This is a genomic window from Ningiella algicola (assembly GCF_028401415.2).
GTDB lineage: Bacteria > Pseudomonadota > Gammaproteobacteria > Enterobacterales > Alteromonadaceae > Glaciecola.
On the sequence record NZ_CP171821.2, the window covers coordinates 288,357 to 346,027 of the forward strand.

A 57,671-nucleotide genomic window follows, 5' to 3' on the forward strand; every position below is an offset into this window, starting at 1 on the left:
GCCAAATCCCTGCTCATTTAAGTGATGCAGATGTGGTGATTAGCTCTACCGCAAGTGCGCTTCCTCTAATTGGAAAGGGCATGGTGGAATCGGCTATTAAGGCGCGAAAATACAAGCCGATGTTGCTTCTTGATTTGGCTGTGCCTCGTGACGTAGAAAGCGAAGTGGCAGAGCTTGATGATGCTTACCTGTATACCGTTGACGACTTACAAGATATTATTGAACAAAATATTGCTCAGAGAGAGCAAGCGGCAAAGCAGGCCAGCGCACTCATACGTCAAAAAGCGAGTGAGTTTGCCAAGCGAAAGGAGCATGCGCCGCACTTTGATTTGATCAAACAGTATCGAGAGCAATCTCAAATGCTTCGGGATACGCTGACGCAAAAGGCTCAAGCTCGCATCGCAAATGGAGAGCCACCTGAGTCTGTATTGCAGGAGCTTAGCTATAAGCTGACTCAGCAAATGATGCACGGCCCTACAAAAGCGCTGCAAGAAGCTATCAATCACCAGCAGCAGGACACACTTGACATATTCGCTGACGCGCTTAATTTACAAGCGAAGCGAGCGTATAAACAACAGGAATAAGATGAAAGAATCAGTCATTCATAAGTTAGAGTCGCTTGTAGAGCGTTTTGAGGAAGTTCAGGCTTTGCTGGGAGACCCGGGTGTGATCGGCGATCAAGAAAGGTTTCGTGCGCTATCGAAAGAGTTTTCTCAACTGGAGGACGTGGTAAAGCAATTCAACGCCTTTCAATCGGCACAAGACGATATTGCGTCAGCAACCGAGATGCTGCAGGAAAACGATGCCGAAATGCGCGAAATGGCGCAAGAAGAACTCAAAGAAGCCAAGCGCCTAAGTGAGGAGTTAGAAACCTCTTTGCAAATATTGCTGCTGCCGAAAGATCCGAATGACGATAACAACTGCTTTTTGGAAATACGTGCAGGCGCAGGTGGCGATGAAGCCGGTATTTTTGCAGGTGACCTGTTCAGAATGTACAGCCGATACGCTGAGGGCAAAGGATGGCGAGTAGAGGTCATGAGTGCCAATGAAGGTGAGCATGGCGGTTACAAAGAAATTATTGCTAATATTTCAGGCGATGGTGCCTATGGGATTATGAAATTTGAGTCAGGTGGTCATAGAGTGCAACGCGTTCCTGAAACGGAAAGCCAAGGACGCATCCACACCTCGGCGTGCACTGTAGCCGTATTACCTGAAGTGCCAGAATCAGAAGCTATTGAAATCAATTCTGCAGATTTGCGTGTGGATACGTTTAGAGCATCGGGTGCGGGCGGTCAACATGTTAATAAAACCGATTCGGCCATTCGACTTACCCATATTCCAAGCGGTGTTGTTGTGGAATGCCAAGATGAGCGCTCTCAACACAAAAACAGAGCGAAAGCCATGTCAGTTCTGCAAGCGCGATTAAATCAGATTGAACAAGAAAAGCGAGATGCTGAAGAAGCGAGTACGCGTAAAAGCTTGGTTGGTAGCGGTGATAGATCTGAACGAATCCGCACATACAACTTCCCGCAGGGCAGGGTAACGGACCATCGCATCAACTTAACGCTTTATAAACTGGACGACGTTATTGCAGGGGATTTAGGTGCATTGTCTGATCCCATTCGACAAGAGCATCAGGCAGACCTCCTCGCTGCGCTGTCCGATGACTAAGCCTTTTGGCGAATTATGCTAACCGTTGAAGGCTTGCTTCAAAGCGCCAAGACCAGACTTGCATCTCAAACAGATCTTACTTTTTATGAGCCTGCCTTAGAATCTCGCATCCTGTTTGAGCACGTGAGCGGTAAGTCTCATGCTTGGATGATTGCCAATAATTCTCACGTATTGAGCGCCCAGCTAATCACTGACTTTGAAAATGTGCTCGCTTTGCGCTTAGCCGGGAAGCCTATTGCTTATATAATAGGCAAACAAGACTTTTGGACCCTTCAACTAGAAGTGAATGAGTCTACCTTAATCCCTCGTCAAGATACTGAATGCCTCGTTGAAACTGTGCTCTCGTTCGGTATAGGCGAGACTGCGAATGTGTTAGATTTAGGAACAGGAACTGGGGCAATAGCGCTGGCACTTGCAAGCGAAAAACCCAATTGGAACATTATCGGAGTCGACAGAATTGAAGACGCGGTAATGCTTGCCAAGCGAAATAAAGCGCGTAATGCTGAACATAGCCTGGCCCAGAAAGCAGGACAACAAGCATCCATAGGGACAAGCTCCGAGACAGAGAAATATCGTAAGCCCTTTGAAAATGTCAGGTTCTTACAAAGTAATTGGTACGAGGCGCTACATTCGAAGTATAAACATTATTTCGATGTGATTGTAAGCAATCCGCCCTACGTAGAGCCTGATAGCGAGTATTTATCAAGGGGTGATCTTCGATTTGAGCCAAACTCGGCATTAAGTGCAGGTGAAAATGGATTTGCAGATTTAAAGCACATTATTACAAAGGCGCCGAACTATTTAAGTGCAAACGGTTTAGTCGCTCTAGAACATGGGGCAAATCAGCATCAAGCCTTAGCCAAACATTTGGGCGACGCGGGTTTTGTGCAAATTGCAGCAAAAACGGACTACAATGGAATGCACAGAGTGACGACAGCTCAATTACCGTGAGTGATAAAGAATTAATAAGCTAAAATATTTCGTAAGTACAAATGTGTCAGTATAAAAACAATAAAGGAATTATATAAATCATGATAGCTTCTCATTTACATTTAACCGCCGCAGTGCTCACCCTCGTATTCTTTCTGCTTCGATTTGTCCTTCTACTCAAGCAGTCATCAGTCTTGGAACAAAAGTGGTTAAAAATAATGCCGCACATCGCAGATACCTTCCTATTGGTGACAATTGTGATTATGTGTCTGCAATTCGCGGTATATCCAATAGTAAATAGCTGGGCTACGGCGAAGTTAGCCGGATTGATTTTCTATGTTTTGTCCATCGCGTTCACGCTGCGCTGGGCTAAAACAACACTTTGGAGAATTGTAGGACTTGTTAGCGCGCTGTTTTGGTTTGTCATGACGGCGAGGCTTGGATTAGCTGGTCTTGCAGCATTCCAGTAAGCGCTCAATAATGTGTTGTTTAAAAATAGTAGAGGCATTTCTATACATCACTCAACATAAGCAGCGTAAAATTTTGTGATAAGGGCGATAAATTGATTTCTAGCGTAAAAATAGCAACACCATCAGGCAGTATCGAGGTCGCAAATGATGCTCCTTTTGTTCTCTTTGGCGGGATGAATGTGCTCGAGTCTCGTGATCTGGCAATGAAGATTGCAGAGACCTACGTCAGCATAACAAACAAGCTCAATATTCCTTATGTGTTTAAAGCCTCATTTGATAAGGCCAATCGCTCTTCTTTGTATAGTTACCGCGGTCCAGGACTTGATGAAGGACTTAAAATATTCGAAGAGATTAAGTCAACATTTGGCGTCGCTGTCATTACAGACGTCCACGAACCCTACCAAGCTTCGCCGGTGGCAGAAGTTGCTGACGTTATTCAACTACCCGCGTTTCTGGCGCGTCAAACCGACTTAGTTAATGCTATGGCAAAGACTAAAGCGGTGATAAACGTGAAAAAACCGCAATTTCTGGCACCCCATGAAATGCGTCACATCATTAATAAATTCGATGAAGGTGGCAATCAACAGATTTTGCTGTGTGAGCGAGGAAGCTGTTACGGATATAACAACCTTGTGGTTGATATGTTGGGCATGGATGAAATGAAATTTATGGCACCCGTTATTTTTGACGCTACCCACGCATTGCAAAAACCGGGGGGGCGTAGTGATTCTGCAGATGGACGCCGTAAACAAGCTGCCGAGCTTGCTCGAAGCGGCATGGCTTTAGGCATTGGTGGATTATTTATCGAGTCGCATCCTGATCCTGATAATGCAAAATGTGACGGGCCATGTGCCTTACCATTAGACAAGCTAGAGGGCTATCTGACACAAATGAAGCAACTGGATGAACTAGTAAAAGGTTTCGATGATCTCGATATCCAATGAAGACCGATTTGTTATATGGAGCATCCAATAGCATCACATGTCTGAAAGAAAAGCCTAAAGCGCATGTTTGAAAGAGACTCAGCCCCTTTTTCTTTCAATAAGACGGAGCATTTAAAGTATTCGCGGCGCGCGATTATGCGCCGCGTGACCTATCTTTTACTCATTATTTGTATTTTCCAGCTTAGCAAAGCCTTTATCATCAATGAAATGGAAGCATTTCGATTGCAAATACTGACTGTCTCCACGCTTTTCAACTGCGCTGGATTTATGCTTTGTATTGTACTTTTTAAACGCAAACGATTTGATATTGGTAAATGGCTACTGCAGTTTGTTTTCATTTCCTTTGTCATAAGCAGCGCGCTTTTGTGGCAGCTAGATGGCGTGTTGCAGTATTTTTGTTTGCTTGCTGCCTTTATTAGTGCCTTTATGTTCAATGAACAAGAAGATGTCGCATTTTTCTCCTTGTGCGGATTTCACGGCTGTTTGTTCATCTTTTTTCAATACTTGAGTTTGTCTGCGATGCACTCCTTTGAGTTCACCCTGCTAGCGCTTGGCAACAGTCTGCTTTTAGTGGGTTCCACTATTTTGTGTGCATGGTTAGTGCGCAATATGACTTTGTCAAATTGGCGAAAAGCGCACAATCTTCAGCAAACAAAATCGAATGTGGTTTACCGTGTATTTCCTGAGCGTCTAAGTGGCAAATTACTATCGTTTAGAAATAAGCGAAAAAGCAAAGCGCAAGACTTGGCATATGAAACACCAATGCTTGTCGCATTTCTAGATGTTCAGAACCTGAGTTCTCAAATACAAGACGTCGAATCAGAACTTCAAACTCAAGACTTGAATCAACTTCGAAAAGAGATTTATGTGGCGTTTGACTCTATTCTGGAATCTTCATCTTGTCTTCGAATCAAACGCTACAGTGAGCAGTATATTTTTGTCTGTGAACTCAAAAGTACCAAACAAGATGTTAAAGTGTGTCGAGCGTTAAGCCTTCTGCGCGATATGTATCTGCAATTTGAAAAGCTAGCTGCTCACACACCTCTCACACTGCGATGCGGAGTTGCGAGCGGAGAGGTGTCAGCAGGCGTGGTTAATCTTAATAGCCCAAGTTTTGATGTGTGGGGACAGCCCTTGGTAATGGCCGTGCGATTAATGAAAAGTTGCCCTCATAAGTATGTGCATTGCGACAAACGTAGTTATGAGCTGGCTCAAGAACGTTTCGTATTCTGTGAGCCAGCGGTATGGAATTTTAAAGGCATAGGGCAAACTCTCACCTATCAAACAGCTTTTAGATAAAGCAAGTGAGCCTTAATCAAGCGCTTTAAGTTCCTTTAATGCCAGCTCAGTTAGTGCTACTGCCTGACCAATATAAGATGCGGGTGACATCTGCTTGAGTTGAGTTTTTGAGTTATCTGGCATATCAAGATTATCAATAAACGCGGCGATAGCTTCGCTATCCACTTTTTTGCCTCGCGTCAGCTCTTTTAGTTTTTCATAGGGTTTTTCGATGCCGTAACGGCGCATGACTGTCTGAATAGGCTCTGCCATTAGCTCCCAATTTGCATTTAACTCATTGGCAAGACTGCTCGCATTGACTTCCAATTTGTTGATGCCCTTCAAGGTGGCCTGATAAGCAATAGACGAATACGCGATCCCGACGCCCAAATTTCGCAAAACCGTTGAGTCGGTTAAATCTCTTTGCCAGCGACTAACCGGAAGTTTCGCACTAAGATGCTGCAAGATGGCGTTTGCGATCCCCAAGTTCCCCTCAGAGTTTTCAAAATCAATGGGGTTAACTTTGTGCGGCATCGTCGATGAGCCAATTTCACCAGCAACTGTGCGCTGCTTGAAGTGTCCCAGCGCAATGTAGCCCCAAATATCTCTATCGAAATCAAGTACGATGGTATTGAATCGTGCAATTGCATCAAAAAGCTCAGCAATGTAGTCGTGAGGCTCAATTTGCGTGGTATACGGATTGTGAGTGAGTCCTAAGCTATGTACAAAATCTCTTGCAAAGCTGTGCCAGTCAAGCTCAGGGTAGGCACTCAAATGAGCATTGTAGTTGCCCACGGCACCATTAATTTTGCCAAGTAGCTTTACTGACTTGATTTGCTCTAGTTGACGTGCCAGCCGTATGGCCACGTTGGCCATTTCTTTACCCATGGTGGACGGTGATGCAGGCTGTCCGTGAGTGCGAGCCATCATAGGCACAGACTTATGTTGCTGGGCAAGGTCTGCAATGGCATCGATAAGCTGTTTCGACTGAGGAAGCACAACATCTGTCAATCCTTGATGAAGCATAAGCGCATGCGACAAATTATTGATATCTTCAGAGGTGCACGCAAAATGAATAAATTCGTTTACGTTTTGAAGTTCTTCGTTACCGCTAATCTTTTCTTTTAAGAAATACTCTACCGCTTTGACATCGTGGTTAGTGGTGCGCTCTATATCCTTGATTCGTTGTGCATCGCTTTCGCTAAACTCATCAACGATTTTATTGAGAAGCGTATTTGCGCTATCGGAAAATGGGGCGACTTCTTCAATTTGTGGAAACTCTGCTAAGGCCTGAAGCCACTTTACTTCAACAATAACGCGAGCGCGAATGAGGCCAAACTCGCTAAAGCTAGCGCGCAAGTCTTTTGTTTTTGAGCCATAGCGTCCGTCAACGGGTGAAAGAGCGGTAAGCGATGATAATTCCATGTTGTTTCCTGTTATTTCTTGTGTGTGCACATCAAAGATATGAGTGTTTTGATTCAGTCTGTTTTTTAAGTCTGCACGTTTTAGTCTGCATTTCGCACTGCGTGCTTCGCAGCGTGTACTATTTTACTTCGAGAAAATAGTATATGGCGGCGTTTACCGCCAAGCTGACGCCACAGCACCGCTGAACGAATCCCCGCAAGTAGTAAGCTTCTCACCTTTTTTTGGTTACTCTCTAGACTCAGATGGTTTGGGTTGCCTGCAATTTGAATTTTTGGCGCTAGTGGGCTCACTACATCCGAATAAATACTTGCCAAAGAGCTGTATATTTGTGCACTCTCAAAGCCAATATGAGCAGATTGACGCTGAACATGTGACACTCGTTCAGCAAGCTCATTTAATGCCTTAGTGTTTCGACTCAGTTTGCGCTCCAGGCCAAGGATTGATGCGATATAACGCGTAAGTTCTGCGTCTTTTTGTTTAACATTGCTGTCTAATTGTTCTACTACAGTAGAAAAGCCAATGCTGAGGTTGCTTAGTGCGCCATACACCTGCTGAGTGTTCTCTGGATTGGTTACCAGAATACTGGAAATACTCGCCTCGCACGCAGTTTCGTCAGCTTCCCCATTGCGAGCAATGGATTGCACAAGCTTGGCACTTTGACATACGCCAGCAAGGGCAAGTTGTTGTTCTAAAAATACCTCGTTCATTGAGCGCTTTGCGACCTCTTTGCAGCGTGTTTGTCACCAAGATGCGCGTTCACAAAATAAGCATCAATGATACCGCCACCTAAGCATACCTCGTTATCATAAAAAACGGCCGATTGACCGGGCGTTACCGCTTTTTGCGGCGAATCAAAACTCACTTTAAGTTGTCCGTCTTTATCCATTTCCAAGAGGCAAGGGATGTCGTGCTGACGATATCGAGTTTTCACGGTGGCGCGAATGGGCGCATTCATATCTTGCCGTGATACCCAATGAAGCTGGTTAGCAATCAGCCCATCTGAGTATAGTCGAGGATGGTCTGAGCCTTGCGCCACGATTAAGGCATTGCTTGCTAGATCTTTATCAACGACATACCAGGGCTCATCACCGTGGTCGCGCGTGCCACCTATGTACAATCCTTTTCGTTGCCCAAGGGTATGATACATCAGGCCGTCATGGCGTCCGATTTCTTCACCATCAACCGTATATATTAACCCAGGTTGCGCAGGCAAATACTGGGCTAAGAAGTCCTTGAACTTTCGCTCACCAATAAAACATATACCGGTGCTGTCTTTTTTGTTGTGCGTGACCAAATTATGCTGCTCTGCTATCGCGCGCACTTTTGGTTTTTCTAGATGACCGATTGGAAAGAGTGTTTTGGCAATATGTTCGTGACTTAGCGTATACAGAAAGTAGCTCTGGTCTTTATTGTTATCTAAGCCTCTTAATAATTGCCATTTGTTATCTACTAAGCGGCGCTGACAATAATGGCCTGTTGCGATGAAATCTGCGCCCAAATCTTCGGCAGCAAACTCTAGAAAGGCTTTAAATTTAATTTCTTTGTTGCACATGATGTCAGGATTAGGTGTGCGGCCTGCTTTATATTCATCTAGAAAATACTCGAAGACATTGTCCCAATATTCGGCGGCGAAATTAATTTTGTGCAACTTAATACCCAGTTTGTCTGCAACTGCCTGAGCATCGGCCAGATCTTCTGCCGCTGCGCAATATTCGTCATCATCGTCTTCTTCCCAGTTTTTCATAAACAAGCCTTCTACCTGATAGCCTTGTTGTTGTAGTAGAAGTGCTGAGACAGACGAGTCTACACCGCCAGACATGCCAACGATGACTTTTGTTTGATTTACTTCGGTATTAAGCGGTGTATTGTTTGATGACGCCGACATATATAGTGAAAGTTTCCTCAGTGAACGGCTTTGTACCAAGTGTCGTTTTTACGCGCAAGCTGCCGTTTTGGGCTAGTACAAAGCTCAACTTATAAAATTGCTAATTTTAGCGTCGCGAAGTGTAGCAAAAAATAGCGCTGCAAAGAACTGCGCTTAGAAAAAATTGAGTCACAGAATAAGTTAACCTGAATCCCGTTTCTTAAACGGGATTCAGGTTAGTTATAAAAGGGTCACGACTTACAGCGTTACATACTCACCGTTGTCAATTCCATCAATCGTCCAGCTTGCTACTCTATAACGAATCAGGCGCAAAGTAGGGTGGCCAATATGTGCGGTCATTCTGCGTACTTGTCGATTGCGGCCTTCGCTAATGGTTAGACTCAGCCAAGAGTCGGGTATGCTCTTTCTCACTCGAATTGGAGGGGTTCTTGGCCAAACCATTGGCGCCTCCATGCGCTTTGCTACGGCTGGTGATGTCTTGCCGTCTTTTAAATTTAGGCCTTCACAAAGGGCTTTTATGGCCTTGTCATTAGGCTCACCCTCCACTTGTACCCAGTAGGTCTTGCTCACTGTGTTTGCTGGATGAGCGAGTTGATGAATGAGCTTACCGTCGTTTGTTAATACTAATAAGCCCTCACTGTCATAGTCTAAGCGCCCAGCGGCATATACCTGAGGCACATCGATAAACGACTTTAGCGTACGTTTATTTGAGTTAGACTCGTCGGAAAATTGGCTTAAGACCTTAAAAGGTTTGTTAAACAGGACAATTTTTCGCTTGGTCTTAGTCGTTTTGGATGATGAATTTTGCATATTTGATTAGCGTATTTTTGATAATGGCGTACGACTAAAGAATGAGGCAGATTATACGCAATTTGTTTCAAAATAGGGCGCATAAACGACAAATACTTGCCAGATAGTCACGAGATAATTTTGATCAATTGTAAAAGTCCGCTATTATCTCGGAGTTTCGAAATTGGCGGCGCGTTTTTCTGCGCCCACAGCAGCATGATAAACAGGAGCAAATACATGACAAGTAAGGTGGTTAAACCTGAGCACGGCGAGCAGATCCAACTAGATGCCAATGGCGCTTTAGTCGTACCCAACAATCCCGTAATTCCCTATATTGAAGGTGATGGCATTGGTGTGGATGTCTCTCCGGTGATGATTGACGTAGTCAACGCTGCGGTAGAAAAAGCATATGGCGGCGAGAAGAAAATTGAGTGGATGGAAGTGTACGCTGGCGAGAAATCTACCCAAGTATACGGCAGTGAAGTATGGCTACCTGAAGAAACGCTTGATCTTGTTAAAGAATACAAAGTGGCAATCAAAGGCCCATTAACAACGCCTGTTGGCGGTGGTATACGCTCGTTAAACGTGGCGCTGCGTCAAGAGCTTGATTTATACGTGTGCTTGCGCCCAGTAAGATACTACGCTGGCACGCCAAGCCCGCTCAAACAGCCAGAACTGACGGATATGGTTATTTTCCGCGAGAACTCAGAAGATATCTACGCAGGTATCGAGTTCCAAGCCGGTACAGATGAGGCAAATAAAGTCATCAAATTCTTGAAAGAAGAGATGGGCGCAACCAAAATTCGCTTTGAAGATGATTGCGGAATTGGCATCAAGCCAACGTCGAAAGAAGGTACGACGCGTCTTGTGAAAAACGCGCTGCAATATTGTATTGATAATGACCGTGATTCATTAACTTTAGTGCACAAAGGTAACATCATGAAATTTACCGAAGGTGCATTTAAAGATTGGGGTTATCAGGTTGCGCGTGAAGAGTTTGGTGCTGAGTTAATTGATGGTGGCCCATGGTGTGCATTCAAGAATCCAAACACGGGTAAGGAAATTATTGTCAAAGACGTGATTGCTGATGCTTTCTTGCAGCAAATCCTTCTTCGTCCTGCTGAGTACGACGTGATTGCAACAATGAACCTCAACGGTGATTACGTATCCGATGCACTTGCAGCTCAAGTGGGCGGAATAGGCATCGCACCAGGTGCAAACCTAGGTGACGGTGTTGCGATTTTCGAGGCAACTCACGGTACGGCACCCAAATATGCAGGTCAAGACAAAGTGAATCCAGGTTCAGTTATCTTATCTGCAGAAATGATGCTTCGACATCTTGGATGGCTTGAAGCGGCTGACCTAATTGTAAAAGGCATGGAAGGCGCGATTAAGGCTAAGACCGTAACCTATGACTTTGAGCGATTGATGGATGATGCAACGCTGCTTAGTTGCTCTGAATTTGGTAAGGCGCTTGTTAAAAACATGTAGTGCGACAGATTAGTTTCACTTAAAAGGCGCTGTTTGAGCGCCTTTTTTATGTCTGTTACTTTATCTCAGGTCTCTATTTGCACAGTGGTTTGACCTGTGATAAGTAAAAGACGCGAGTGTTTTGAAGTTACAAACGGATAAGTATATGAAAAAGCTCGGCGTCGCAAGTACTCTTTGTATTGCCTCCCTTGCAGCCTCAATTTCGGGTTGCTATTCATCACCTGAAGATTTTGCTGTCTCCAAGTTTGCAGTCCCACCGTCAAATACTGCTCAAGCCTCTGCAATTGATGCAGAAGTGTCTACCGATAGGTTTATTGCAGGCAAGTATGATCATTCGGCTATTTTTGTGTCTTTGCACAATATCAGCACAGAAGAAGTAACAATGTCGCTTAGCTATATTAATTTACTTGCTGATGGAACACCGGTTTCGTTTATTGACCCAGATGAACTGGTATCAGAACGTGAACAAACCCTGCGGAATTTGACTCGTTTGCGAAACTCAGCGGATAGTCGCGGCACAAAGGGGATAGCCGTCTACAAACGGAGTGCCAGCTCGCCTGAGGGGCAAGTCTCAATCGCACCCACTTCGTTAGCACGCATTGATTTGAGCGAACAAACGCAAGTTGATAATAGTTCGTTCTTGCAAAGCTATGCCCATTTTAAAGACCACCAGCTTCCGAAGCGTTTTGTACTTGCGCCGAATCAAAAAATAGAAGGTTATGTGTCGTTTGAAAATCACGAGGGCTCACCAGTTCACAGTTACCAGATTAGCTTAAACGGTGGCTTATCGATGCAAAACGTACTATTAGCTCGCAAATAATCGCAGGCAACGCTGTCGTGCTCGGCATTGTGTTCTCAGCATAGCGTGCTCAACATAATCGCTTTAGTCGAGATTTAAAAAAAGGGGTCTGATTTAAGCAGACACCCTTTTTAAATGTGAATAATAGAGCGAAGGACGCTAGAGCCTAGTCGTTGATAAATTCTTTTGTTTGTTCAACGACTGCAACTGACTTATCAGATGCTAATTTTTCGCCGAAGGTTTCAATGCGTTTTTGCTCCAGCGAATAGCGTGCTTGGTTAAACTGCAACAATTTTTGCTGAACTTCTGGCGTCGACTTTACGATGTTCTTAACGTGCGCGAGGTGTTTTTTCCGCGTGTCCTGAATCTCTAAGTAAATGCTATTGTTCGATGGCAAATTTTGAATTTTGTCTAACAGGCCCCTGCGGTCTGAACCGAAGTCCAAAGATTTTTGATTCATCGTGTAGATAATCTCATCAACGTATCGAGGCTGGCACTCGCGCTCATAAATATTCGTAAAGGCGCGCTTGTCCATCTCGCAATCAATTTTAAATGAGTCATTTTCCGTATAATTATTCAAACTTTCGAAAAACTCATCTTGCGCTTTGACGTACTGGTCGCGAAAAAAGCTCAAGGGCCTTTCACCTGTGACAGTAATAATTTCGCTATTGGTTGATGGCGCAGTGTTCTCCATTGAGCTCTGTGAATGCGATTGTATCGCGCCCAGCTCACTGGTGTTTTTGCTCATCGTGCTATGCGCCGCCGCAGAGCCAAGCAATAGCGCTCCCGCCGCAAGATAAGATAAATGTTGTTTAAACGATGCCGTACCCATTGTTATTCCTTTCATATACACGCTCCAAGATGGTGTTAAAACAAGCGGCGCCACACATGCCCATGCGCACATGGGTAACGCTAAATATATGACAACGCTTAATAAGTATACAAACTTATGGGTTTTCTACAAGTAAATGAAACCCTTAGTTCACAAGCTCGAGTCGTTCTAGAACAACGATAATAGGGCGTTGGTAAATTGGGCACAAAAAAAGCAGGCATAAAGCCTGCTTTTACAATACCTAGTTGATTCAACACTAGCTTCTATCTATTTGGTTCTTCATCCGCTAAGTCAATGTTTTCAGCGTGCAGACCTTTCGGACCTTGCTCAATGTCAAACTTGACTTGTTGACCTGCTTTTAAAGAACGATATCCATCCATCTGAATCGTGGAATAATGAGCAAAAATATCCTCTCCACCATCCTCCGGAACAATAAACCCGAAGCCCTTCGCATTGTTAAACCACTTCACTTTACCCACTGCCATGATACAACTTCCTATTTGTATTCCTTGAAAACTTTTGATCTCGTCTCCACTATGTATACTACGAAGTAATGCATAAACCAATCTTACCAGTGGTGACTGCCATAGAACTTACACTCGCAGAGCTCTATATGCACAACTGTAGAGTTTTTGTACAGATTTTGTCAAGTTTTATACCCACACTTTTAGACTGATTAGTGATAAAAGAATGCTTGCGCTATGCAAATGCGACATTATAGTTATTATGAGAGCAAATGAGTAAAGACAATATTGTGAGTATTGACGGCGAAAAGTTAATTGAGCTGCAAAAACAAAAAACGCAGCCGCCGAAAATGTATAAAGTCATGTTAAATAATGACGATTACACGCCAATGGACTTTGTAATCGAAGTGCTTATGAAGTTTTTTGCGATGGATTCAGAAAAGGCGAATCAGCTTATGTTGACGGTGCATTATCGCGGGAAGGCAGTTTGTGGCATATATACTGCAGAGATTGCTGAAACAAAAGTTATGCAAGTAAATCAATATTCCCGTAAACACCAACATCCGTTGAAGTGTTCTATGGAACCAGCGCAATAAAGGGGAAATCATGTTAAATAAAGATTTAGAACAAACCTTAAACGAGGCCTTTGTTTACGCGCGCCAAAATCGACACGAATTTATGACAGTTGAGCATTTATTATTAATGCTGCTTGACAATCCTGCAGCTCAAGAGGCGCTAAAAGCCTGTGGGGCGAAAGTTGATTCTTTGCGAAGCGAACTCACCGAATTTGTCAATGAAACGACGCCTTTAATAGGCGAAGATGATTCGGCGGACCGCGAAACCCAGCCAACGCTTGGATTTCAGCGTGTTTTGCAAAGAGCAGTTTTCCACGTGCAGTCTTCGGGTAAGGGCGAAGTAAGTGGCGCCAATGTGTTAGTGGCGATTTTCAGTGAGCAAGAATCCCAAGCTGTTTATATCCTTAAAAAGTCTGACGTAACACGTTTAGACGTTGTTAATTTTATCTCACATGGCGTTAGCAAAGCTGAAGATGATGATACCCAAGGTGAAGAAATTAACGAAGAGGGCGCAGAGGGTGAAGAAAATCAATCCATGCTCTCTAAATATGCAAGCAATTTAAATCTTGCCGCAAAAGAGGGCAAAATCGATCCGCTCATAGGCCGCGAGGGCGAAGTGGAACGTTCTATACAGATTTTATGTCGTCGACGTAAAAATAACCCGTTATTAGTCGGCGAAGCGGGCGTTGGTAAAACTGCTATCGCTGAAGGCCTAGCCTATCGAATCGTCAACGAAGACGTGCCTGATGTCATTGCCGAAAGCACAATTTATTCTTTAGATTTGGGCGGCTTACTGGCGGGTACTAAGTATCGCGGTGACTTCGAAAAACGTCTGAAAGGTATTTTGAAAGAGCTGACAAAAGACAGCAACGCCATTTTATTTATCGACGAAATTCACACGATAATAGGCGCCGGTGCAGCATCAGGCGGGGTAATGGATGCATCGAACTTGCTCAAGCCTAAGCTCAGTAGCGGTGAATTGCGATGCATTGGTTCAACAACGTATCAAGAATACCAAGGCATCTTTGAAAAGGACCGTGCATTGGCAAGACGATTCCAAAAAATCGATGTGCTTGAGCCAAGCGTGAGCGACACAACCAAGATTCTGATGGGGTTAAAATCTCGCTACGAAGAACATCACAGCGTGCGCTTTACCAACAAAGCCTTGCAAGCCGCTGCCGAATTGTCAGCGAAATATATAAATGAACGTCATTTGCCTGACAAAGCTATTGATGTCATTGATGAGGCGGGCGCAAGCCAGCGTTTATTGCCAGCATCCAAGCGTAAGAAAACGATTAATGTGGGCGACATTGAGCAAATTATTTCGAAAATTGCTCGCATTCCTGAGAAGTCTGTTTCGGCCTCCGATAAAGACGTACTTAAAAACCTTGGACGTAACCTTAAAATGGTGGTCTTCGGTCAAGACGAAGCGATTGAGAAGCTCTCTGATGCTATTCAGCTTTCGCGTTCGGGTTTAGGTAATGAAGCTAAGCCTATCGGCAACTTCTTATTTGCAGGCCCTACAGGTGTAGGTAAAACTGAGGTGACTCAGCAACTTGCGAAAATCATGGGTGTTGAATTAGTGCGTTTTGATATGTCGGAATACATGGAGCGCCACGCTGTCAGTCGTTTAATTGGCGCACCTCCTGGCTATGTTGGTTTTGACCAGGGCGGATTATTGACGGATGCCGTTATTAAACATCCGTATTCGGTCGTATTGCTGGATGAAATTGAAAAAGCGCATAGCGATATTTACAACATTCTGTTGCAGGTAATGGATCATGGTACCTTGACTGATAACAACGGAAGAAAGGTAGATTTTCGAAATGTTGTTTTGGTGATGACCACCAATGCAGGCGTTCAAGAAACAGTGAAGAAATCCATTGGCTTTAAGCAGCAAGATCACAGTCACGATGCGCTTAGCGAGATCAACAAAACCTTCACACCTGAGTTCAGAAATCGCCTCGATAGCATTGTTTGGTTCAACCATCTTGATCAAGGCGTTATTTTGCAAGTTGTTGATAAGTTTATTATTGAGCTACAAGCGCAATTAGACGCAAAAGGTGTGTCCTTAGAAGTAAGCGAAAAAGCACGCTCATGGTTGGCAGAGAAAGGATATGACAAGTCTATGGGCGCGCGCCCAATGGCAAGACTTATCCAAGATCAACTTAAGCGAGAACTCGCTTCTGAACTGCTATTTGGACAGCTTGCAAAAGGTGGAGAGGTCAGAGTGGGGCTTAGAGGTGACAAGTTAACCTTTAAATACATTAGCGTTGAAGCGCAAAAAAGCGAAGCTTAAGAGGTCCGCCAGCTCAAAATGCAAAAACCCGCTGATAAGCGGGTTTTTTGATGCTGGGTGCTAGAACTAACGCGCTCGATATATGATGCGGCCTTTGCTAAGGTCATAGGGAGTCATTTCTACAGTGACTTTATCGCCCGTCAGAATTCGAATATAGTTTTTTCGCATTTTCCCTGAAATGTGAGCAGTGACAACATGCCCGTTTTCAAGCTCAACTCTAAACATAGTATTTGGGAGGGTATCTTGAACCGTACCTTCCATTTCAATGCAATCTTCTTTTGCCATTTACAGCAGTAACCTCAATGTGTATGTGTGATTCGTTATTTCGCGCGCGAACGATAACTAAATCGAAGGCATTAGTAAAGTTATTCCTGACTATATCAATATAATTTCTTGTCAAGTTGTATCAATATGTCCTTATTGATTCAAACCATCTGCCTATTCAGCGTTCAGCTTATCTAAACACCTGCCACTTTTTATCAATCAGGCGCTGATAGGGTAAAAAGGCGGTTTTGTAATTCATTTTTTGACAGTCATCAATTTGATACCCAAGGTAAACAAAGGGAAGTCGTTTTTCAATAGCATGCTTTATTTGTTGCATTATCATGAACTTACCGAGAGAACGCTTGCGATCCTCAGGGCAGTAATAGGTGTACAATGCCGATAGCCCATCGCCCACAATATCGGTTATGGCAATCGCCCTCAATTCGCCGCTTTTATCTCTAGCCTCTAGAAAACTCGGTTGCTGCCACTGACAGCGAATAAAATTACTGTACTGCTGATAGCTAGGTGGAAACATAGTGCCATCAGCATGAAAATATTCAATATAGCGTTCATATAGGGGATAATAGTCATCACGTTCGTCGCTGTTGAACCGCACATCTAAATCTTTATTTTTATTGAGTATTCGCTTTTGACTTTTGGAAGGTTTGAATTCATTAGCGATTATCCTTACTGACTGGCATCGATTACAATTAGGGCAGTGCGGACGGTAAAGCTGCTCACCACTTCGTCGAAAGCCAGCATGCAAAAGCTGCGTGTATCGCTTTGGAAGTTCTGATGGCTCAGACATGCACACCAACAGTTGCTCTTCATGATTATCAATATAATTACATGAAAAGCGCTGGGTAATGCCAAATTTCATCGCGTCTTGTGTCACAAATCGAAGCCTATCGTTTGTTTTGACCAGACCATAGGCGATAGCACTTTGCTGCGGCCTGCGCCAAGCATGTCTTTAAATTGGCTGCGTGGAATTTCTATACATCCTAACGAGGCTAAGTGGGGATTTTGCATTTGGCAATCGATAAATGGTAGTTTATGTGAGCGCATATGGCTAACTAGCGCTAAAAATGCCGCTTTGCTTGCGTCAGTTTGAAGATGAAACATGGATTCACCGCAAAACACCTCACCCACCGTTACGCCATATAAACCGCCCACCAAATTATTGTTGGCGTCCCAAATTTCTATCGACTGAGCACTACCCGATTGGTGCAATGCCTGATACGCGGAAATCATGTCATTTCCAATCCAAGTGGCATTTAGCTGCGCCAAATTATCTGCTTCTTCTTTTGTTCTTTGTACCTTTGCACAGCGTTCAATGACCTCGTTAAAGGCATGATTTATAGTGGCGTGATAGGAATATTTGCGAATGCTCTTTAATAGACTTTTACTGGGTCTAAAGTCTGCTGTATAGATTATTCCGCGAGGGTTGGGTGACCACCACAAAAGAGGTTCGCCTACACTGAACCACGGGAAGATTCCATTTTTATAAGCTTCTTGCAGTCGTTTCACGGATAGATCCCCGCCAAACGCTAATAATCCGTTAGGTTCTTCCAGTGCCAAATCAACGGATGGAAAGCTAGGCTCATCGTTTAGTTTGAATAACTCAAGCATGCGTCCATCCGTTAAGCAAGCTGCTGCTTAGACTTGCGCGTTATAGCGCATCCAAATATTTTTCAGCGTCCAGCGCCGCCATGCAGCCTGTACCTGCGGAGGTGATAGCCTGTCTGTAGACGTGATCGCTAACATCACCTGCAGCAAATACCCCAGGTACACTCGTTTGAGTGGCGTTGCCATGAAGACCACTGTTAACAACAATATAGCCATCCTTCATTTCTAGCTCACCGTCGAAAATTCCAGTGTTTGGACTGTGACCAATTGCAATAAATACGCCCATTGCGTCTTGTTCAGTGACTTCTCCGTTTAGCGTGTCTTTGATTTTAATCCCAGTCACGCCCATTTCGGTGCCAACAACCTCTTCCAAGGTTTTGTTAAGGTGCAATACAACATTGCCATTTTCTGCTTTGTCCATTAGGCGGTCAGCAAGGATTTTTTCACTTCGAAATGAGTCACGTCGATGTACCACATGCACTTCAGATGCAATGTTGGATAAATATAACGCTTCTTCAACGGCCGTATTTCCGCCGCCTACGACTGCCACTTTTTGGTTACGATAAAAGAATCCGTCACAGGTTGCACATGCACTGACACCTTTACCCATAAAATTCGTTTCGCTTTCTAAACCAAGATACTTGGCTGACGCGCCGGTCGCTATAATCAAGGCATCGCAGGTATATGTACCGTTGTCACCCTTGAGTGTAAAGGGGCGTTCTCTTAGATTAGTTTCGTTGATATGGTCGAAAATAATTTCAGTGTCAAACTTTTCAGCATGCTTTTGCATTCTCACCATCAAGTCAGGGCCGGTTAAATCATCTGGGTCGCCAGGCCAATTTTCGACTTCCGTGGTAGTAGTCAACTGTCCACCTTGCTGAATACCCGTTAACAGTACCGGGTTTAAGTTTGCGCGCGCTGCATACACGGCTGCGCTGTATCCAGCTGGGCCAGAGCCTAAAATGAGTAGTGGCACATGTCTGGTGTTTGACATCAATTTCTCCGAACAAATATTTTAAAATGGGTGGTTTAGGGTTTGTTGATCTTTGCTGCAAAATCATACAGCAAAGATCAACAGGCCCTAGTATGGAGGCTATATACGGTCACATTCGCTTATTTCAATCCTGTTGAGCACGTTTATCTTTGTAAATAAACTGAATCCTGTTTAAGGGATGGTGCAAGCATCTGTTTTACATACTTAGATCTATTCTCAACAATTAGTGCTACTGGAATTGTGAAGTACAAGGCGCAAAAGTCACGTAATAGTTATTCTAATTGCTGACTTTTGCAACGCAGTAATTCGAAATTCTAGCGGTACTGAGCGCCGTTTGTTAAACAGGATTCAGGCTAAACATTAAACCTGAGTAATTTTCGCGCTAAGATTAGCATCTATGCTAAACTTTGAGTAGCTATCAAAAGAGGTTAGTGCAAGATACATGTTGCATTTAGTTCCCAAATACATAAAAGACGGACGTCAGTATATGCGCGTCTGGCCAATGGAAAAGCAGTTGTATGGCTTATTTCCCGAATGTCGTATCATTTCTGCGACCAAATTCGGCACTCAGGTGATGCCTCCGATGGCCATCATGACAGTGGCGCTACAGCTTCATTATCTTGGCATGGAATTTCTTCCACAAGCGCTTACGATTGGCATTTTCTTTTTTTCTTTGCCACTTCAGGGCTTGTTTTGGCTGGGCAATCGCTCAAATCAAGCTTTGCCACCTGCAATGCTTGCTTGGTACAGAGATATCTACCAGAAAATGCAGCAACAAGGCTGTGCACTTGAGTCACTGCCAAACAAACCTACGTTCATGTCGCTCGCCAGGCTCTTGCGCACAGCGTTTAGAGAGCTGGATCGCGCGTTTACAAAAAATTTGTTTTAGCATTCAGTTCGCTACGAAACGGAGGGTTTGCATGCATGTCCTGCAGCGATATTGTTGTTTGCCTCGCACAACTCGATTATGTCGAACCGTACTTAATTCCACGGTACCGCATGCGCATTTGTAGCTAAATTGTTTTATTCCAGCTTTGTTCAGATCAAGCTGATGTTTTACATCGGCCTTTAGGCCGAAAAGGTCTTGCATCACAAAACGCCATTGCTTTCCATGAGGCCTTACTCTGCCAAAGTGTTCATATACCGCCAAGTGCGCTAGTTCGTGCGGAATGACTTGTTCTTTAAAATACTCTGTATTTTGTTGAAAAAGCTTCGCGTTTAGTTTTATTTGGTTTTTACCCAAAAGCGCTGCACCCGCTATCCTGCCGCGTTGGTTCATTAGAATCTCAGGAGCGGATTTTAGGCTCAAGTCGGTGGTATTCAGTTTTGACATCCATAGCAGCAGGCTTTTTTGCGCGATTGCCTGCAAGGACAGTAATGGCTGCGTCATGTTAATTAACCTCAACTCGGGATAAGCGACAGCGCCAAGCAGCGCTAAAAACGCGAATTACTGCGTTGCAAAAGCGAGCAATAGAATAACTATTACGTCTCTTTTGCGCCTTGCACTTCACGTTTTTATCACTACTTGGTGACAATTTATTAAATACATTGTTAAAACAAACATTTGCACTATCGCTTATCCCGAGTTGAGGTTAATTAAATTCTTCTATTTTTATGTACGTTTGCTTGCTACCACAAAAACGTGCTTTTCTGGGTATTGGTCCAGTTCTAAATGCATAATCGTAAGCCCATTATTCATTAACAGAGCAATGTTTTCGCCTATTCCAATCGAGCTGTAGCTAAAGCGTTCGCCGCGCCATTCATCTTCATGCTCTCCAACATCGTCACCAAAGGTGTAGCAAATCGTGCCATTTCCCTTAAGCATTGAACATAGCTTATTTAGCACAAGAGGCTGTTCAGACAGAGGCAAATGAAACAAACTGTCCCAGGCAAAAATAAAATCAAAGTGTTGTTCGCACTGCCAAGTGCATACGTCTTCATTTAGAAAGGTATGATTAGGATGTTCTTGTTGAGCAAGCTCAATCATCTTCTTTGAGACATCAACGCCAGTTATTTTGTAGCCATAGCTTTCAACCAAGCTTATAAGTCTCCCGCCCGAACCACAACCTACATCTAGCGCAATGCTTCCATTTTGTAAATCAGCGTGTTGCGTGCTGGAAGTCATTGTGTTTTTTCTTGGGATAGACAAATTTAGCGCCGTTTTGATTGCGCTCACCCCATATTTGGAGCCTTTGTGCTGAGTTTGCCACCATGTTGCAATTTTATCGTAATTATCGCCTGTTGCCCTTGGTTTCACGGCAAGTCCTTAGTTGCGCGGTTTATAAAAAAGAACGCCGAAGCGTTCTTTTTGACGTTTTCAGTTCTAATTAAGCGTCAGTATACCTGACATTCTAAGCACATAACGTAGCTAGACATGGGGTCATTAAGTTTTGTAAAGACTTCTAAATCTTCCTCAACTTCTTGCGCCATTTTCAAAATTGGATGCTCTGGGAAAGAGATATTCATGCCAGATACTGCTAGCTGTGCGTTTTGGAAGAAGTTCTGCCAAAACAGCTCCTGCGGTGATAATTTAGGCGTAATATAGGTGGTTTCAAAATCTTCCATCTGGGCAAGCTCAGCGGCCTTGTTTATTGCAAGCTCAACGTCTCCAAGCTCATCTACCAAACCAAGCTCAAGCGCCTGGGTACCAATCCATACTCTGCCTTGCGCCACTTCATTTACTTGCTCTTTCGTCATGCCTCGCTCGTCGGCCACCAAGGAAATGAATCGGTCGTAGCCTCTCTCTATATTCATTTGAATCAAGCTGGCATACCCTGGATCCAGTGGTCTATCTATGGCAATACCATCAAGCTCGGTCGTGGCCACGCCGTCAGAATTGATACCAAGATAATCAAATGTGTTTTCAAAGGTAGCAAACATGCCAAATATGCCTATTGAGCCGGTAATAGTGCTTGGCTCAGCAATAATATGATCGGCGCTTGCAGAAATCCAATAACCGCCAGATGCCGCTACAGATGCCATAGACGCAACAACAGGCTTGCCCGCATCTTTTAGTAGCTGCACTTCATTTCGAATGACTTCTGATGCAAAGGCACTGCCACCACCTGAGTCCACTTGCAAGACTACGGCTTTGACCGAATCATCCTCACGCGCTTGACGAAGTAACTTGGCAGTGCTGTCGCCGCCAATGGTGCCTGCTTTATGATTCCCGTCTAAGATAGTTCCTCGTGCAACCACCACAGCAACTTTATCGTTATCTGAAGTGACCGTCGGAAGAGGGGGGTTGATAATAGTGGAATAATTATCAAAGGTAATAGAATTATAAGGCTTATCGTCCTTTCCTTCGCCTAACAGTGCTGTCATTTCAGAACGAAACTCATGTCTCGTTCTCAATCCATCTACCCAGCCATTTTGAAGCGCATACTGCGCAAAGTCGCCATCAACTGCTTCAAATTTGGATAGGAAACTATCAAAGGTTTCATCAAAGTTTCCGTCGTCAAAGGGGCGAGCACCCGCTATATCTTCTTTATATTGCAACCAAAGTTCACTCAACCAGGCAATGTTGGCTACTTTCGCCTCTTCTGACATATCATTTCGAATAAAAGGTTCTACTGCTGATTTAAACTTACCCACTTTAAATACATGAGTAGTTGCTTTGAGTTTCTCTAGGCCATCGGCAAAATAAGTGCCATATCGTGCATAACCTTCTATGAGCATGCTGCCCATTGGATGAAGATAAATATTGTCGGCATGCGAGGCTAAATAATATTGATTTCTATCGTAATAGTCGCCAATTGCATAAATGGGTTTCCCCGCTTCTTTAAATACCGTTAAGGCTTGTGAAACGCGTTCCAATTTATCAAGGCCACCGCCACTGAAACCATCTAAGGAGAGAATGATAGCTTCTATTCGACTGTCTTGAGCAGCGTTCTCAATTGACTTAACAAGCTCTCGTACCAAAATTTCAGGGTTTTCAGGTTGCTCTCCCAGCGCTTCTTGGAAAAACTCTTCGGCAGGGTCAACATAGGTTTTTTCAATGACCAAGTTGCCTTTCAAGTTTAATACTAATGCGCTATTGCTAGACACCGTGAGTTTGTCCGAATCTCCGCTGGAGGCTGCTATAATAAGTGCAATTAAAATTCCAAAAAAAAGAACGTTGAAGATAAGACGTCGGCTAAAGTTTAGAGTATTCCAAATTCCGACGAAAATTGCTTTCGTCCAGCTTCTGTTTTCTGACATATTGATAGTACCTTTAAAAATGGTTTTGTAATTTCCCAGTTAAGATTTTACGTCAGCAAGGCTGATGATGTTGGGACAAATTGTAATAGTTTGTAACGATTCAGGATAGTTAACCTGATTCCTGTTTAAGAAACGGCGCTCAGTACCGCTAGAATTGCGAATTACTGCGTTGCAAAAGCCAGCAATAGAATAACTATTACGTGACTTTTGCGCCTTGTACTTCACAATTCTAGCAGCACTGAGTGTACAAATTAATTTAAGCATGCAAAACAAGCGCTTGCACCATTCCTTAAACAGGATTCAGGTTAATTATGATTAGTGACAAGCTCATGCTTTAGATCATCCGTTTATTGTGATGAGGGTTTTGGATGAGTGAATAATGTAAACTCTTCTGAAAAAGTTACGTTTAAACTGCTCATAAGTTGCTGTAATTGAGGTATAACCATGCAAGCTCTAGATTTACTGTTAAACAGAAGCTCTCAACCAAGACTTCAGGCGCCCGCGCCCGAAAGTAGCGCTCTGGAAAATATTCTCAAGTGCGCAGTGCAAGCGCCGGATCACAGATGCTTAAAACCATGGCGCTTTATTGTTTGCACAGGTGAGGGATTGGACAAGCTGGGGCGCATTTTTGAAAAAGCCGCCATCGCCAGAAATGCAGAAGCAAGTTCCGTTGAACGTGCTTCTCAATTGCCGTTTAGAGCACCCATGGTGGTTGTGGCGATTTGTGAATATCAAGCGCACGATAAGGTACCCAGAGTCGAACAGATTGCGTCGACCGCATGTGCTATTCAAGCCATGCAAATGGCTGCAATTGCTCAAGGATTTCAAGGTATGTGGCGAACCGGTAGCTATGCGACTGACGAGACGGTAAAGCGCGCCTTTGACTGCAAAGACGATGATGAAATTGTTGGGTTTTTATATCTTGGAACAAGCGTTCTCAAGCCCATGAACAGGCCCGAGAAAGCGTTTGATAAGCACGTTAGTTACTGGCGCTAAGGTTTCAATGCAAAAAATTACAGCGTGCAATAGTACACGCGAGTGCATAGCTTGATTTACGACTCGATGCTGAATTTTATGCCGGCGTGGGCTTCTAAACGTGCAATGATTTTATCTCCAAAGGCCACGGCAGGCGTATAAAATCCGCCCGTAAGTTCATCTGTTTCATTCGCTAAACATATGGCGCTTTGCGCAATCATTTTTGACGTTGATCCGTAACCCGGGTCTTTATCGCCACTCACGCTTGCTGCGTAAATATTGCCATTACTATGCTCGCCTATAAATAAAATGTCGTAGAAACCATTTTCACGTTCTTCCTTACTTGGTCCTTCGCCTGGCTTTGGACCATCATCTGACCCGAGGGATTTATCATTTGCTACATGATTTGCCATCGCTTCGCCTTTCTCACCCGGTCCCGTCAACAGCATTTCGTCGTATTTGAAGTTCTGTCCGTAAGCGTAATTACTCAACATATTGCTGCGATGCACGTTTTTAGTATTAATAGCTGCCATAATGAAAGGTGCAGCCCACGAGCCCAAAGCTTCATCATAATAGGGCTTATCGCCATTTGGCTGCTCAACACTTACCTTACTATCCGCTAGACAGTATGGGCTGCGCAAAACCTCCATTATTTTTTTATCCGCATATGCAGCTTTCAATGTTGCCTTGAGGCTTGCTGCGGTGCCACCTGAGAAAGTCCCTTGCATTTTTCTTACGCGGCCTTTTATGTATTCTAAGACCTCACCAGACTCTTTTTTAACGTGCTGTTGTAAATAGTAAATGCCCAAGTCAAAAGGAATTGAATCAAAGCCGCATGAAAACACAATTTTAGCGCCCGTGCTTATTGCTTTTTGTTGATAGCGTTCAATCATTTGATGCATCCAAGCAGGCTCGCCGCATAGGTCGACGTAACCTGTACCGTTCTCAACACATGTCTTTAAAAGTGTCTCACCGTACAATTGATATGGTCCGACGGTTGTGAGTATCACCTTACATTGGGTTACGACACTGTTTAAGGCTTCTTCGTCAGCGCTATCCGCTACCAGAAGTTCAACGTGTTCAGCAATATTAAGTTCATGCTTTACGGCCTGTAGTTTCTCTAAATTGCGTCCTGCCATGGCCCATGTGAGGTCTGATGCTTCGGGATATTGCTTATTCAAATATTCGGCGACAAGCTTGCCAGTAAAGCCAGTGGCGCCATACACGATTACATCAAAGATTTGAGTACTCATATTTCATCCAAAGTAGTTTGTGAATAATCTGTAAAGACTTACGCATGGAAAGGCCTAAATGCTCATATTTTTTCGTACGGGGCATAAAAAAGGACGCAAGTGCGTCCTTTTATCATTCGATGTATATCGTGTTGACGATATGAATACCTTGCCTAAGAAACGGTTACGATTTTGCAGGCGTTGGTTGCACCTACCGTTTCCATTTTATCGCCATAAGTCACAATAAATTGGTCACCCACTTCTAAACAATGATTATTTTTCAGTGTTTCCATTAGATCTTTGGTCATTTCACCTGGCGCACTTGTAGTTGAGTCAAAGTACACGGGCGTAACGCCGCGATAGAGTGCCATTGAATTGAGTGTTTCAGCATGGCGCGAAAGCGCAAATATGGGTAGTGAGCTTGTGATACGAGACATGAGTTTAGGTGTAGTGCCACTCTCGGTTAATCCAACAATCGCCTTAATCGAAGACAGGTGATTTGCCGCGTAAACAGCAGACATAGCAATCGTTTCTGTGGTGTTCACAAAGCCTTCGTCAAGTCTATGTTTGGATATTTTAACGCTTGGATGGGTCTCTGCACCCTCACACACTCTTGCCATTGCTTTAACCGTTTCAATTGGAAATGATCCCGCAGCTGTTTCAGCAGAAAGCATCACCGCATCAGTGCCGTCAAGCACAGCGTTCGCAACATCCATGACTTCAGCTCTTGTCGGCATAGGGCTTTCAATCATTGATTCCATCATTTGAGTGGCAGTTATTACAACGCGGTTGAGTTGCCGAGAGCGAGCGATAAGCTTTTTCTGAACCCCGACTAATTCGGCATCGCCTATTTCTACGCCCAAGTCACCACGAGCTACCATTACGGCGTCCGAGGCTTTTATTATGTCATCGATGGCTTCGTCATTAGCAACCGTTTCTGCGCGTTCGACCTTGGCACAAATTTTCGCCATGCAGCCTGCCTCAACGGCAAGCTTGCGAGCATAGTCAAGGTCTGCACCTGAACGAGGGAAACTCACTGCTAAGTAATCCACCTTCATCGCAGCTGCGGTTTTAATGTCTTCCTTGTCTTTAGCCGTCAGGGCTTCGGCAGATAATCCTCCACCCAAACGGTTTATGCCTTTATTGTTCGACAGTTTACCGGCCACTGTTACTTTCGTATGAACTTTGCGGCCTTCTACACGAACAACACGAAGCTGTATACGACCATCATCTAATAACAAGATATCGCCGTCGCTTACATCATCTGGTAACGCTTTATAATCGATGCCAACGGCTGTTTCGTCGCCGTCCAATTTGCCAAGCTCTGCGTCTAAAACGAAGTCTTGGTCGTGTGAGAGAATGACGGAATCATTCTTAAAGCGCGATACTCGAATCTTTGGGCCTTGAAGATCGCCTAATATAGCAACATATTTATTCAATTTTTTTGCCGCGTCTCTTACCCTTTGTGCCCGTGCAATATGGTCTTGGGCTTGACCATGAGAAAAGTTCATTCGCACAACATTGGCGCCTGCTGCGATGATTGCTTCAATCATTTCAATGCTGTCGGTAGCCGGACCAAGGGTGGCTAAGATTTTTGTTCTACGTGACATATTTTATTTTGCCTTAGGTATTTTCTATTCGGTTATAACGGGATCCGCGTAAGGTGTCTTTCACGCGTTTAAGATTTTCGCGAAACTTGTTGCCTCGCCTCAAAGTAAAGCCAGTTGCCAGCACATCAATCAGGGTAAGTTGCGCTACTCGTGATGCCATTGGCATATAAAGGTCGGTATCTTCAGGAACAGATAACGACAAGACATAATTACAGGCTTTCGATAGGGGGCTGCCGGCAGAAGTGATGCCAACTACTGTTGCGTCATTTTCTCGAGCGATATTAGCAACATCGACAAGTGATTTGGTGCGCCCTGTATGGGAAATAAAAATTACGACATCGCCTTCAGTGCTATTCATACAGCTCATTCGCTGCATCAGAATATCGTCAAAATGCACCACAGGCACATTAAAACGGAAAAACTTGTTCACAGCGTCATGTGCTACCGAGGCTGAGGCACCCAAGCCAAAAAAGGAAATTTTTCTAGCTTGCGTGAGTAAGTCAACAACTCTATTGACCATGGCCACATCGACAGATTGACGCGCAACTTCTAAAGACGCCATGGTGGATTCAAAAATTTTATTGGTGTATTCACTAGGGCCGTCAAATTCGTCGACGTGTCGATTAACGTATGGCGTGCCGTTGGCAAGGCTTTGCGCTAAATGGAGCTTGAAATCAGGATAACCTTTCGTATCTAGACGTCGACAAAAGCGATTTACCGTTGGTTCACTCACGTTAGACATTTTTGCCAAAGATGCAATGCTAGAATGAATGGCGACCTGAGGGTTAGCTAAGATAACTTCAGCAACCTTTTTCTCAGATTTACTGAACTCCATCATATCATTTGATATTTTTTCAAGAATATTCATTAACTCGCACTACCCGTCGGTGTGTAATCTTTAAATTGCTTGCTTAAACGTCAGCGCGATGGCTTAGCATGCACAATAAGCTGTAACAATATTACTAATAAAACTATAAATTGCCATATTTGTTGTAACTTTTTGACAAAATACAGTATCTGAAGCAAGGCTAACATACTTTTAACAATTCTGACAGATTCAAAATCTATCTATTTTATGGAGGCACTATCAAAGCACCGTATTTGAAAGACGCCTTATCCCGCATGAATAGCCGAATGATATGAATACGTATGAAATTTTTAAAAAACCATAAAGTGTTGGTGGATTGTGAATAAAATGAGGGAATTTAGTTTGTAATTTTACTACATTTATTGTTTACTATAGCGATTGTAAATAACTGCAAATCTGCATCGCTCATTCGAGGCCAAACATGGTGTCTGACTATAAAAATGAACCCATCGACTTTGTGCTATTTGGCACCAAAGGCGATCTTGCCCGTCGCAAGTTACTCCCGTCTCTTTATCAGCTAGAAAAAGCTGGCTTGTTACACGAAGGCACAAAAATTGTGGGTGTTGCTCGGCAAGACTTTTCAGAGCAAGAATATAAAGAGCTTGTGAAAGATAATATTATCAATTTTTCGGGTGATGAATTATGTAACGACACTTGGGAAACCTTTGTTGCCCGTTTGGCCTATGTAAAGGTGAATATCACAGATATCGAAAACTATGCAGGGCTTTGCGAGCACGTGGATGCAAGCCGCACGATGGTTTGTTACTTTGCCACAGCACCTTCCTTATTTGGTTATATTTGTAAAGGTATGGACAATGCGGGCGTGATTGACGACAGCGTTCGCGTTGTACTTGAAAAGCCTATTGGTCACGATTTAGCATCCTCAAAAGTCATCAACGACCAAGTAGCTGAATACTTTTCTGAAAAACAAATCTATCGGATTGACCATTATCTTGGCAAAGAAACGGTTCTGAACCTTATTGCTTTGCGTTTTGCTAACTCTATTTTTGCCACTAACTGGGATCACAACTGCATTGACCATGTCCAAATAAGTGTCTCTGAATCTGTCGGTATTGAGGGACGCTGGGGCTACTTTGATGACGCAGGTCAAATGCGCGATATGGTGCAAAATCACTTATTACAGATTCTTTCATTGGTCGCCATGGAGCCTCCAACGACCTTAGATGCAGACAGTATTCGTGATGAAAAGCTCAAGGTACTCAAGGCACTGCGTCCAATTAATGCATCCAACATCAAAGATAATGCCGTGAGAGGGCAGTATTCATCAGGTTTCGTATCGGGACATGAAGTGCCTGGTTATTTGGAAGAAGATGATGCGAATCAAAAAAGCCGCACCGAAACCTTTGTTGCTTTAAAAGTTGAAATAGATAACTGGCGCTGGGCTGGCGTGCCGTTTTATTTGCGCACCGGTAAACGCTTACCCACAAAAGTATCTGAAATCGTTATTTATTTTAAGCGTCAGCCTCATAATCTTTTTGGAGAGAGTTTCTCACAACTCCCGCCAAACAAACTTGTCATTCGACTGCAGCCTGAAGAAGGCGTAGAAGTTACCGTCATGAATAAGGTGCCAGGATTAACCAGTACAGGGAGTATGGACTTGCAAAAGTCGAAGCTCGATTTGAGCTTTTCGGAAGAGTTCTCTGACCAACGTATTGCCGACGCATATGAAAAGCTATTGTTAGAAGTCATGATAGGGAATCAAGCACTATTTGTCCGTCGTGACGAAGTTGAGCAAGCATGGACTTGGGCCGACTCTATTATTGAAGCCTGGAAAAATACTAATGAGGGCCCTGAACAGTATCAGGCAGGAACATGGGGCCCCGTATCCTCTATTGGCTTGCTGGCAAAAGAAGGCCGCAGCTGGTACGAGAGTAAAGTGAAAAGAAAGAGTTAGGTAAGCTTAAACAGGATTCAGCTTAGATAGTATTGTGAACGTGGTTCTTTTGCGACATCCGTGGATGTTGGCAACCCTCATTTTTGAAAAGGAAGTAGGATGACAGTCAAACTAGAGCAATTTGACGATAACGATAGCTTGCTATCAGCCTTCAGTCAGCAACTCGCAAGCTTGCTTAAACAAGCAATTAACACAAAAGGTTTTGCCAACATTGCCGTCAGTGGCGGTTCAACACCTAAACCTCTCTTTCAAGCGCTATCAAAAATTTCTTTACCCTGGTCAAAGGTGAACGTGACCCTAGCAGATGAGCGATGGGTTGACGCAAGTCATGAGGCTAGCAACGAGCGCTTGGTTAGAGAAAACCTACTTATTAACGAAGCCGCTGCCGCGAATTTTGTATCGTTAACCACTGCCGATGAAAATGCTGAGGATGCTGAAGCTGCGATATCTTCGCGTCTAGCAGCACTGAATTTACCCTTTGACGTGATTATTCTCGGAATGGGCGAAGACGGCCATACTGCTTCTCTATTTCCGTGCTCAGCGCAGCTTGAAGAAGGCTTTAACTTAAAGCGTAAAGAGTTAGTCATCGCCACTGAGCCGACGACTGCGCCACATCAAAGAATGTCGCTTACGCTTGCCAGTATTATTGCTTCTAACAATGTGTTTTTGCATATTACGGGAGAGAAGAAGAAAAAGGTGTTTGAGGATGCGCTTGCCAATCACAGTGCACTTGAAAAGCCAATTAAGGCAGTGTGCGATGCTTGTGAGCTTAAGCTTGTTTGGGCGCCATAACAATTAAAGTCGCTTTCAAATATGGAAGCGAGTTACGTTTAATATTCCTCGAAAATGAAATGAAGGTGCAACAATGAACCCGATTATTCAAGAAGTAACAGACCGCATTATTGAACGCAGTCAAAAGACGCGTGCGGCTTACTTGAAAAAAATTGAAAAAGCCAGACGTGAAGGCCCTCTTCGCGGTGAGTTATCCTGTGGGAATCTCGCTCATGGCTTTGCTGCGTGCGGTAAAGAAGACAAAGCTGATTTGCGCTCGATGACCAAAGCCAACATAGCGATTGTATCATCATATAACGATATGCTCAGTGCGCATCAGCCATACGAAGACTATCCTCAAAGACTTAAAGAGGCTATCTCACAAGTGGGGAGCGTGGCTCAGTTTGCAGGCGGTGTTCCCGCCATGTGCGATGGGGTAACGCAAGGCAATGCGGGCATGGAGTTGAGTTTAATGAGTCGCGATAATATTGCGATGGGGGCTGCGATTGCACTTTCTCACAATATGTTCGACGGCGCTCTGATGCTCGGCATTTGCGATAAAATCGTCCCTGGCTTATTGCTTGGAGGATTAAGTTTCGGCCATTTACCCACCGTGTTTGTGCCGGCAGGGCCCATGCCTTCTGGATTGCCAAACAAAGAAAAAGCGAGAGTTAGACAAGCATTCGCGGAGGGCAAAGCTGACAGAGAGGCGTTACTCGAAGCTGAATCTCAGTCTTACCACAGTGCGGGAACCTGCACTTTTTACGGCACTGCCAATTCAAATCAGTTGGTGGTTGAATTAATGGGCCTACATCTTCCCGGATCATCCTTTGTCAACCCAGGAACACAATTGCGTGATGCGCTTACCGCAGCGGCGGGTAGGCAAGTAACTCGTCTTACTGACTTAGGCGATAATTACACCCCTATCGGTCATATTGTTGATGCAAAATCCATGATCAATGGTCTGGTTGGTTTGTTGGCAACAGGTGGCTCAACAAACCACACTATGCATTTAATTGCAGTAGCCAAAGCCGCAGGTTTAATTATTAATTGGGATGATTTTTCAGACATTTCTCGAGCAACGCCATTAATTACGCGAATTTATCCAAATGGCTCTGCAGATATCAATCACTTCACTGCAGCCGGGGGCATGTCATTATTATTCAAGCAATTGCGCGATAAAGGGCTTATTCATAATGATGTCACCACTATTTGTGGAAAGGGTTTGGATCAGTATACAAAAGAGCCGAAGCTTAAGGACGGTGAATTAACCTGGGAAGATGGAGCAGCGGAGTCTTTCGATAAGACGGTATTTGCAGATATCGATGAGCCTTTCAAACCCGATGGGGGTTTGTCTGTACTTCATGGTAACTTGGGGCGGGCGGTGATTAAAACCTCAGCATTGCGTCAACCAACTTGTCATATTAAAGCGCCCGCAGTGGTGTTTGAAGACCAATATGCGCTTGATGAGGCATTTAGATCAGGTGATTTGAATAAAGATTGTGTTGTGGTCGTGCGTTTTCAGGGCCCTGCAGCTATTGGCATGCCAGAGTTGCACAGATTAACGCCACCACTTGGCGTATTGCAAGACCGGGGTTATCAAGTGGCTTTAGTAACGGACGGACGTATGTCCGGCGCTTCAGGTAAAGTGCCCGCTGCGATTCATTTAACGCCCGAAGCATACAAAGGCGGCTTGATTAACAAAGTGAAATCCGGTGACATTATTGAAATCGATACCACTACCAATGCCATAACCTTGCATGTGAGTGAAGAAGAGCTCGCTAGCCGACAAGCCCAAGTCATGGATTTATATGACAGTCATTACGGCATGGGGCGCGAATTGTTCTCCGGTATGCGTTCAACATTAACCGGCGCGGAAGAGGGCGCATGTTCATTGTTTGTGACCACAGAGCAAGAGGGCGGAGTGCACTAATGCAAGGTTTAAAGTTTGTCGCCGATGTAGGCGGCACAAACATTCGCTTGGCGATGGTCGAAAACGGGCGAATCTCGCTCATCAAAAAGTATTTATGCAAAGACTTTGAAAGTATCGACGATGCCATTATTCACTTTCAAAATGAGGTCACAGATCAGGCTTTCGTCGCGGGGTGCATTGCGATTGCCTGCCCTGTGAACGATGATATTGTGACCATGACTAATCATACCTGGGCATTTTCGATATCGGCTCTTAAAGCTCACTTATCGCTTGCGCATTTATTTGTGATAAATGACTTCACTGCAGTCGCCCACTCATTACCGACTCTGAATCATAAGCAGGTTGTACAAATTGGTGAAGGGCATGCACTAGAGCATGGCAATATCGCAGTGTTTGGTCCTGGAACAGGGCTTGGGGTTGAACACCTTACCTATACCGACGGCGGTTGGCACACTCTCGATGGCGAGGGCGGGCACGTTGACTTCGCTCCTACAGAGGAAGATGACTTGATCATTTGGCAGTATCTGTACAAGAAATTTGGTCGAGCCTCTGCAGAAGAAGTGCTATCAGGGCGAGGTATTGTCAATATTTATCGCGCATTTTGCGAACACGAGGGTGACTCGCCAAAATTAAGCGAACCCTCTGAAGTGACATCTGCGGGGCTGGATAATACTGACAAGCATGCTCGAAAAGCGATTACGCAGTTTTGCCAGATTATGGGTAGCTTTGCTGGCAATTTAGCGGTCAATTTACGAACCACGGGTGGCGTATTTATAGGCGGTGGAATTGCAACTCGTTTACAAGATTTCTTTGTAAAAAGTCGATTCAGAGAAAAATTTGAGGCCAAAGGCGATATGGCTCACTACGTAAAAAACATGCCCACCTACATGATTAACGAGCCTGATCACGGCTTGTTAGGCGCGCTAGCTTTCTTAACTCAACAAACACAGAGACTACAAAATGATGAATAACTGGCAACATACATCTGCAGAAATATTTAATCAGGGGCCAGTCGTTCCAGTATTGGTAATCGAGCGGGTCGAAGATGCGCTTCCTATTGCCGAAGCACTTCTTAAAGGCGGTATTAACGTGCTTGAGGTTACCTTGCGTACTTCTGCCGCCATGGAAATCATCGAGACCATTGCGGCAAATATGCCAGACGCATTTATAGGTGCAGGCACCGTAACCAATCGTCAGCAGCTTAAAGCGGTGACAGATGCTGGCGCGAAATTTGCGATTAGTCCAGGATTAACGGCTGATTTACTCGACGCAGGTAAAAAAGGCAGCATTCCTTTAATTCCTGGCGTGTCCAATATTTCAGATTTAATGAAAGCAAACGACGCAGGCTATGATCACCTTAAGTTTTTCCCTGCCGAAGCAGCAGGCGGCGTGCAGGCGCTAAAATCTATCGGTGGGCCTTTTCCAAATACCGTATTTTGTCCAACAGGTGGTATTGGACCCAATAATTACAAAGACTATCTGGCGCTCAAAAACGTAAAGTGTGTGGGTGGTTCATGGGTGGCTCCAAATGAAGCGATTGAAGATCAAGACTGGCAATCTATAACAGAACTTGCGAAAACTGCCGTAGAGAGCGTAAAGGCCAATCCTTAGTGTTCGCAGCAGCTGCGAAAACGCCGTCAATACTCAGCCCGCATTGTGCGGGCTTTACTTTATCACCTGCCTAAGCACATGGCTCTGACCAGGCATAAGCTCAATGGCTGGCTCTACCGCAGCTTCAATACAAAGCATCTTTAAATAGCCTAAGTCTGGCATGTCAGCCATGCTTATGCTTTTTTCTTTCCACGGATTCCAGACGACTAAGCCATTGTGTCCGGCATTTTCAATACTGACCACAGGTTTATTTGGGTCTGATTGTGAATATAACTCAATTCGTTCATTGTCGGCCTTACTTTCAATAGCATGCACTCGGTCAACCTCAGCATCAATCAAATAAGGGATGGGACAGGGATTGTTTTGAGAATCATTGACCTTGTCGTAGTACGGGGAGTCAATGCCTCGTATGCAGATGTCATGAATGTTTTCAAGGGCAAAATAACTATGAAGCGCCGCAGAAAAATAGCAGCTCTTTTGTTCATAATTACTTTTTTTGAACGTGGTGATAAGTTCAATTGTGCACTGGCGAGAGATATTAATAATAAGCTTGGCGTCAAGCATTTCGGGGTATTTATGCATGCCTATTTGCGTTGGCTTAAGCGAAATAATCGAGTCTGCTATATTGCCAGTTTGATCTTTCACTTCCCTACATGAATCGATTTGCCAATACTGCGTTCGTACAAATCCATGAGAGGGGGCTTCAACGATAGATTTATGAGCACTAAACCATGGCCAGATAATAGGAACGCCACCACGAATCGGTGTTTTTCCATCAAATATCGCGCGCTCACTCAACCACAACCGCTCTCTACCATCGCACAAAGGTGTGAACGACAACAAGTGCGCGCCAAACAAAGATAGGCTTGCAACCGCCGCACTGTTTTCGATATGAACGACATGACCTTGTTCGCCAAATTGTGCGCGCATTGAGGTCATTGAATCAAGCTTGTGTAACTGGAGTTCCTGCATTTTTCGCCTTCAGCAGTGTCGCATCTGAATATTAGATAGTCTCTATCTACAAAAAAAGCGACCAATTGAGCCGCTTTTATAAACACCAAAGTAGGTTTGCTGGAGACTTACTCGCTGATGTGAGCGACTAAGTCCAACACTCGATTAGAGTAACCCATTTCGTTGTCATACCAAGAAACGAATTTCACGAAGGTATCGGTTAATGCGATCCCAGCTTTCGCATCCACTATAGATGAACGTTTATCACCAATAAAGTCTTGCGATACAACATCATCTTCTGTGTAACCTAAAATGCCTTGAAGTTCCCCTTCAGACGCCGCCTTTAACGCTGCACAAATTTCTTCATAGCTTGCTGCTTTTTCAAGGTTCACTGTAAGATCAACAACCGACACATCAGCTGTCGGTACACGCATTGCCATACCGGTGAGTTTGCCATTAAGGCTTGGAATGACCTTGCCAACCGCTTTTGCAGCGCCAGTAGAGGACGGAATAATGTTTTGCAGAGCGCCGCGACCGCCTCGCCAGTCTTTAGTAGATGGACCATCGACCGTTTTCTGCGTAGCAGTGGTTGCATGTACGGTTGTCATTAAGCCATCTTTAATACCGAAACTATCATGTAACACTTTTGCAAGCGGCGCTAGGCAGTTAGTTGTGCAAGACGCATTTGAGACGATTTGCTCGCCTGCATAATCGCTGTGGTTTACTCCCATAACAAACATTGGCGTATCGTCTTTTGAGGGGGCAGATAACACAACTTTCTTAGCGCCTGCTTGAATGTGCTTCTGTGCTGTTTCCTTAGTTAAAAACAGACCCGTAGACTCTACTACCACATCTACGTTTGCATCGCCCCAAGCAAGGTTTGCTGGGTCACGTTCGCTTGTCACTCTTACTGCATTTCCATTGACAATGAGTTGACCATCTTTTACTTGAACGTCCCCATCGAAAGGTCCATGCGTGGAATCATATTTTAGCATGTATGCAATGTAATCTAAGTCTAATAAGTCGTTGACTGCAACTACATTAATATCCGAACGTTCAGCGGCTGCCCGCAATACTAGTCGCCCAATACGCCCAAATCCATTGATTCCAAGATTAATTGCCATGTCTGTTCACCTCTGTAGTCACTTAAAGTCTTATCACACTTGTTTTAACATATGTACTTGTACTCTTTTTCAAGCAATGATGCCGTGTAATTAAATTACGAAATTATTGCGATATGAAAACACAAAAAGCGAAGATAGTCTATTTTATGTTGTTAAATTACAAAGTTGTTAATGCGCTTGTTAAATTTTATAAGCACTTTTTTACTCCTTGCAATCGTATTCAGCTTTTGCCTTCGTTGATAATGGCAAAGGCTTTATGAATAATGCGCAATAGACACAAGCCCTTGGCTTTTCAGGAACGCATGCATGCTCGAGCAAAAACAAACATTGGTGAAGCAAATAACCCCCTCGCCAACACCAATATCAAGTGACACTTTAAACGCATTAATTGCGCATAGAGGGATAGGCACCGATTTCATAGATGCATGGGGCAACCCTGCCAAAATCTCACAGCGCAACCAAGAAAAGCTGTTAAAAACCCTTGGTTACCCAATCGATGATGAGCTTGCACTTAGCGTACAGTTAGACGAAGAAGCTATCGGTGAGTGGCAATCGCCGCTTAATCCAGTTTATGTGTTTAGAAGTGGAGATGCGTTTTCACTGCTCGTTCGCTGCAGTATTGGTGATGCGGCCGAAAATCACAGCTTAAACGTCGTGACGGAAAGCTCACTAAAGCATAACCTGCGATTTTCTCCAGTAGACGGAGAACTTTTGGCAAGCGAAGAAATCGACGGTCTTGAATGGCATCAATATCTGCTGAGTTTTCCCCTTGAACTAGATTTGGGTTATCACAATGCATCTCTATTTCGTTTGAGCGATGGCAAGCGCAAAAAGATAGCTAGCACCAAGATAATTGTTGCTCCAAAACGTTGCTACATACCTAAATCCATAGAGCAGGGCGAGAAGTATTGGGGATTTTCTGTTCAACTCTACTGTTTGCGAAGCCAGAGAAACTGGGGCGTCGGAGATTTCACAGATTTGAGCTTTTTGGCTGAAAATGCCGCCAACTTCGGTGCTGATTTCATTGGATTAAATCCCATCCATCAGTTGTATCCAGCCAACCCAGACGCATGTTCCCCATATGGTCCTAGTTCGCGTCGATGGATTAACTATATCTACATTGATGTTGAAAAATTGGAGTGTTTTGATAGCAAGGCAGTGCAGTCATGGCTTAACGCTAATAATGTAGAAGAAACCTTGCGAGATCTGCGCGAGAAAGACTGGGTCGACTATGAAGGCGTAAGTAAAGTTAAGCTAGATGCCCTTAAACAGATATTTAAGGTGTATCAGAGTGAGTACTTAAGCAAAAACACGAAACAGCATAAAGCCTTCACAGAATTTGTGGAGCAAGGTGGCGAGAGTCTTCACGGTCTGGCCATTTTTGAAGCGATTCAGTTTCATCTTAAAGAAGAAGGAAAAGAGTACTGGGGATGGCCAGTCTTTCCAGAGCAATATAAAAGCTGTGATTCGCCGGCTGTTAAGCGTTTTGCTAAACGTTATGCAGATGAAGTCACATTTTTTAAATATCTACAGTTCCAAGCTCAGCGCCAATTTGACCAAGCTAGCAAAGCCGCCGTTGACGCCGGTATGAAAGTTGGCTTGTATCGCGATTTAGCTGTTGGAGTGAGTGACGGAAGCGCTGAAATTTGGAGCAATAAGGAGCTCTACTGCACAGATGTCAGTGTTGGTGCGCCCCCCGATATTCTTGGGCCTTTAGGCCAAAAGTGGGGACTTCCCCCAATGGATCCTCAGCAGCTAGTGCAACAGGCTTATCAGCCTATTATCGATTTGTTTGCTTCGAATATGAAAAGCTCTGGTGCGCTTAGAATAGATCACGCAATGGCCTTACTCAGACTTTGGTGGGTCCACAACGAAGACGACGCCAGCGAGGGAGTATATGTAAACTATCCTGTTGACGACTTGCTTGCTATTTTAGCTCTAGAGAGCCAGCGCAATCAGTCTTTAGTGATTGGGGAAGACCTTGGCACGGTGCCGGAAGCTATTCGCGATAAACTTAAGGAGAACGGCGTCTACAGTTATCGCGTGTTCTTTTTTGAACAAGCCAAGGACGGTGGTTTTTATTCACCCTCACATTATCCTGAACAATCAATGGCAACCCTAACAACCCATGACATGCCCACATTAATTGGTTATTGGCACTGCGATGATTTAAATCTAGGCCGCGAATTGGGCGTTTATCCCGATGATACAGTGCTACAAACTCTGTTTGATGCAAGGCATGACTACAAGCAAGCTATTTTAGATACACTGCACGGCCATCATTCCATATCTGATCACATCAGTCGGGATGTCAATCACGTGGGCATGACACAAGCCTTAAATTTTGGTATGCAAAAACACATGGCAACAGGCTCTAGCGCTTTGCTCAGTCTGCAGTTAGAGGATTGGCTTGAGATGGATAAGCCTGTGAATATTCCCGGCACGTTTAACGAGTATCCAAACTGGAAGCGAAAGCTAACACGCAATCTTGAAGAGATTTTTAGTCGCGGTGACTTAAAACAGTTAGGAGCAGATTTGACTGAGCGCAGAAAGCGGGCAAGTCATTCTTAGAAAAATGTGTTAGCGTATTTAGGGCGCGTTGTTTTTTGCCAAACACTTTGTGTTTACAAGCGCTTGGTAAAAAACAACGCGCTTTATAGTACAAAACTTGAGCTAGACACCCTAAAGGAAGAAATAAGCGCCTATGCAACTACCCCATATCGCACACGAAATACTCCACTGCAATTGCGCTTCGCCTTTTAGTTTTCTAGGGCCTCAAACTCTCGATACAGACACTTTGGATGTAAACTTATACCTACCTTTTGCTACATCTGTGAAATTACTTGATGCGTCTGGTGAAAAGGTCTTTGCCGAAGCGGTGCATCTTGACGGGGGCTTATTTAAAGCCTCAATTAAACCAAGCGAGATGCAATATCCTTATCAAGTTCGCGTTATTTACAAAAATAATGACCAAAATGAATGTGCTGAGCACAGCGGCAGTGATGAGTCTCAGGAACATGAACACTGCTATTTTGATCCTTATCAATTCACCTCAGAGGCTTACCACGCAGTACATTTTATTGATCACGCACCTGAGAATATATATCAACAGGCCGGCGCACAACTCGTTAGTGCGAAGGTTAATAGTAATGTAAAAGACACAATTGACGGCGTTCGCTTTGCTGTATTTGCACCTAATGCGAGCGCCGTATCCGTTATCGGTGACTTTAACGCTTGGAACAGAGCACAACATCCTATGCAAAAAACCGATATGGGGTATTGGGTTTTATTTATTCCCGGCATCGGCGCAGGTGCAAAATACAAATATGCGATCAAAGATATGCACGGTCATTCACTGGCCGATAAATCCGACCCCATCGGATTTCAGCAGGAGCAATACCCGTCTCATGCTTCCGTAGTGTTTGACCACGGTGCGTATCAGTGGAATGACGCTAAATGGTTTGAGCATAAGGGTAAGTGCGATGAGGAGGTGCGAAGTAGAGCCTATCATCAACCCATGAGTATATATGAAGTCCATCTTGGCTCCTGGAAGCGACCAGATAGTCCCGAGCATGAGTATTTGAACTATCATCAGCTTGCCGACGAGTTAGTGGATTATGCAAAAAGTATGTCGTATACGCATATTGAGGTTTTGCCGGTTTCGGAGTTTCCGTTTGACGGCAGTTGGGGTTATCAACCGGTTGGACTATTTGCACCCACAAGTCGCTTTGGTGATGCAGATGATTTTAAGTATTTTGTTGACCAGTGTCATCAGCAGGGTATAGGCGTCATTATTGATTGGGTGCCTGCGCATTTTCCAGAAGACCCACACGGACTCGCCAAATTCGATGGTACGCATGTTTATGAGTATGAAGATCCACGAAAAGGATGGCATCCGGATTGGAACTCTTGCATTTATGACTTTGGTAAGGACACAGTGCGCCAATTTTTAGTAGGAAATGCTCTGTATTGGTTCGATAAGTTCCATGTGGATGCAATAAGAGTAGACGCGGTTGCGTCCATGCTCTATTTGGACTATTCGCGAAATCATGGAGAGTGGATCCCGAATGTGGATGGCAGTAACCATAATTACGAGGCCATTAGTCTATTGCAGTGGATGAACACTGAGGTTTACAAGCATTATCCTCACGCCTTAACCATTGCTGAAGAGTCAACCTCGTTTGCAGGCGTATCACGTCCGGTCTCTAACGGCGGTTTGGGTTTTGGGTTTAAATGGAATATGGGCTGGATGCACGATTCTCTGAGCTACATTGAAAAAGACCCCGCATACCGAAAATATCATCATGGTGAGTTAACCTTCAGTATGGTATATGCGTATGACGAAAATTTCGTACTGCCTATTTCCCATGACGAAGTGGTGCATGGCAAAGGTAGCATGCTTGAAAAAATGCCAGGTGATGAGTGGCAAAAATTTGCTAATTTACGTGCTTTCTATGGTTTTATGTTTGGACATCCAGGTAAAAAATTGCAATTCATGGGTAACGAATTTGCCCAGCCTAATGAATGGAACCATGACGCTCAGCTTCGTTGGGACGTTTTGAACCATCCAATGCATGCCGGCATTCACCAGCTATATCGTGACCTCAACAAGGCGTATTGCGAGCGCACAGCGCTGCATCAGCTCGACCATCAGCAAGCTGGATTCAGATGGGGCGATTTGCATAATTCTGAGCAGTCTATTGTGTCCTTTGTTCGCTCGGATGAAGAAAACCAACAAAGTGTATTGGTGGTGTGTAATTTTACGCCCGTCCCTCATGATAATATGCGATTTGGCGTGAGCAAAGCTGGACAGTATAAAACCATCATCAATACTGATGAGGCAGACTATGGTGGAAGTGGGTACCCTTGCGATCGTGTTGTCAATTCCGAAGACACTGGGTTTCATGACATGTCGTACAGTGTCGCGATAAATGTACCCCCTTTATGCACAATCATGTTTGTGTGTGAATAGGAAATAGCTTCGAGAACGAGCCCTCAATGCGTCAATAACAAGGTATCAATAAAACGTGAGTCAACAAATTGCGTTCAGCAGTATGAATCCCTTTGAATTAACAATGGGAGAGATGTATCCCTCAGGTGCCAACTTGGATGATAGTGGCTGCAACTTTTCATTTTATTGCCCTGATGCTGAAGAAGTGTTTGTGTGCTTGTTTGATAAACATGAACAGGCGATTGCGCAGATACCGCTTTCTCAGCGAGTGCAGTCAAGATGGTTTGGGTACATAAAAAATGTTAAAGAAGGCCAATTGTATGGTGTTCGCGTTAGGCCAAAAGCGAATAAAACTCTGGCGCCGTTTTCACTCGAAAAACTCCTCATAGACCCTTATGCAAAGGCACTAAGTCGCCCTATCAACTGGTCGCGAGACACCTACAGAAATGACTCACATAGAATGGTTCCTAAAGCGCTCGTGCAACAGCACGAAAGTACAGGAAAATACGAGCCCCTAACCGTTGCTCCTGAGGATCGCATTGTGTACGAAGCGCATGTTCGTGGGCTTACCATGTTGCATCCTGATGTTCCTGAGCAGCAAAAAGGCACCTATGCAGGCGCGGCTCACCCCAGCGTGATTAAACACCTTAAAGAGTTAGGCGTAACCTCTATTCAGTTTTTACCATTAATGGCATTTATGCCAGAACCCTTTGCCACTGAAAAAGGCTTGACTAACTATTGGGGATACAACCCAATTAACTTTTTTGCGCCAGAACCTCGCTATGCGCAAGTAAATTCTGACAAGGCTGCACCGAATAATGCCTTCAACGAATGTCGCGAAATGCTCAAAGCGTATCGTGATGCAGGCTTTGAAATCATCTTAGATGTGGTTTTTAATCATACTGCCGAATCAGGACATGGCGGACCGGTCTTAAGTTTTAAGGGAATGTGCGCAAGCCATGCTTATCTGTTAGAGCATATTGATGAAGCAGAGCAGCCAGAATACATTAATTATTCCGGATGCGGCAATACAGTGAAAGTGAGCGATACCTTCATGCAAACTCTTATTTTGGATGCCATGCGCTATTGGGTGTCAGATATGGGGGTAAGTGGTTTTCGATTTGATTTGGCGGCAACACTTGGCAGAGAACTTTACGAGTATCGACGCAACGCTAGCTTGTTCAAAATGATTCAGCAAGATCCTATTTTAAAACGCTGCGTGTTTATTGCAGAACCTTGGGATCTAGGACCTGGTGGTTACCAACTGGGGCATTTCCCAGCGACATGGCTGGAGGTAAACGATAAGTTCAGGGATTGCGTTCGGGGCTTTTGGCGCGGTGACAAGGATTTAAAAGGGGAGTTTGCCACTCGTTTGCTGGGCTCTCGCGATGTGTTTAAAAAGAGTAAGCGACCGATGTCGGCTAGCGTGAATAATGTCACTTATCATGATGGTTATACCCTTCACGATTTAGTGTCGTATGAGCAAAAGCACAATCAAGCCAATTTGGAAGATAATCGAGACGGACATAATCACAATTTATCCCGGAATTATGGGGTCGAAGGGGAGACCCAAAACCCTCAAATTATCAATCTTCGCGAGCAACAAAAGCGCAATTTGTTTGCCACACTTGTGCTTAGCCAAGGTACTCCGCATATTTTAGGCGGAGATGAGCTTAGTCGGACGCAAAAAGGTAATAACAATGCCTACTGTCAAGACAATGAAATTAACTATTTGCACTGGGATTTAAACGAGCGGCAAACGCGCTTCTTAGCATTCTGTCGTTACCTCATCAAATTGCGCCAATCTCACAGCCTGCTTAAACAAATGCACTTTTCAGATGATCAATTCACTAACCATGAAAACATTGAAATGGCAGATTGGTATCGACGTGATGGCAGTCACAAACGCGATATAGACTGGGTAAATCACGAGCATCATTGCTTTGCTTTGCATATCTCAGGCTTTGAAGACGCAGAGCACCAAAAACAGCGTCAACAATGGGTATTTTGTATCAACAGTGCAAACGCATCCAAACAATTTTCGCTTCAGGTGCTTGAATCTAATGCGGGCGCTACGTGGCAGTGCATGTTAGATACCGCGCTCGACAATCAATCGCAATGTAGAGATGAGCCCATAAGCGCGGTGTTTGATATGCCCGCTTATAGCATGCGACTTTACATGGCGAATTGAGATAACTGCGCGCGTGAACAATATCACTTAGCATCAATCCTATATCTTAAGAGCGTCTAAGACTTGGTCTTGTTGCGGTTGCCATCACGATAAGCCATGTAGCTTACGCCATCGCAGGTTATTTAAGGCAAGCAATTTTGAGCTGTTTTCAAAACGTTCGCGTATCCATCCAACATTCCGCGGTATCTATTAGGTAAATTGTCATGGCGCAAGACCATGGGGCTTCGATAAAAAATGACGCTACCTATGAGGCACTCAGAGAGCAGGGTGCAAGTAAGGAAAAAGCAGCAAGAATAGCCAACGCACAGGAGAATGACTCGCAAAACCCGAGTAAAAAAGGCGGTGAAAGTTCGAAATATGAAGAGCGAAGCAAAAAAGAGCTTTATTCCTTAGCGCAAGACTTAGATATTGATGGCCGCAGCCAGATGTCAAAGGAAGCGCTGATAAAAGCGTTGCGTAAGCACTAAATTCACTAACATCATAGGATAACTCAATGGTAAGAATTAACGACCAGCTATACATTCAAATTGTGCGTATTTCATTTGAATCAAAAAAGGCGCAATTATTGGCCGACACCGTTCAGGAACACTTGTCAGATTGGATTTCAAAGTGCTCTGGATTTATCAGTGCCAATCTTCATGTTAGCGCAGATGGGAAAAAAATGATCAACTACGCACAATGGCGAGATAAAGATAGCTTTGATGCGTTTTTAAACCACGAAAAACAAGCGGAACTAAAAGACGCTATACAGTCACAAAACCCAAGTAAAGCAGAAGCTGACCAGTTTGAGTTAGTCGCTCAGCAAAGCATCGAAGATGAATTTTGGTCGAAGTCACGAATATAGATTTCAAGGAGGCAATTTCAAGCTTTATCGAATTTGCAGTGCGCTGTAATAAATACCGGTGGGGCATATTTTCTTCGAAAGCACTGGCTTAAATCCTTTCTTATTGTCACTAAAGTTATATGGCCTAATTTATGAACTTTGTAAGAAGTTGCTAAGTCAGAGAGCTTTATTAATTAATCAGTAAGTTCGCTTTTGTACGCCAAATCTATTGATCACAATATCGATATAGATGAGTCATGTAACACTCGTCAGCCCGTTAAAAAGCGCACACGCACAAGTATTCCTATTGTTATCGCCTCAGTGCTACTGCACACTTTAGTGATATATGTCATCTTCGCAGTTCATAAGCACCATAAGCAACTCCAGCTACCAGAAGACAAGAATAGCAAAGCTTTGAACAGCTATTTGATTATAAGAGCGCCAAAAGTAGCGGAACCTGAAACTAAAACGCTTCCAATTGAGCTTTCTCAAGCGTCAAACCAGCGTCTAAGTGAGCTTGAGACGGCTGAGAAACCGCTTGATGCAGCGGCGGAAGAGCGGGCAAGTGACGCAATTGATGCAACGGCAAATCTAATTGAGCAAGTTGAAGCTGAGCCCGCCGAGTCAAACTCAAATCTTGAAATACTCACAAACAAAAGCGATGTTTCAAGTGCTGAAATGGCCAAGCTGAAGTTAAAAAATATACACAGCGCCGCAGAACAGTTTTTTCAGCAGCAAGAACAGTCTGCTGTATCAAAGATGGCGGGTGAAGCTTCTCGGAAATTTCAGGAGGAAAAAAATCAAGTCTTGATCGATACCTCACCAAAAATGAGCGTGGAAGAGCGAGAAGCATTACTGCGTAAAATAGAGGTAGACTGCACAAATGCTAAGAAAAAGGGCATGATGATTATTATGGGGGTTTTGGGCGGAACAGTTGAATGTAGAAGTCATAGTAACTTTCAAGAATATATCGACAAACACCTTAACAAGGAAAGCAGAAGATAAAGCGTCATCTGGTAATTTGATATTTTTTCAATGATCAAACGTAAGCATAGCAATCGCTTTTCCAGATACAGGTACAACATGTCTGAATCACAAGACTTAAAAAATGACGAACTTTATAAAGATAAACTCAACGCGGAAGAATTCCGAGTCACCCGCCAGGCTGGCACGGAACGTCCCTATACCGGTGAGTACCTCGACAATAAAGCAACGGGTAACTATCTATGTAAGTGTTGCGGCGCCAAACTCTTTGATTCAGACGCTAAATTTGATTCTGGCTGTGGTTGGCCGTCTTTTTTTGAACAAAGTGAAGAGGCTAACGTCATTTATCGACCAGACAACAGCTTAGGTATGTCTCGCATTGAAATTGTGTGCAAGCACTGCGAAGCGCATTTAGGCCATGTGTTTGATGATGGGCCCGCGCCCTCCAATAAGCGCTATTGTGTCAACTCTGTGTCGCTCTCGTTTACGCCTGAATAATAGGATTCAGGTTAAATAACCTCAACTCGGGATAAGCGATAGCGCCAAGCAGCGCTAAAAACGCGAATTACTGCGTTGCAAAAGCGAGCAATAGAATAACTATTACGTCTCTTTTGCGCCTTGCACTTCACGTTTTTATCACTACTTGGTGACAATTTATTTAAATACATCGTTGAAACAAACAGTTGCACTATCGCTTATCCCGAGTTGAGGTTAAATAATATTCACCCGTTAAAATGGCGGTAAGCGCGTAGCAGAAAAAAACAGCAGTACGATTGCCCAAAACGAAAAAGCTAGGTTGTCTTTTTCGTTTGCTCATATCGTTCACTCATTTTTGAAATGGTATATTTCCTCATTTCGAGCGAGTCAAAGTCACAGTGACCAATGCCACGCTCCCAGCGAAATTCGGCGTCTGATGTTGGTTCGTTTGTTCGTTTCAACATTTCTTCAAACAATACCATCGCGTTATTTAGATAAAAATTATCCATATCGCCCATCCAGATATGGAGTTTGCCTTGCAGTTTATTACCAAGCTTTTTCCAGTTGCTTTCGGTATATTCATTTAAGTCGTATTTTTTCCAGGCACTGGCAACGTTTTTATCAATTTTGCCTGTGTTTGGGTCCCAAATCGGCATGGGTAAACCATCTTCCCCTTTGGGGCTGTATACCGCATTCCAACCACCCCACTGGCCTCCAGAGGTGGTATAGCTATTGCCTCTGCCCATCGTGTTTTCCATCATAATTTCATGTTTGATTGAAAATATGATGTCACCGTCTTTTTGCCTGTAAGAGGGGCGCTCTTGGTCGTGCGAATTAAAAAACGCATTGTCGTCATTGTAAATATCAACCAATTGAAAAAAGTTAAAGTCAACACCATCAGCACTGTAAGACCAAGCGCCGTTAAAAATATCAGGATAGTAAATTTGTAAGGCAAGACTTACCCAGCCTCCGGTGGAGCAGCCGCTTACGAATCTGCCTTCCATGGTGTCGACCATGTTAAAATTTTGGCTTAAATAAGGCAGAAGCTCTCCCCATGTGGCGTCGCCATATGGGCCATTGTTGGCGGAGTTTATTTGATATGGGTCACCGAAAGGGGCCTCGCCGTCTAGAAATACGATGATCATTTGTGGGGTGTCGTCGTCATTCCAGTAGGCTTGAAAAGCTTCGTCATTATACAGTCGCTCTGCGCGTGTATATCTGGACCCATAGCCTCCAATGTCGAAAAATACAGGAAACCGCGCCAGAGGGTTGTCAAAATAGGTCCTAGGCAAAATAAGCCCTGCTCGCAAAAAGATATCTTGGTCCCAAAATTCTGATAGGGTTTTGCTCTTAAATTTCACAAATTTCAAATGCCGTTGCTGCTCAGGAAGGCTATCTGCTGGAATTCGTTGGTGTAAATGAAGCGACAACACAGTTGATTCGGACGAATTTATTGCGACTTTTTGAATGTTGGAATAGGCATTATTCGGTGAATTAATGCCAGAGTGAATGGTATTGGTATCGTACACAGCTTGAACATACCATTCTCCTTCAGGCAGTTCAGATAATGTTTCATACGGGAAACCGACTAAGTTACTAACTTGAATTGTCGAGCGGTTTTGCAAGCTTTCTAAATCAACGGCATAAAGCGGTTCAACGCCTTTAACTGGCCATGCGCTATAGAGTCGAGGCTCTAGGTCATCGGAGCGGGAGAATACAATGTATAATCTTCCTTGAGGCAAAGGCTTTGTCGACACTTCCTCGCTAAGAGTAATTTGTATCTCGCTGACATTAGCCAACGCGATAGCTTGGCACAACAATGTGCTTAGACAGAAAAAAGTCGTCAATATTAGTCTGTTGACCCATACTTTCATTAGCGTTACCCCTGAACCAAATCTCCTCAGCATCATAGCTTAAAAACACATCAATAATGAACAATGATAATCGCACGCCTTTCGCTTGAATTAAGTTTGCAGCATTATTTTTGCTCTCGTTTGATATTATTTAAAAATTTTTATGAAAATTTATTTCAGTTTTTCTCTAAAAATGCTGCGTTTTTTCACATTCATAGTGCATCTATTGACCCTTATTCCGGCTTATCTTCACTGTAGTTACGTTACATTACGCAAGTTTTGAAGGAATCATTTGTTTATTGCCAAAAATTGAAAGTTTTCACCAATTTGGAATTGTTGCCTGCTTTGCTTAGAATGCGCGCGAGTTTCAGCTGGTAGGGGTCGAAAAGGCTCATTATTAAAGGGATAAATTGAATGAATCAGCAGTTTGAACAAGTCTTGCAAAGCTCTTGGCAAGAGCGCCAGGATTACGCAGAGCGCATGTTGCCCATTATCGGGCGTTTATATCGAGATCATGCGGTTGAAATTACGGTTTACGGACGAACTTTGCTCAATGCAAGCGCGATTGATGTGATCAAAGCGCATCGCAGTGTGCGTTTATTTGAGGGTGAAAAACTCAAACTAAGAGAAAGCTGGCCAGTTTTAGAGCGAGTGAGTCAAATGAACCTCTCTCCATGCGAAATTGATATTGGCAAGTTGGCATATCAATTCCATCACAAGGAGGATGAGGCTAACACGGGCAGAGCAGAGCGCCTACAAGAGTATTTGAACCAAGCGCTAGCGTCAGTCTTAAATAAGGCGCACAGCGATAGCCCTAAAGATGTTGTGTTATATGGCTTTGGTCGCATTGGGCGTTTACTTGCACGCTTACTAATTGAGCGCCAGGGTAGAGCCAACACCATGCGTTTACGCGCAATCGTGGTAAGAGGCGGTAAAGACGGCGACTTAGAAAAACGCGCAAGCTTACTGCGCCGCGATTCCGTTCATGGACCATTTAATGGCAGTATTACGGTCGATAAAGAGCGCAATGCAATTAAAGCGAACGGAAGTTTTATTCAAGTGATTTATGCCAATCACCCAAGTGAAGTTGACTACACGCAATATGGTATCAATGATGCGATCGTCGTCGATAATACAGGTATGTGGCGAGATGAAGAAGGCCTAGGACAGCATTTGCAAGCCAAAGGTGCAGCAAAGGTCTTGCTCACCGCACCTGGAAAAGGGGGCATTAAAAATATCGTGCATGGTGTCAATCATCTTGACATAGAAGCGTCAGACACCATTCTGTCTGCGGCAAGTTGTACTACTAACGCCATTACGCCAGTGCTGAAAGCGCTTGATGAACAGTACACCATCATCAATGGCCACGTTGAAACAGTGCATTCATTTACCAATGACCAACACCTTATCGATAACTATCATAAAGCAGACAGGCGAGGGCGTGCAGCACCGCTGAATATGGTGATCACCGAAACTGGCGCGGCAAAAGCAGTGTCCAAGGCCTATCCTAAGCTTGAGGGTAAATTAACTGGAAACGCCATTCGAGTACCCACGCCGAACGTGTCTATGGCTATATTGAGTCTAAATTTTGATGAAGATTCCTCCAGCGATTTAACCAAGGAAAACCTTAATCATTTCTTACAGCGAACGTCCTTGTTTTCAGACTTGTTGCATCAAATTGACTACACCGCCTCAACTGAAATCGTCTCGACTGATTTAGTGGGTGCACGCGCCGCAGCCGTCGTTGATTCACAAGCGACAATTGTCGCAGGCAATAGAGCGACTCTCTACGTATGGTATGACAATGAGTTTGGCTACAGCTGCCAAGTGATGAGAGTTGTGCGTGATATGGCGGGCGTTCAAATCCCGACCTTTCCAATGTAACTATTTCGAAAAAACTAATCCCGCATAAGTGCTTTTGCAACATAGCTATATCCTTGCTGCCTATGCTACACTTTTGATAAACACGAAGCGCTCGCTCTGCGAGCGTTCTAAATAGTGCTTTACGTTAAAAAGCATGATTAGCAGGGCAATAGGCATAATGATAATAAATAGCCAATTTGACAGCGGAAACATTAACGTTATTCGCGCAGAATCTGAAACCGATATTCAACTTTCCATCCGCAAAGACAATCAGTCAGATTTTTACCAATGGTTTCACTTTAAATTGCACAGTACGCCATTTATAGAGCATAAAATTCATATCAACGACTTGGCTAATTCCGCTTACCCCGACGGCTGGGCTGGTTATCAGGCGGTAGCATCCTACGATAGAGAAGAGTGGTTCAGAGTCGATACACAATTTGATGGCGATACGCTGTTAATCGAATTTACACCTGAGCACGACAGTGTCTATTTTGCCTATTTCGCACCATACAGTTACGAACGTCATCTTAACTTAATCGCAGATGCGCAAACCGCCTTTGATTGTCAGCATGAACTTTTAGGCTTCACACTTGACGGTCGAGAGCTAAACCTATTAAAAATTGGCGTGCAAGAAGATGCACAAACGGATACAAACCCTGATAAACAAGAAAGCAAAAATGTAGTGTGGATAACGGCTCGCCAACATCCGGGTGAAACTATGGCTCAGTGGCTAATTGAAGGTTTGCTCGCGCGTTTGCTGGATGAAGATGACGGTACAGCTCGCAGCTTGCTCGAGCAAAATGAATTTTACATTGTGCCGAACATGAATCCAGACGGTAGTGCTCGAGGCCACCTGAGAACCAATGCATGCGGCGCCAATCTCAATCGAGAATGGGCTAGCCCCAGCTTGGAGAGAAGCCCCGAGGTTTTTCATGTGCTCAGCAAAATGAAAGAGACCGGGGTAGACTTGTTTTTAGACATTCACGGGGACGAAGCCTTGCCTTATAATTTTGTTGCTGGCACGGAGGGCGTACCCAGCTACAATGAAAGGATAATGGCGCTTGAAAATCAGTTCAAACAAGCCTTAATGAGCGCAACGCCAGAGTTTCAAGATGAGCACGGTTACGACAAAGATGAGCCGGGAAAAGCTGACTTGAGCATTGCGTGCAGCGCCGTGGGAGAGCAATTTAAGTGTTTGGCCTATACTTTGGAAATGCCCTTTAAAGATAATGCAGATTTGCCCGATCCAAGCTATGGTTGGTCGCCTCAACGCTGCAAGCAGTTAGGTGAAGACCTGCTCATAGCAGTGCGTGCGGTAAGTGCATCGCTCAGATAAAAGCACAGGCACACTGCATTGCAAAACGCTAAGAATAATCATCTATAAAAACAACAATAAACTCAACGAATAAGGAAGTGTACACGTGGATGTCATTTTAGATTTTTTTTACATGCTTGACGGCTTTTTAGGCGGAGCCGCTTGGTTTCCATTTGTACTGTTAGGTGTTGGTGCATTTTTTACAATTTATCTTCGCTTTCCCCAAATACGTTTTTTCAAACACGCTTGGAAAGTGGTTACGGGAAAATTCGACAAAGGCGACGAGCCCGGCGATACCACGCATTTTCAAAGTTTGACCACTGCGCTTTCAGGAACCGTTGGTACTGGGAATATCAGTGGTGTAGCGTTTGCTATATTCTTAGGTGGCCCTGCTGCGCTGTTCTGGATGTGGGCAACTGCATTTTTGGGCATGACAACAAAATTTGTCGAAGTCACACTTTCACACAAATACCGAGTTAAAACAGATGATGGCACAATGGCAGGTGGCCCCATGTACTACATGGACCGTCGCCTAAACATGAAATGGCTAGCAGTGGCCTTCGCTATCGCAACGGTAATCAGTTCATTTGGAACCGGTAACCTTCCGCAAAGTAACGGCATTGCAACAAGCATTGAATCGACATTTGGCTTTCAGCCGATTTACGTGGGTGGTGTATTGGCTATTTTACTCGCGCTCGTCATTTTAGGCGGGATTAAACGTATCGCAGCTGTTACCTCTAAGATTGTTCCCTTTATGGCCGCTGTCTACATCATAGGCGCCTTTGCCGTTATTTTTGCAAACTTTTCAAACATCGGGCCGGCGTTTGTCTCTGTCATTAGCGATGCATTTACAGGTTCAGCAGCGGCAGGAGGGTTTTTAGGTGCATCATTAGCCTACGCCTTTAACCGTGGTGTTAACCGAGGCTTATTTTCAAACGAAGCAGGGCAAGGCTCTGCGCCAATTGCGCATGCTGCAGCTAAAACTAAAGAGCCGGTGTCAGAGGGGATGGTGTCAATTTTGGAGCCCTTTATCGACACGATTATAATCTGCACAATTACGGGATTAGTGATCTTATCCTCTGGCGTTTGGAATCAGAAACACGAAAATGTGTTTGACCGCTCTGACATGCAATTTGTTGCCGGCGAATACAAAGAGAGCAAAGAAGCAGATATCACGGCGCTGTATAAATACTTGAATGATTATGAGGGTGCCGAAGTAGGTACATTTAATGGCGATATTCAAGTAGTCAATGGGGTGGCAGTTAGCGGCGGATATACGCTGATTAATGCGCGCTCACTTGCAGAAGATGTGGTGTACCATGTTGGCTCACCGGATGACCCATTCAACGGTACCTTGAAAATTGTCGATGGCGAAATTAGCCGAGACAATATTGTTGTGACCGGTAAATCCTTGGTTCACTCCGCTAACCTGACCGCGATTGCGTTTACAAAAGGCTTTTTCGGGGAATATGGAAAGTACATCGTATCAGTTGGTCTGCTTTTGTTTGCTTTTTCTACGGCAATTGCATGGTCGTATTATGGAGACAGGGCAATGACCTATCTCCTGGGGCCTGCGTCGGTAATGCCGTATCGCGTCATTTATTGTGCGGGGTTCTTTTGGGCCGCAGTTTCAGATACCACATTAGTTTGGGCACTCTCAGCCGTCGCCATCGTGGTTATGACCTTGCCAAATCTATTTGGCATCATGATGCTGGCAAAAGAAATGAAAGAAACTGTGAACGAATACTGGGAAAAAGTGAACAAATAGGGGCAGGTTTGCATATTTAATTTGAATCTTAAATTCGCTTGTAGAATTTAACCTGAATACGATTAAAGCGGAGGCTTAGATGGCTATTACAAGCTGCCCAGCATGTTCTAAACCGATATCTGATAAGGCAAAGAGCTGCACACACTGCAGTACCGATTTTGGCAACGCTAGTCCGGAAGATATCGAGCGAAAGCTGAGCTATCAGCGATACCAAAAGCTGCATAAATTGCAGAATCAATCGATGCTTGCCATTTTAGTCTTTATTGTGGGCGCCTACTTTGTATTTATGGGGGATTTTTCTAGCTTTGACAATCCTATACTTATGTACAATTTGGCGATTGGTGTAGCCGCCGCAGGCTTTATTTGGTATGCCATCAATCGCGTTCGAATTACGCTAGCAAAACGTAAATAGAGACCGAAATCTAGCAATCTCGGGCTTACAAACTCGCAGTTCCAAGCAACAAGGATATACATCTGTGCAAGTAGAGCAGTTATTGGCGGCAATGACACCGCAAATATACGAAAACCTTCGTCAAGCCGTTGAGACCGGCAAGTGGCCAGACGGAAACGCACTTACCGAAGACCAGAAAGAAAATGCAATGCAGGCCGTGCTTTTATATCAGGCAAAAGTGGAGCAGTCGGAACAGCACATGACCATTGGGAAAGACGGTGAAATTGTGCAAAAAAGTCGCCAGCAACTTCAGCAAGAACTGAAACAAGAGCAAGCCAAGGAAGTTCCCATCGCACGGTTTAAAAAAGATGATATTTAAGCGTTTATTTACCCCTGCGCATCAGCATCGAGACCCTGAAAAACGTTTACAGGCCATTGCAAATATAGCGGGCAAAGCTTCTATTGATGATCACGATCGGCAAGTTTTGCATGAACTCGCCTTTAATGATGAATCCTTAGCCGTGAATTTAGCTGCGTTGGAGGCTATTAATTCTTTTACGCTGTGGTTGAAAGCGTACGAGAATCATATGCAAGCTTCGGTTAAGGCAAGGGCGAAGCGAGCAGTGCTTAGCCTAGTTGAAGATACGATACACGTAACTGACGCTTTGTTTGAAGATATCGTTAAGCAGCATCATCATAACGCTTTAGTGAAAGAAATGCTGCTGACAAGTGCAAGACTCCAGGGGAATGAAAGGCTTTGCGTTGATACAGTCCTAGCGCTTTTCAATGAAAACGAAGTTCGTCAGTTTTACTCGAAACATGCCAATACACCTCACCGCAAAATGCTGATTGAGGGCACTCATGACGACAAGCAGCTCAGGCGTTTCAAGAAAGCGGAAAACGATAGCGCCTTAAATGACATTATCGATGCAAAAATTAAGATGCTTGAAACGCAAGCCGCCTTGCCGTTAAAAGTGAAAAGCGCAGCGGTACTCATTAACAGCCGATTGCTGGCACTGACAGAACTTCAGTGTTACGCGAGTATTTCTGAACAAAAAGAGCGATTGCTGAAAGAGTTTGAAGCGCTTAAGCAAGACTTCGTATGTTTAAGCGAAGATGATAGCGCAAGTATCACTTCAAAATACTTTGATATTAAAGAAAGAGTAGACAAGCGTCTTTCTGATCTAGAAGCCGACTATCTAGCTAAGCAACATCTAGAGGCCATTAGCGACACCGTTAGCGATATTCATCAGCGGGCAGGCACTGCATTTGATCAAATCGATTTATTAAGTCTTTCTGAGTCCAATGAGCAATTGGATGGTCAATTGGCACTGTTAAAAAATGCCTTGTGCGATCTAAAGCTAGAGTTAAATGATGTAAATCTTGATTTGAGCACTGGCGCGCACCGCCAACAGATAAAGCAACTAGAAAATGACTTTGACCAGTATTTATCTTCATTGGAAGATTTGCCTGCGCTTATACAACGAAATCAGCAGCTTGAAGCCTTGATTCAAGGCATAGAAATGGCTCTTGAAAAGAGCGCCGAAGCTCAACGAAGCACTTCGGATGAAGTTGCAGCGACGATATCTGATATCCAGTCACAAGCAGCCGACATTCTTCACCAAGGCGTCAGTAATCAGATTCGTCAGCGTTGGCAAAGCATTATTTCTGATTATCAAAAAACGCGCAATGCGAAACGAAAAGTAGACAAAGAACACGCGAGAAAACTCGAAAAGCGCTGCTTTGCAAAAGTGAATGTAAGCTTAAAACTCATAGACCAAGGAAAGTTTAAGGCCGCGATTGCGACTTTTCATGCTGCCCAACATATTCTCGAAGATATTGTGGCACCAAGTGCGTCACTTGTTAGAAAGTTCGAAGACGTAAAAGAGAAGGTAGCAGAGCTGAAAGATTGGCAGTCTTACATTGCTACGCCGCGAAAACCTGAACTAATTGCAGCGGTTGAAAAGCTCTTGCAAGAAGATGAAAAGCTCGCTCAAAGCACTGGAGAAAAAGCTGAACAAGACAGGTTTGCAGGGATAGACATAGAGCAACGCGTGAGCACCGTAAAAGAGTATCGCCGAGCCTTTAACTCCTTGGGCAAGCTGAATACAGATGAAGACGATGCGCTGAACAAATCCTTTGACGATGCACTGGAAAAAGCTTTTGAACCCTGTAGACGACATTTTGAGCAGCAGGAAAAACTCCGAGCTGACAACTTGCGAAAAGGTGAAACACTGCTTGAGGCTTTAAAAGCGCTGGAAAGCGTTGAAGATCCGGTTTTGTTGGCAAAACATCTGCAAGCGCTCTCACAGCAGTACTACAAACTTGGCGAATTAGAACGAAGTGCGAGAACTGCGTTGCATAAATCGTATCAAGCCCGCTATAAACCCCTTCAGGCAAGAGTGAATGCGTTTTATGAGCAAAACGCGGAGCTAAAATCAAAGCTTGTGGATAAAGCGCTTGCACTGACGCGGCTTGAATCAATTGATGACGCAGCTTCGCAAGCAAAAAACCTTCAGCAAAAATGGAAAGATATTGGCTTTGCGGGCAAAAAGCACGACGCTAAGCTGTGGCGTTCGTTTAGAGAGGCAAATGATAAAATATTTGGCTGCTTGCATGAGCGTCAGGATGCCCAGAAAGCGCAAGCAGATGAGCAGTTCAAGGCCTGTAATACAATAATCAATGAAGCCGAATCCATTATTAACGATGCGGCAGATCAAAGTCAGTTAGCTCAAGCGCAAGATAGATTGAAAGATGCTAGCGCTCAGATAGCAACATTGCCGCAAGCGCAACAGAAGCGCTGCGACAAGCAACTTGACACGGCTAAGCGTAAATTAACCGCCAAACAAAAGGCATTTGAGGAACAAAAACATCGGCAAGGCATGCAAACGGTATTCACGCTTTTAGAACAGGTTAGCACTGCACAAAACGCTGACAAGCCTGCCATCGCCCCAGAATCTCTTGAGGGGTTGTCGCCTCAATTGCGACAGGCGTTTTTATCTATGAACCGTGACTCTAGTGCCTCGACGATGGATAAAGTAGCACCAAAGCTATTGCAAGACATGGATCGTGAGAAGCTTACCACTGTCGCGCAACTGCTCTTTCATCCCGAGGCGTTTGAGGTCGATTCAGAGGCGAAAAAGGATGTACAGTTGAAACTCATGGCAGCAAAGCTTGAAGGCGAACAAATGCCTGATATGCAGACAATGCTTGCCTGCTGGATAGCAAAAGGCCCTTTGAGCAAGGGAGATGCAAAGCTTATTTCGCTTTTGCAAGCCATCTATATGAAAAATGACTAGCAAACATATCTACATAGCTTATACCGGCGGCACCATAGGCATGCAGGCCTCACAAGATGGCTTTGTGCCAGCCAAAGGGTTTTTAGCCGATACGCTTGCCGCTTTGCCAGAATTTCATCGCCCGGAAATGCCACGATATACGCTGTTTGAATATCCTGAGCTTTTAGACTCAAGCGAAATGAACCCAAGCCATTGGCAGCTTATTGCCGATGATATCCAAAAGCACTATCTAGATTTTGATGGCTTTATCATTTTGCATGGCACTGACACCATGGCGTATACCGCCTCGGCATTATCGTTTATGTTTGAAAATTTAGCGAAGCCGATAATCGTAACAGGCTCACAAATCCCGCTTGCACAACTTCGCTCAGACGGTCAGGCTAATTTACTTAATGCTTTGTATATTGCCGCAAATTATCCAATCCCCGAAGTGAGTCTATTTTTCAATAATCGTTTATTTCGTGGCAACCGCGCCCGCAAGGTGGATGCAGATGGATTTCATGCTTTTGACTCGCCGAATTACCCAAGTTTGCTATCGGCGGGGATAAAAATTGAGGCACATGTTGAAATCACACCAATGTCGCAGACGATAGAGCCCTTAGAAATTGCGATAATCGAAAGCCAAGCAGTGGGTATGCTGACATTATATCCAGGGATCAGCAGTGAACTGTTAGCCAATGTTTTGCAACAACCGGTTAAAGCTTTAATACTGCTAAGCTACGGAATAGGCAATGCACCTACCAACCCCGCGTTAATGGAGCAGCTTAAATTTGCTAGGGAACGCGAAATTCTCGTTGTAAATTGCACGCAATGTTTAAGAGGTAAGGTAGATATGAGTGGATATGCGACCGGTAAAACGCTTGAACGAACAGGCTTAGTTTCTGGTCAGGATATGACACCTGAAGCCGCGCTCGCAAAGTTACACTATATTCTGAGTTTGTCTGGTTTAGCGTTTACAGAACAACAAGAACTCATGTCCAAAAATCTTCGCGGTGAAATGTCCGCCTGATACGTTTGCTTACAGCCTTTTAATTGTTTCTATACCCCTTAGCGTTACAATGAATTTTTATATCAGATAGCATTGCAAAAAGGACTCATCATATGCTCAACATCAACCAAGTTTCAAAGACCTACTCAAACGGTGTTCATGCACTGAAAAACGTCAATTTAAAAATAGAGAACGGTTTATTTGGATTGCTCGGGCCAAACGGGGCAGGTAAATCGACGTTAATGCGCACGATTGCAACATTACAGCAGCCTGACAATGGCAGCATTAGCTTCGACGGTATCGATGTGGTCAATCAACCTAATGAATTAAGAAAACGTTTAGGGTATCTGCCTCAAGATTTTGGTGTTTACCCCAGGATCAGTGCCTTTGATTTACTTGACCACCTTGCCATATTGAAGGGCATTGAATCAAAAGCTCAGCGCAAAGAAGCGGTTGAGGGCTTGCTTGCACACACCAATTTATTTGCCCATCGAAAGCGCGCAGTGAGCGGGTTTTCTGGTGGAATGAGACAGCGCTTCGGTATTGCCCAAGCCTTGCTGGGTGACCCAGATTTACTTATTGTCGATGAGCCTACCGCCGGCCTTGACCCTGAAGAGCGCAATCGCTTTCACAACCTTCTTGTTAGTCTTGGGCATGACAAAGTCATCATACTATCGACGCATATTGTTGATGATGTTTCAGAACTTTGCGAAGACATGGCTGTGCTTGGCGCGGGTGAAATTTTACTGCAAGGCAACCCCATTGAAGTGACGCAAGCATTAGAAGGTAAGATATGGCGTAAGATCATCCATGCTCATGAGCTGGATGAGATTCAAAGC

52 protein-coding genes (2 of these 52 cut by a window edge) are annotated in these 57,671 nt (G+C 44.2%); 32 read left to right on the top strand and 20 right to left on the bottom strand.

What is annotated here, in order from left to right; genetic code table 11:
- From hemA to PN836_RS01335, 6 genes are all read left to right on the top strand, one after another.
- Nucleotides 1–584, top strand: partial view of a glutamyl-tRNA reductase gene (hemA, locus tag PN836_RS01310; protein WP_395342630.1) — the 3' end only. The gene continues 730 nt to the left of window position 1, outside the view; only the last 584 of its 1,314 coding nucleotides appear in the window; its start codon lies beyond the left edge, outside the window; its stop codon occupies nt 582–584.
- A gap of 1 nt (nt 585) precedes the next feature.
- Nucleotides 586–1,671 carry a peptide chain release factor 1 gene (gene prfA / locus PN836_RS01315; protein ID WP_395342633.1) on the top strand — a complete coding sequence of 362 codons (1,086 nt, stop codon included), beginning with the start codon at nt 586–588 and terminating at the stop codon, nt 1,669–1,671.
- A gap of 15 nt (nt 1,672–1,686) precedes the next feature.
- Nucleotides 1,687–2,622 carry a HemK/PrmC family methyltransferase gene (locus PN836_RS01320; protein ID WP_395342634.1) on the top strand — a complete coding sequence of 312 codons (936 nt, stop codon included), beginning with the start codon at nt 1,687–1,689 and terminating at the stop codon, nt 2,620–2,622.
- Between the two features lie 80 nt (nt 2,623–2,702).
- Nucleotides 2,703–3,071 carry a SirB2 family protein gene (locus PN836_RS01325; protein ID WP_395342637.1) on the top strand — a complete coding sequence of 123 codons (369 nt, stop codon included), beginning with the start codon at nt 2,703–2,705 and terminating at the stop codon, nt 3,069–3,071.
- A 110-nt stretch (nt 3,072–3,181) separates the two neighbouring features.
- On the top strand, nt 3,182–4,015 hold the full coding sequence (kdsA, locus tag PN836_RS01330) for a 3-deoxy-8-phosphooctulonate synthase (protein ID WP_395345406.1): 834 nt from the start codon (nt 3,182–3,184) through the stop codon (nt 4,013–4,015).
- 63 nt (nt 4,016–4,078) lie between these two features.
- Nucleotides 4,079–5,314, top strand: coding sequence for an adenylate/guanylate cyclase domain-containing protein (locus PN836_RS01335; protein ID WP_395342639.1), 1,236 nt, complete (start codon nt 4,079–4,081; stop codon nt 5,312–5,314).
- A 12-nt stretch (nt 5,315–5,326) separates the two neighbouring features.
- On the opposite strand, the gene purB is transcribed toward PN836_RS01335, so the two are convergent.
- From purB to PN836_RS01355, 4 genes are all read right to left on the bottom strand, one after another.
- Nucleotides 5,327–6,718 (bottom strand): adenylosuccinate lyase, encoded by a 1,392-nt coding sequence (purB, locus tag PN836_RS01340; protein ID WP_395342642.1) that lies wholly within the window; start codon nt 6,716–6,718, stop codon nt 5,327–5,329.
- A gap of 80 nt (nt 6,719–6,798) precedes the next feature.
- On the bottom strand, nt 6,799–7,425 hold the full coding sequence (gene hflD / locus PN836_RS01345; protein WP_395342644.1) for a high frequency lysogenization protein HflD: 627 nt from the start codon (nt 7,423–7,425) through the stop codon (nt 6,799–6,801).
- Complete coding sequence (mnmA, locus tag PN836_RS01350) at nt 7,422–8,603, bottom strand: tRNA 2-thiouridine(34) synthase MnmA (RefSeq protein ID WP_395342645.1); 1,182 nt, start codon at nt 8,601–8,603, stop codon at nt 7,422–7,424. The genes hflD and mnmA overlap by 4 nt, the downstream gene beginning before the upstream one ends.
- A 237-nt stretch (nt 8,604–8,840) precedes the next feature.
- Nucleotides 8,841–9,413 (bottom strand): pseudouridine synthase, encoded by a 573-nt coding sequence (locus tag PN836_RS01355; RefSeq protein WP_395342647.1) that lies wholly within the window; start codon nt 9,411–9,413, stop codon nt 8,841–8,843.
- 216 nt (nt 9,414–9,629) lie between these two features.
- On the opposite strand from PN836_RS01355, the gene icd reads away from it, so the two are divergent.
- Both icd and PN836_RS01365 read left to right on the top strand, forming a co-directional pair.
- Nucleotides 9,630–10,883 (top strand): NADP-dependent isocitrate dehydrogenase, encoded by a 1,254-nt coding sequence (icd, locus tag PN836_RS01360; RefSeq protein ID WP_395342649.1) that lies wholly within the window; start codon nt 9,630–9,632, stop codon nt 10,881–10,883.
- Nucleotides 10,884–11,028: 145 nt separating this feature from the next.
- Entirely contained in the window at nt 11,029–11,703 is a 675-nt protein-coding gene (locus tag PN836_RS01365; RefSeq protein ID WP_395342651.1) for a hypothetical protein, read from the top strand.
- 145 nt (nt 11,704–11,848) lie between these two features.
- Here PN836_RS01365 and PN836_RS01370 read toward each other — a convergent pair whose 3' ends face one another.
- Nucleotides 11,849–12,529, bottom strand: coding sequence for a hypothetical protein (locus tag PN836_RS01370; RefSeq protein WP_395342652.1), 681 nt, complete (start codon nt 12,527–12,529; stop codon nt 11,849–11,851).
- 248 nt (nt 12,530–12,777) lie between these two features.
- A complete protein-coding gene (gene cspD / locus PN836_RS01375) occupies nt 12,778–12,999 on the bottom strand; it encodes a cold shock domain-containing protein CspD (protein WP_395342654.1) in 222 nt (73 codons plus the stop codon).
- A 251-nt stretch (nt 13,000–13,250) separates the two neighbouring features.
- On the opposite strand from cspD, the gene clpS reads away from it, so the two are divergent.
- Both clpS and clpA read left to right on the top strand, forming a co-directional pair.
- Nucleotides 13,251–13,574, top strand: a complete 324-nt coding sequence (clpS, locus tag PN836_RS01380) for an ATP-dependent Clp protease adapter ClpS (protein WP_395342657.1) — start codon at nt 13,251–13,253, stop codon at nt 13,572–13,574.
- Between the two features lie 10 nt (nt 13,575–13,584).
- The gene (clpA, locus tag PN836_RS01385) at nt 13,585–15,852 is read left to right on the top strand and encodes an ATP-dependent Clp protease ATP-binding subunit ClpA (RefSeq protein WP_395342660.1); all 2,268 of its coding nucleotides are present in this window, start codon (nt 13,585–13,587) and stop codon (nt 15,850–15,852) included.
- Between the two features lie 66 nt (nt 15,853–15,918).
- On the opposite strand, the gene infA is transcribed toward clpA, so the two are convergent.
- The 4 genes from infA to trxB all read right to left on the bottom strand — a co-directional run bounded on the left by infA (nt 15,919) and on the right by trxB (nt 18,736).
- The gene (gene infA / locus PN836_RS01390) at nt 15,919–16,137 is read right to left on the bottom strand and encodes a translation initiation factor IF-1 (RefSeq protein WP_006003271.1); all 219 of its coding nucleotides are present in this window, start codon (nt 16,135–16,137) and stop codon (nt 15,919–15,921) included.
- Nucleotides 16,138–16,306: 169 nt separating this feature from the next.
- Nucleotides 16,307–17,011 carry an arginyltransferase gene (locus tag PN836_RS01395; protein ID WP_395342664.1) on the bottom strand — a complete coding sequence of 235 codons (705 nt, stop codon included), beginning with the start codon at nt 17,009–17,011 and terminating at the stop codon, nt 16,307–16,309.
- On the bottom strand, nt 17,008–17,745 hold the full coding sequence (gene aat / locus PN836_RS01400) for a leucyl/phenylalanyl-tRNA--protein transferase (protein ID WP_395342667.1): 738 nt from the start codon (nt 17,743–17,745) through the stop codon (nt 17,008–17,010). Before aat ends, PN836_RS01395 begins: the two co-directional genes overlap by 4 nt.
- Nucleotides 17,746–17,785: 40 nt before the next feature.
- Nucleotides 17,786–18,736, bottom strand: coding sequence for a thioredoxin-disulfide reductase (gene trxB / locus PN836_RS01405; RefSeq protein WP_395342670.1), 951 nt, complete (start codon nt 18,734–18,736; stop codon nt 17,786–17,788).
- A gap of 442 nt (nt 18,737–19,178) precedes the next feature.
- Between trxB and yfbV the strand changes: the two genes are divergently transcribed.
- Nucleotides 19,179–19,625, top strand: a complete 447-nt coding sequence (gene yfbV / locus PN836_RS01410) for a terminus macrodomain insulation protein YfbV (protein WP_395342672.1) — start codon at nt 19,179–19,181, stop codon at nt 19,623–19,625.
- Between the two features lie 3 nt (nt 19,626–19,628).
- On the opposite strand, the gene PN836_RS01415 is transcribed toward yfbV, so the two are convergent.
- The 3 genes from PN836_RS01415 to sppA form a co-directional block, all read right to left on the bottom strand.
- Entirely contained in the window at nt 19,629–20,126 is a 498-nt protein-coding gene (locus tag PN836_RS01415; protein ID WP_395342674.1) for a SprT family zinc-dependent metalloprotease, read from the bottom strand.
- Between the two features lie 222 nt (nt 20,127–20,348).
- Nucleotides 20,349–20,993: a class I SAM-dependent methyltransferase gene (locus PN836_RS01420; RefSeq protein ID WP_395342677.1), complete on the bottom strand. Its 645-nt coding sequence runs from the start codon at nt 20,991–20,993 to the stop codon at nt 20,349–20,351.
- Nucleotides 20,994–21,070: 77 nt separating this feature from the next.
- Nucleotides 21,071–22,936, bottom strand: a complete 1,866-nt coding sequence (gene sppA / locus PN836_RS01425) for a signal peptide peptidase SppA (protein ID WP_395342679.1) — start codon at nt 22,934–22,936, stop codon at nt 21,071–21,073.
- A gap of 444 nt (nt 22,937–23,380) precedes the next feature.
- Between sppA and PN836_RS01430 the strand changes: the two genes are divergently transcribed.
- Nucleotides 23,381–23,932, top strand: a complete 552-nt coding sequence (locus PN836_RS01430) for an NAD(P)H nitroreductase (RefSeq protein ID WP_395342681.1) — start codon at nt 23,381–23,383, stop codon at nt 23,930–23,932.
- Between the two features lie 56 nt (nt 23,933–23,988).
- On the opposite strand, the gene PN836_RS01435 is transcribed toward PN836_RS01430, so the two are convergent.
- From PN836_RS01435 to PN836_RS01445, 3 genes are all read right to left on the bottom strand, one after another.
- Nucleotides 23,989–25,164, bottom strand: coding sequence for a saccharopine dehydrogenase family protein (locus PN836_RS01435; RefSeq protein WP_395342683.1), 1,176 nt, complete (start codon nt 25,162–25,164; stop codon nt 23,989–23,991).
- A 152-nt stretch (nt 25,165–25,316) separates the two neighbouring features.
- Nucleotides 25,317–26,753, bottom strand: a complete 1,437-nt coding sequence (gene pyk, locus PN836_RS01440; RefSeq protein WP_395342684.1) for a pyruvate kinase — start codon at nt 26,751–26,753, stop codon at nt 25,317–25,319.
- Nucleotides 26,754–26,766: 13 nt separating this feature from the next.
- Nucleotides 26,767–27,621: a MurR/RpiR family transcriptional regulator gene (locus tag PN836_RS01445; protein WP_395342686.1), complete on the bottom strand. Its 855-nt coding sequence runs from the start codon at nt 27,619–27,621 to the stop codon at nt 26,767–26,769.
- Nucleotides 27,622–28,042: 421 nt separating this feature from the next.
- Here PN836_RS01445 and zwf point away from each other — a divergent pair, with 421 nt between their 5' ends.
- The 5 genes from zwf (at nt 28,043) to PN836_RS01470 (ending at nt 33,851) form a co-directional block, all read left to right on the top strand.
- Nucleotides 28,043–29,536, top strand: coding sequence for a glucose-6-phosphate dehydrogenase (zwf, locus tag PN836_RS01450; RefSeq protein ID WP_395342688.1), 1,494 nt, complete (start codon nt 28,043–28,045; stop codon nt 29,534–29,536).
- A gap of 99 nt (nt 29,537–29,635) precedes the next feature.
- Nucleotides 29,636–30,328, top strand: coding sequence for a 6-phosphogluconolactonase (gene pgl, locus PN836_RS01455; RefSeq protein WP_395342690.1), 693 nt, complete (start codon nt 29,636–29,638; stop codon nt 30,326–30,328).
- 73 nt (nt 30,329–30,401) lie between these two features.
- Nucleotides 30,402–32,240 carry a phosphogluconate dehydratase gene (gene edd / locus PN836_RS01460; RefSeq protein ID WP_395342691.1) on the top strand — a complete coding sequence of 613 codons (1,839 nt, stop codon included), beginning with the start codon at nt 30,402–30,404 and terminating at the stop codon, nt 32,238–32,240.
- Nucleotides 32,240–33,211, top strand: coding sequence for a glucokinase (glk, locus tag PN836_RS01465; RefSeq protein ID WP_395342692.1), 972 nt, complete (start codon nt 32,240–32,242; stop codon nt 33,209–33,211). Before edd ends, glk begins: the two co-directional genes overlap by 1 nt.
- A complete protein-coding gene (locus PN836_RS01470) occupies nt 33,201–33,851 on the top strand; it encodes a bifunctional 4-hydroxy-2-oxoglutarate aldolase/2-dehydro-3-deoxy-phosphogluconate aldolase (RefSeq protein ID WP_395342694.1) in 651 nt (216 codons plus the stop codon). Before glk ends, PN836_RS01470 begins: the two co-directional genes overlap by 11 nt.
- A gap of 54 nt (nt 33,852–33,905) precedes the next feature.
- Here PN836_RS01470 and PN836_RS01475 read toward each other — a convergent pair whose 3' ends face one another.
- Entirely contained in the window at nt 33,906–34,823 is a 918-nt protein-coding gene (locus PN836_RS01475) for a D-hexose-6-phosphate mutarotase (protein WP_395342696.1), read from the bottom strand.
- 107 nt (nt 34,824–34,930) lie between these two features.
- Nucleotides 34,931–35,926 (bottom strand): type I glyceraldehyde-3-phosphate dehydrogenase, encoded by a 996-nt coding sequence (gene gap / locus PN836_RS01480; protein ID WP_395342697.1) that lies wholly within the window; start codon nt 35,924–35,926, stop codon nt 34,931–34,933.
- Between the two features lie 360 nt (nt 35,927–36,286).
- Here gap and malQ point away from each other — a divergent pair, with 360 nt between their 5' ends.
- The 7 genes from malQ (at nt 36,287) to msrB (ending at nt 45,373) form a co-directional block, all read left to right on the top strand.
- Nucleotides 36,287–38,497 carry a 4-alpha-glucanotransferase gene (malQ, locus tag PN836_RS01485; protein WP_395345409.1) on the top strand — a complete coding sequence of 737 codons (2,211 nt, stop codon included), beginning with the start codon at nt 36,287–36,289 and terminating at the stop codon, nt 38,495–38,497.
- Nucleotides 38,498–38,630: 133 nt separating this feature from the next.
- Entirely contained in the window at nt 38,631–40,898 is a 2,268-nt protein-coding gene (glgB, locus tag PN836_RS01490; protein WP_395342699.1) for a 1,4-alpha-glucan branching protein GlgB, read from the top strand.
- An 82-nt stretch (nt 40,899–40,980) separates the two neighbouring features.
- Complete coding sequence (glgX, locus tag PN836_RS01495) at nt 40,981–43,068, top strand: glycogen debranching protein GlgX (protein ID WP_395345412.1); 2,088 nt, start codon at nt 40,981–40,983, stop codon at nt 43,066–43,068.
- A 203-nt stretch (nt 43,069–43,271) separates the two neighbouring features.
- Nucleotides 43,272–43,535 carry a DUF7218 family protein gene (locus tag PN836_RS01500; RefSeq protein ID WP_395342702.1) on the top strand — a complete coding sequence of 88 codons (264 nt, stop codon included), beginning with the start codon at nt 43,272–43,274 and terminating at the stop codon, nt 43,533–43,535.
- A 26-nt stretch (nt 43,536–43,561) separates the two neighbouring features.
- On the top strand, nt 43,562–43,912 hold the full coding sequence (locus PN836_RS01505) for an antibiotic biosynthesis monooxygenase (RefSeq protein ID WP_395342704.1): 351 nt from the start codon (nt 43,562–43,564) through the stop codon (nt 43,910–43,912).
- Between the two features lie 192 nt (nt 43,913–44,104).
- On the top strand, nt 44,105–44,896 hold the full coding sequence (locus PN836_RS01510; RefSeq protein ID WP_395342706.1) for a hypothetical protein: 792 nt from the start codon (nt 44,105–44,107) through the stop codon (nt 44,894–44,896).
- A 78-nt stretch (nt 44,897–44,974) separates the two neighbouring features.
- Nucleotides 44,975–45,373: a peptide-methionine (R)-S-oxide reductase MsrB gene (msrB, locus tag PN836_RS01515; protein WP_395342708.1), complete on the top strand. Its 399-nt coding sequence runs from the start codon at nt 44,975–44,977 to the stop codon at nt 45,371–45,373.
- A gap of 293 nt (nt 45,374–45,666) precedes the next feature.
- Here the strand turns inward: msrB and PN836_RS01520 are convergent, their stop codons facing one another.
- Together PN836_RS01520 and PN836_RS01525 are read right to left on the bottom strand one after the other, a co-directional pair.
- Nucleotides 45,667–47,151, bottom strand: coding sequence for an alpha/beta hydrolase-fold protein (locus PN836_RS01520; protein WP_395342710.1), 1,485 nt, complete (start codon nt 47,149–47,151; stop codon nt 45,667–45,669).
- Entirely contained in the window at nt 47,144–47,290 is a 147-nt protein-coding gene (locus tag PN836_RS01525; RefSeq protein ID WP_395342712.1) for a hypothetical protein, read from the bottom strand. The genes PN836_RS01520 and PN836_RS01525 overlap by 8 nt, the downstream gene beginning before the upstream one ends.
- A gap of 329 nt (nt 47,291–47,619) precedes the next feature.
- Here PN836_RS01525 and PN836_RS01530 point away from each other — a divergent pair, with 329 nt between their 5' ends.
- The 8 genes from PN836_RS01530 to PN836_RS01565 all read left to right on the top strand — a co-directional run.
- Complete coding sequence (locus PN836_RS01530) at nt 47,620–49,089, top strand: glyceraldehyde-3-phosphate dehydrogenase (protein ID WP_395342714.1); 1,470 nt, start codon at nt 47,620–47,622, stop codon at nt 49,087–49,089.
- 157 nt (nt 49,090–49,246) lie between these two features.
- Nucleotides 49,247–50,407 carry a M14 family metallopeptidase gene (locus PN836_RS01535; RefSeq protein ID WP_395342716.1) on the top strand — a complete coding sequence of 387 codons (1,161 nt, stop codon included), beginning with the start codon at nt 49,247–49,249 and terminating at the stop codon, nt 50,405–50,407.
- A 112-nt stretch (nt 50,408–50,519) separates the two neighbouring features.
- A complete protein-coding gene (locus tag PN836_RS01540; RefSeq protein WP_395345415.1) occupies nt 50,520–52,154 on the top strand; it encodes an alanine/glycine:cation symporter family protein in 1,635 nt (544 codons plus the stop codon).
- 79 nt (nt 52,155–52,233) lie between these two features.
- The gene (locus PN836_RS01545; RefSeq protein ID WP_395342719.1) at nt 52,234–52,566 is read left to right on the top strand and encodes a hypothetical protein; all 333 of its coding nucleotides are present in this window, start codon (nt 52,234–52,236) and stop codon (nt 52,564–52,566) included.
- A 64-nt stretch (nt 52,567–52,630) separates the two neighbouring features.
- Nucleotides 52,631–52,924, top strand: a complete 294-nt coding sequence (locus PN836_RS01550; protein ID WP_395342721.1) for a YeaC family protein — start codon at nt 52,631–52,633, stop codon at nt 52,922–52,924.
- Nucleotides 52,914–55,844 (top strand): DUF349 domain-containing protein, encoded by a 2,931-nt coding sequence (locus PN836_RS01555; protein WP_395342723.1) that lies wholly within the window; start codon nt 52,914–52,916, stop codon nt 55,842–55,844. Before PN836_RS01550 ends, PN836_RS01555 begins: the two co-directional genes overlap by 11 nt.
- Entirely contained in the window at nt 55,837–56,853 is a 1,017-nt protein-coding gene (ansA, locus tag PN836_RS01560) for an asparaginase (protein WP_395342726.1), read from the top strand. The genes PN836_RS01555 and ansA overlap by 8 nt, the downstream gene beginning before the upstream one ends.
- Before the next feature lie 92 nt (nt 56,854–56,945).
- Nucleotides 56,946–57,671: the 5' portion of an ABC transporter ATP-binding protein gene (locus tag PN836_RS01565; RefSeq protein ID WP_395342728.1), read on the top strand. It continues 153 nt past the right edge of the window; the window shows 726 of its 879 coding nt (coding positions 1–726); it begins with the start codon at nt 56,946–56,948; its stop codon lies beyond the right edge, outside the window.

Excerpts from the sequence above, each read along its gene's own strand:
- prfA (WP_395342633.1), top strand. The coding sequence starts at position 586 with ATGAAAGAATCAGTCATTCATAAGTTAGAGTCGCTTGTAGAGCGTTTT.
- PN836_RS01320 (WP_395342634.1), top strand. The coding sequence starts at position 1,687 with ATGCTAACCGTTGAAGGCTTGCTTCAAAGCGCCAAGACCAGACTTGCA.
- PN836_RS01325 (WP_395342637.1), top strand. The coding sequence starts at position 2,703 with ATGATAGCTTCTCATTTACATTTAACCGCCGCAGTGCTCACCCTCGTA.
- PN836_RS01335 (WP_395342639.1), top strand. The coding sequence starts at position 4,079 with ATGTTTGAAAGAGACTCAGCCCCTTTTTCTTTCAATAAGACGGAGCAT.
- purB (WP_395342642.1), bottom strand. The coding sequence starts at position 6,718 with ATGGAATTATCATCGCTTACCGCTCTTTCACCCGTTGACGGACGCTAT.
- hflD (WP_395342644.1), bottom strand. The coding sequence starts at position 7,425 with ATGAACGAGGTATTTTTAGAACAACAACTTGCCCTTGCTGGCGTATGT.
- mnmA (WP_395342645.1), bottom strand. The coding sequence starts at position 8,603 with ATGTCGGCGTCATCAAACAATACACCGCTTAATACCGAAGTAAATCAA.
- PN836_RS01355 (WP_395342647.1), bottom strand. The coding sequence starts at position 9,413 with ATGCAAAATTCATCATCCAAAACGACTAAGACCAAGCGAAAAATTGTC.
- icd (WP_395342649.1), top strand. The coding sequence starts at position 9,630 with ATGACAAGTAAGGTGGTTAAACCTGAGCACGGCGAGCAGATCCAACTA.
- PN836_RS01365 (WP_395342651.1), top strand. The coding sequence starts at position 11,029 with ATGAAAAAGCTCGGCGTCGCAAGTACTCTTTGTATTGCCTCCCTTGCA.
- PN836_RS01370 (WP_395342652.1), bottom strand. The coding sequence starts at position 12,529 with ATGAAAGGAATAACAATGGGTACGGCATCGTTTAAACAACATTTATCT.
- cspD (WP_395342654.1), bottom strand. The coding sequence starts at position 12,999 with ATGGCAGTGGGTAAAGTGAAGTGGTTTAACAATGCGAAGGGCTTCGGG.
- clpS (WP_395342657.1), top strand. The coding sequence starts at position 13,251 with ATGAGTAAAGACAATATTGTGAGTATTGACGGCGAAAAGTTAATTGAG.
- clpA (WP_395342660.1), top strand. The coding sequence starts at position 13,585 with ATGTTAAATAAAGATTTAGAACAAACCTTAAACGAGGCCTTTGTTTAC.
- infA (WP_006003271.1), bottom strand. The coding sequence starts at position 16,137 with ATGGCAAAAGAAGATTGCATTGAAATGGAAGGTACGGTTCAAGATACC.
- aat (WP_395342667.1), bottom strand. The coding sequence starts at position 17,745 with ATGCTTGAGTTATTCAAACTAAACGATGAGCCTAGCTTTCCATCCGTT.
- trxB (WP_395342670.1), bottom strand. The coding sequence starts at position 18,736 with ATGTCAAACACCAGACATGTGCCACTACTCATTTTAGGCTCTGGCCCA.
- yfbV (WP_395342672.1), top strand. The coding sequence starts at position 19,179 with ATGTTGCATTTAGTTCCCAAATACATAAAAGACGGACGTCAGTATATG.
- PN836_RS01415 (WP_395342674.1), bottom strand. The coding sequence starts at position 20,126 with ATGACGCAGCCATTACTGTCCTTGCAGGCAATCGCGCAAAAAAGCCTG.
- sppA (WP_395342679.1), bottom strand. The coding sequence starts at position 22,936 with ATGTCAGAAAACAGAAGCTGGACGAAAGCAATTTTCGTCGGAATTTGG.
- PN836_RS01430 (WP_395342681.1), top strand. The coding sequence starts at position 23,381 with ATGCAAGCTCTAGATTTACTGTTAAACAGAAGCTCTCAACCAAGACTT.
- PN836_RS01435 (WP_395342683.1), bottom strand. The coding sequence starts at position 25,164 with ATGAGTACTCAAATCTTTGATGTAATCGTGTATGGCGCCACTGGCTTT.
- pyk (WP_395342684.1), bottom strand. The coding sequence starts at position 26,753 with ATGTCACGTAGAACAAAAATCTTAGCCACCCTTGGTCCGGCTACCGAC.
- PN836_RS01445 (WP_395342686.1), bottom strand. The coding sequence starts at position 27,621 with ATGAATATTCTTGAAAAAATATCAAATGATATGATGGAGTTCAGTAAA.
- zwf (WP_395342688.1), top strand. The coding sequence starts at position 28,043 with ATGGTGTCTGACTATAAAAATGAACCCATCGACTTTGTGCTATTTGGC.
- pgl (WP_395342690.1), top strand. The coding sequence starts at position 29,636 with ATGACAGTCAAACTAGAGCAATTTGACGATAACGATAGCTTGCTATCA.
- edd (WP_395342691.1), top strand. The coding sequence starts at position 30,402 with ATGAACCCGATTATTCAAGAAGTAACAGACCGCATTATTGAACGCAGT.
- glk (WP_395342692.1), top strand. The coding sequence starts at position 32,240 with ATGCAAGGTTTAAAGTTTGTCGCCGATGTAGGCGGCACAAACATTCGC.
- PN836_RS01470 (WP_395342694.1), top strand. The coding sequence starts at position 33,201 with ATGATGAATAACTGGCAACATACATCTGCAGAAATATTTAATCAGGGG.
- PN836_RS01475 (WP_395342696.1), bottom strand. The coding sequence starts at position 34,823 with ATGCAGGAACTCCAGTTACACAAGCTTGATTCAATGACCTCAATGCGC.
- gap (WP_395342697.1), bottom strand. The coding sequence starts at position 35,926 with ATGGCAATTAATCTTGGAATCAATGGATTTGGGCGTATTGGGCGACTA.
- glgB (WP_395342699.1), top strand. The coding sequence starts at position 38,631 with ATGCAACTACCCCATATCGCACACGAAATACTCCACTGCAATTGCGCT.
- glgX (WP_395345412.1), top strand. The coding sequence starts at position 40,981 with ATGAATCCCTTTGAATTAACAATGGGAGAGATGTATCCCTCAGGTGCC.
- PN836_RS01500 (WP_395342702.1), top strand. The coding sequence starts at position 43,272 with ATGGCGCAAGACCATGGGGCTTCGATAAAAAATGACGCTACCTATGAG.
- PN836_RS01505 (WP_395342704.1), top strand. The coding sequence starts at position 43,562 with ATGGTAAGAATTAACGACCAGCTATACATTCAAATTGTGCGTATTTCA.
- msrB (WP_395342708.1), top strand. The coding sequence starts at position 44,975 with ATGTCTGAATCACAAGACTTAAAAAATGACGAACTTTATAAAGATAAA.
- PN836_RS01530 (WP_395342714.1), top strand. The coding sequence starts at position 47,620 with ATGAATCAGCAGTTTGAACAAGTCTTGCAAAGCTCTTGGCAAGAGCGC.
- PN836_RS01535 (WP_395342716.1), top strand. The coding sequence starts at position 49,247 with ATGATAATAAATAGCCAATTTGACAGCGGAAACATTAACGTTATTCGC.
- PN836_RS01540 (WP_395345415.1), top strand. The coding sequence starts at position 50,520 with ATGCTTGACGGCTTTTTAGGCGGAGCCGCTTGGTTTCCATTTGTACTG.
- PN836_RS01545 (WP_395342719.1), top strand. The coding sequence starts at position 52,234 with ATGGCTATTACAAGCTGCCCAGCATGTTCTAAACCGATATCTGATAAG.
- PN836_RS01555 (WP_395342723.1), top strand. The coding sequence starts at position 52,914 with ATGATATTTAAGCGTTTATTTACCCCTGCGCATCAGCATCGAGACCCT.
- ansA (WP_395342726.1), top strand. The coding sequence starts at position 55,837 with ATGACTAGCAAACATATCTACATAGCTTATACCGGCGGCACCATAGGC.